This is a genomic window from Saccharopolyspora cebuensis, assembly GCF_039542665.1.
Lineage (GTDB): Bacteria > Actinomycetota > Actinomycetes > Mycobacteriales > Pseudonocardiaceae > Saccharopolyspora > Saccharopolyspora cebuensis.
The window spans coordinates 60851-116494 of sequence record NZ_BAABII010000004.1 but is presented as its reverse complement, the minus strand read 5'-3'; the positions used below and the strand labels follow the sequence as shown (position 1 = coordinate 116494).

The 55644-nt window shown below is 73.2% G+C and carries 54 protein-coding genes and 1 tRNA gene (1 of these 55 running past the window's edge); 33 read left to right on the top strand and 22 right to left on the bottom strand.

All coding sequences use genetic code 11. The annotated features are described in order from the left end of the window. Positions 1 to 564: the 3' portion of a nucleoside hydrolase gene (locus ABD976_RS07105; RefSeq protein ID WP_345359121.1), read on the top strand. Its footprint begins 366 nt before the window's first position; only the last 564 of its 930 coding nucleotides appear in the window; the start codon falls outside the window, past its left edge; it ends in the stop codon at positions 562 to 564. Between the two features lie 318 nt (positions 565 to 882). Here the strand turns inward: ABD976_RS07105 and ABD976_RS07100 are convergent, their stop codons facing one another. The 6 genes from ABD976_RS07100 to ABD976_RS07075 all read right to left on the bottom strand — a co-directional run bounded on the left by ABD976_RS07100 (position 883) and on the right by ABD976_RS07075 (position 9031). Continuing rightward, the gene (locus ABD976_RS07100; RefSeq protein WP_345359119.1) at positions 883 to 1791 is read right to left on the bottom strand and encodes an N-acetylmuramic acid 6-phosphate etherase; all 909 of its coding nucleotides are present in this window, start codon (positions 1789 to 1791) and stop codon (positions 883 to 885) included. Continuing rightward, entirely contained in the window at positions 1792 to 2709 is a 918-nt protein-coding gene (locus ABD976_RS07095) for a MurR/RpiR family transcriptional regulator (RefSeq protein ID WP_345359117.1), read from the bottom strand. It lies immediately after the preceding gene. Between the two features lie 296 nt (positions 2710 to 3005). Continuing rightward, positions 3006 to 4715 carry a serine hydrolase domain-containing protein gene (locus ABD976_RS07090; protein ID WP_345359114.1) on the bottom strand — a complete coding sequence of 570 codons (1710 nt, stop codon included), beginning with the start codon at positions 4713 to 4715 and terminating at the stop codon, positions 3006 to 3008. 28 nt (positions 4716 to 4743) lie between these two features. Next, a complete protein-coding gene (locus ABD976_RS07085; protein WP_345359111.1) occupies positions 4744 to 5970 on the bottom strand; it encodes an exo-beta-N-acetylmuramidase NamZ family protein in 1227 nt (408 codons plus the stop codon). After that, positions 5967 to 7751 carry a glycoside hydrolase family 3 protein gene (locus tag ABD976_RS07080; protein ID WP_345359108.1) on the bottom strand — a complete coding sequence of 595 codons (1785 nt, stop codon included), beginning with the start codon at positions 7749 to 7751 and terminating at the stop codon, positions 5967 to 5969. Before ABD976_RS07080 ends, ABD976_RS07085 begins: the two co-directional genes overlap by 4 nt. 440 nt (positions 7752 to 8191) lie before the next feature. Next, entirely contained in the window at positions 8192 to 9031 is an 840-nt protein-coding gene (locus ABD976_RS07075; RefSeq protein WP_345359105.1) for an HAD family hydrolase, read from the bottom strand. A 385-nt stretch (positions 9032 to 9416) separates the two neighbouring features. On the opposite strand from ABD976_RS07075, the gene ssd reads away from it, so the two are divergent. The 8 genes from ssd (at position 9417) to ABD976_RS07035 (ending at position 16499) form a co-directional block, all read left to right on the top strand. Then, on the top strand, positions 9417 to 10517 hold the full coding sequence (ssd, locus tag ABD976_RS07070; protein WP_345359102.1) for a septum site-determining protein Ssd: 1101 nt from the start codon (positions 9417 to 9419) through the stop codon (positions 10515 to 10517). Beyond that, the gene (locus tag ABD976_RS07065; RefSeq protein WP_345359099.1) at positions 10517 to 11698 is read left to right on the top strand and encodes a TadA family conjugal transfer-associated ATPase; all 1182 of its coding nucleotides are present in this window, start codon (positions 10517 to 10519) and stop codon (positions 11696 to 11698) included. The genes ssd and ABD976_RS07065 overlap by 1 nt, the downstream gene beginning before the upstream one ends. Further along, entirely contained in the window at positions 11692 to 12498 is an 807-nt protein-coding gene (locus ABD976_RS07060) for a type II secretion system F family protein (protein WP_345359096.1), read from the top strand. Before ABD976_RS07065 ends, ABD976_RS07060 begins: the two co-directional genes overlap by 7 nt. After that, the gene (locus ABD976_RS07055) at positions 12495 to 13214 is read left to right on the top strand and encodes a type II secretion system F family protein (protein ID WP_345359093.1); all 720 of its coding nucleotides are present in this window, start codon (positions 12495 to 12497) and stop codon (positions 13212 to 13214) included. The genes ABD976_RS07060 and ABD976_RS07055 overlap by 4 nt, the downstream gene beginning before the upstream one ends. A gap of 804 nt (positions 13215 to 14018) precedes the next feature. Further along, a complete protein-coding gene (locus tag ABD976_RS07050) occupies positions 14019 to 14363 on the top strand; it encodes a DUF4244 domain-containing protein (protein WP_345359090.1) in 345 nt (114 codons plus the stop codon). Positions 14364 to 14647: 284 nt separating this feature from the next. Beyond that, positions 14648 to 15094, top strand: coding sequence for a TadE family type IV pilus minor pilin (locus tag ABD976_RS07045; protein ID WP_345359087.1), 447 nt, complete (start codon positions 14648 to 14650; stop codon positions 15092 to 15094). Between the two features lie 152 nt (positions 15095 to 15246). Then, complete coding sequence (locus ABD976_RS07040; protein ID WP_345359084.1) at positions 15247 to 15594, top strand: Rv3654c family TadE-like protein; 348 nt, start codon at positions 15247 to 15249, stop codon at positions 15592 to 15594. Positions 15595 to 15854: 260 nt separating this feature from the next. Then, a complete protein-coding gene (locus tag ABD976_RS07035) occupies positions 15855 to 16499 on the top strand; it encodes a bifunctional DNA primase/polymerase (protein WP_345359081.1) in 645 nt (214 codons plus the stop codon). Positions 16500 to 16589: 90 nt separating this feature from the next. Here ABD976_RS07035 and ABD976_RS07030 read toward each other — a convergent pair whose 3' ends face one another. After that, positions 16590 to 18920, bottom strand: coding sequence for a DEAD/DEAH box helicase (locus ABD976_RS07030; protein ID WP_345360577.1), 2331 nt, complete (start codon positions 18918 to 18920; stop codon positions 16590 to 16592). Between the two features lie 662 nt (positions 18921 to 19582). Between ABD976_RS07030 and ABD976_RS07025 the strand changes: the two genes are divergently transcribed. The 6 genes from ABD976_RS07025 (at position 19583) to ABD976_RS07000 (ending at position 28500) form a co-directional block, all read left to right on the top strand. Next, on the top strand, positions 19583 to 21886 hold the full coding sequence (locus tag ABD976_RS07025) for a sodium-translocating pyrophosphatase (RefSeq protein WP_369775037.1): 2304 nt from the start codon (positions 19583 to 19585) through the stop codon (positions 21884 to 21886). A gap of 154 nt (positions 21887 to 22040) precedes the next feature. Beyond that, positions 22041 to 22706 carry a hypothetical protein gene (locus ABD976_RS07020; protein ID WP_345359075.1) on the top strand — a complete coding sequence of 222 codons (666 nt, stop codon included), beginning with the start codon at positions 22041 to 22043 and terminating at the stop codon, positions 22704 to 22706. Between the two features lie 377 nt (positions 22707 to 23083). Next, positions 23084 to 23668: a hypothetical protein gene (locus ABD976_RS07015; protein ID WP_345359072.1), complete on the top strand. Its 585-nt coding sequence runs from the start codon at positions 23084 to 23086 to the stop codon at positions 23666 to 23668. A 207-nt stretch (positions 23669 to 23875) separates the two neighbouring features. Then, on the top strand, positions 23876 to 26761 hold the full coding sequence (topA, locus tag ABD976_RS07010; RefSeq protein WP_369775029.1) for a type I DNA topoisomerase: 2886 nt from the start codon (positions 23876 to 23878) through the stop codon (positions 26759 to 26761). A 341-nt stretch (positions 26762 to 27102) separates the two neighbouring features. Next, positions 27103 to 28305, top strand: coding sequence for a DNA polymerase III subunit delta' (locus ABD976_RS07005; protein WP_345359066.1), 1203 nt, complete (start codon positions 27103 to 27105; stop codon positions 28303 to 28305). 81 nt (positions 28306 to 28386) lie between these two features. Continuing rightward, entirely contained in the window at positions 28387 to 28500 is a 114-nt protein-coding gene (locus ABD976_RS07000; RefSeq protein ID WP_345359063.1) for a lasso RiPP family leader peptide-containing protein, read from the top strand. Between the two features lie 142 nt (positions 28501 to 28642). On the opposite strand, the gene ABD976_RS06995 is transcribed toward ABD976_RS07000, so the two are convergent. Beyond that, entirely contained in the window at positions 28643 to 30067 is a 1425-nt protein-coding gene (locus ABD976_RS06995; protein ID WP_345359060.1) for a hypothetical protein, read from the bottom strand. Between the two features lie 127 nt (positions 30068 to 30194). Between ABD976_RS06995 and ABD976_RS06990 the strand changes: the two genes are divergently transcribed. Beyond that, positions 30195 to 30268: transfer RNA gene (locus ABD976_RS06990), tRNA-Thr, on the top strand. An 81-nt stretch (positions 30269 to 30349) separates the two neighbouring features. On the opposite strand, the gene ABD976_RS06985 is transcribed toward ABD976_RS06990, so the two are convergent. From ABD976_RS06985 to ABD976_RS06970, 4 genes are read right to left on the bottom strand one after another with little or no spacing between them, the layout of a single operon-like run. Beyond that, positions 30350 to 31507, bottom strand: a complete 1158-nt coding sequence (locus tag ABD976_RS06985) for an NAD(P)/FAD-dependent oxidoreductase (RefSeq protein ID WP_345359058.1) — start codon at positions 31505 to 31507, stop codon at positions 30350 to 30352. Further along, positions 31504 to 32955 (bottom strand): sodium:solute symporter family protein, encoded by a 1452-nt coding sequence (locus tag ABD976_RS06980; RefSeq protein ID WP_345359056.1) that lies wholly within the window; start codon positions 32953 to 32955, stop codon positions 31504 to 31506. Before ABD976_RS06980 ends, ABD976_RS06985 begins: the two co-directional genes overlap by 4 nt. Continuing rightward, positions 32952 to 34106: an N-methyl-L-tryptophan oxidase gene (gene solA, locus ABD976_RS06975; RefSeq protein ID WP_345359054.1), complete on the bottom strand. Its 1155-nt coding sequence runs from the start codon at positions 34104 to 34106 to the stop codon at positions 32952 to 32954. The genes ABD976_RS06980 and solA overlap by 4 nt, the downstream gene beginning before the upstream one ends. Continuing rightward, positions 34103 to 34843 (bottom strand): GntR family transcriptional regulator, encoded by a 741-nt coding sequence (locus ABD976_RS06970; protein WP_345359051.1) that lies wholly within the window; start codon positions 34841 to 34843, stop codon positions 34103 to 34105. The genes solA and ABD976_RS06970 overlap by 4 nt, the downstream gene beginning before the upstream one ends. 416 nt (positions 34844 to 35259) lie before the next feature. On the opposite strand from ABD976_RS06970, the gene ABD976_RS06965 reads away from it, so the two are divergent. The 3 genes from ABD976_RS06965 to ABD976_RS06955 all read left to right on the top strand — a co-directional run bounded on the left by ABD976_RS06965 (position 35260) and on the right by ABD976_RS06955 (position 36613). After that, the gene (locus ABD976_RS06965) at positions 35260 to 35373 is read left to right on the top strand and encodes a lasso RiPP family leader peptide-containing protein (RefSeq protein WP_345359048.1); all 114 of its coding nucleotides are present in this window, start codon (positions 35260 to 35262) and stop codon (positions 35371 to 35373) included. A gap of 78 nt (positions 35374 to 35451) precedes the next feature. Beyond that, the gene (locus ABD976_RS06960) at positions 35452 to 35565 is read left to right on the top strand and encodes a lasso RiPP family leader peptide-containing protein (protein WP_345359045.1); all 114 of its coding nucleotides are present in this window, start codon (positions 35452 to 35454) and stop codon (positions 35563 to 35565) included. A gap of 145 nt (positions 35566 to 35710) precedes the next feature. Continuing rightward, positions 35711 to 36613, top strand: a complete 903-nt coding sequence (locus ABD976_RS06955) for a MerR family transcriptional regulator (protein ID WP_345359042.1) — start codon at positions 35711 to 35713, stop codon at positions 36611 to 36613. Between the two features lie 16 nt (positions 36614 to 36629). Here the strand turns inward: ABD976_RS06955 and ABD976_RS06950 are convergent, their stop codons facing one another. Genes ABD976_RS06950 through ABD976_RS06940 form a run of 3 tightly spaced genes read right to left on the bottom strand, consistent with a single transcriptional unit; the run spans position 36630 to position 37635 of the window. Then, on the bottom strand, positions 36630 to 37157 hold the full coding sequence (locus ABD976_RS06950) for a hypothetical protein (protein WP_345359039.1): 528 nt from the start codon (positions 37155 to 37157) through the stop codon (positions 36630 to 36632). Further along, positions 37154 to 37375, bottom strand: a complete 222-nt coding sequence (locus ABD976_RS06945; protein WP_345359036.1) for a hypothetical protein — start codon at positions 37373 to 37375, stop codon at positions 37154 to 37156. The genes ABD976_RS06950 and ABD976_RS06945 overlap by 4 nt, the downstream gene beginning before the upstream one ends. After that, positions 37372 to 37635 (bottom strand): HC3 family zinc finger protein, encoded by a 264-nt coding sequence (locus tag ABD976_RS06940; RefSeq protein WP_345359034.1) that lies wholly within the window; start codon positions 37633 to 37635, stop codon positions 37372 to 37374. Before ABD976_RS06940 ends, ABD976_RS06945 begins: the two co-directional genes overlap by 4 nt. A 287-nt stretch (positions 37636 to 37922) precedes the next feature. On the opposite strand from ABD976_RS06940, the gene ABD976_RS06935 reads away from it, so the two are divergent. The 5 genes from ABD976_RS06935 to ABD976_RS06915 all read left to right on the top strand — a co-directional run bounded on the left by ABD976_RS06935 (position 37923) and on the right by ABD976_RS06915 (position 40284). Next, positions 37923 to 38780, top strand: coding sequence for a helix-turn-helix domain-containing protein (locus tag ABD976_RS06935; protein WP_345359031.1), 858 nt, complete (start codon positions 37923 to 37925; stop codon positions 38778 to 38780). Positions 38781 to 38797: 17 nt separating this feature from the next. Then, entirely contained in the window at positions 38798 to 39010 is a 213-nt protein-coding gene (locus ABD976_RS06930) for a DUF397 domain-containing protein (RefSeq protein WP_345359028.1), read from the top strand. A 241-nt stretch (positions 39011 to 39251) separates the two neighbouring features. After that, on the top strand, positions 39252 to 39443 hold the full coding sequence (locus ABD976_RS06925; protein WP_345359025.1) for a DUF397 domain-containing protein: 192 nt from the start codon (positions 39252 to 39254) through the stop codon (positions 39441 to 39443). Between the two features lie 90 nt (positions 39444 to 39533). Further along, complete coding sequence (locus ABD976_RS06920; RefSeq protein WP_345359022.1) at positions 39534 to 39734, top strand: DUF397 domain-containing protein; 201 nt, start codon at positions 39534 to 39536, stop codon at positions 39732 to 39734. A 295-nt stretch (positions 39735 to 40029) separates the two neighbouring features. Continuing rightward, positions 40030 to 40284 (top strand): hypothetical protein, encoded by a 255-nt coding sequence (locus tag ABD976_RS06915; RefSeq protein ID WP_345359019.1) that lies wholly within the window; start codon positions 40030 to 40032, stop codon positions 40282 to 40284. A 292-nt stretch (positions 40285 to 40576) separates the two neighbouring features. Here ABD976_RS06915 and ABD976_RS06910 read toward each other — a convergent pair whose 3' ends face one another. The 4 genes from ABD976_RS06910 to ABD976_RS06895 form a co-directional block, all read right to left on the bottom strand. After that, positions 40577 to 40939 (bottom strand): hypothetical protein, encoded by a 363-nt coding sequence (locus tag ABD976_RS06910; protein ID WP_345359016.1) that lies wholly within the window; start codon positions 40937 to 40939, stop codon positions 40577 to 40579. Between the two features lie 9 nt (positions 40940 to 40948). After that, on the bottom strand, positions 40949 to 42097 hold the full coding sequence (locus ABD976_RS06905) for a hypothetical protein (protein ID WP_345359013.1): 1149 nt from the start codon (positions 42095 to 42097) through the stop codon (positions 40949 to 40951). 135 nt (positions 42098 to 42232) lie between these two features. After that, the gene (locus ABD976_RS06900; protein ID WP_345359010.1) at positions 42233 to 42343 is read right to left on the bottom strand and encodes a lasso RiPP family leader peptide-containing protein; all 111 of its coding nucleotides are present in this window, start codon (positions 42341 to 42343) and stop codon (positions 42233 to 42235) included. Between the two features lie 140 nt (positions 42344 to 42483). Then, the gene (locus ABD976_RS06895; RefSeq protein WP_345359007.1) at positions 42484 to 42960 is read right to left on the bottom strand and encodes a hypothetical protein; all 477 of its coding nucleotides are present in this window, start codon (positions 42958 to 42960) and stop codon (positions 42484 to 42486) included. A gap of 213 nt (positions 42961 to 43173) precedes the next feature. Between ABD976_RS06895 and ABD976_RS06890 the strand changes: the two genes are divergently transcribed. From ABD976_RS06890 to ABD976_RS06880, 3 genes are all read left to right on the top strand, one after another. Beyond that, a complete protein-coding gene (locus tag ABD976_RS06890; protein WP_345359004.1) occupies positions 43174 to 44256 on the top strand; it encodes a hypothetical protein in 1083 nt (360 codons plus the stop codon). Further along, the gene (locus tag ABD976_RS06885) at positions 44243 to 45844 is read left to right on the top strand and encodes a VWA domain-containing protein (protein WP_345359001.1); all 1602 of its coding nucleotides are present in this window, start codon (positions 44243 to 44245) and stop codon (positions 45842 to 45844) included. The genes ABD976_RS06890 and ABD976_RS06885 overlap by 14 nt, the downstream gene beginning before the upstream one ends. Before the next feature lie 113 nt (positions 45845 to 45957). Then, complete coding sequence (locus tag ABD976_RS06880) at positions 45958 to 47130, top strand: LPXTG cell wall anchor domain-containing protein (RefSeq protein WP_345358998.1); 1173 nt, start codon at positions 45958 to 45960, stop codon at positions 47128 to 47130. A gap of 176 nt (positions 47131 to 47306) precedes the next feature. Here ABD976_RS06880 and ABD976_RS06875 read toward each other — a convergent pair whose 3' ends face one another. Continuing rightward, positions 47307 to 47693 (bottom strand): Imm1 family immunity protein, encoded by a 387-nt coding sequence (locus ABD976_RS06875; protein WP_345358995.1) that lies wholly within the window; start codon positions 47691 to 47693, stop codon positions 47307 to 47309. Between the two features lie 253 nt (positions 47694 to 47946). Between ABD976_RS06875 and ABD976_RS06870 the strand changes: the two genes are divergently transcribed. After that, positions 47947 to 48267: a nucleotide pyrophosphohydrolase gene (locus ABD976_RS06870; protein WP_345358992.1), complete on the top strand. Its 321-nt coding sequence runs from the start codon at positions 47947 to 47949 to the stop codon at positions 48265 to 48267. Here ABD976_RS06870 and ABD976_RS06865 read toward each other — a convergent pair. Then, a complete protein-coding gene (locus ABD976_RS06865; RefSeq protein WP_345358989.1) occupies positions 48264 to 48917 on the bottom strand; it encodes an isochorismatase family protein in 654 nt (217 codons plus the stop codon). The genes ABD976_RS06870 and ABD976_RS06865 overlap by 4 nt on opposite strands. Positions 48918 to 49347: 430 nt before the next feature. Here ABD976_RS06865 and ABD976_RS29600 point away from each other — a divergent pair, with 430 nt between their 5' ends. The 5 genes from ABD976_RS29600 to ABD976_RS06840 all read left to right on the top strand — a co-directional run bounded on the left by ABD976_RS29600 (position 49348) and on the right by ABD976_RS06840 (position 52609). Next, the gene (locus ABD976_RS29600) at positions 49348 to 49932 is read left to right on the top strand and encodes a M23 family metallopeptidase (RefSeq protein WP_369775696.1); all 585 of its coding nucleotides are present in this window, start codon (positions 49348 to 49350) and stop codon (positions 49930 to 49932) included. Positions 49933 to 50206: 274 nt separating this feature from the next. Next, entirely contained in the window at positions 50207 to 51013 is an 807-nt protein-coding gene (locus ABD976_RS06855; protein ID WP_345358986.1) for a DUF4231 domain-containing protein, read from the top strand. A gap of 164 nt (positions 51014 to 51177) precedes the next feature. Continuing rightward, complete coding sequence (locus ABD976_RS06850) at positions 51178 to 51765, top strand: hypothetical protein (protein WP_345358983.1); 588 nt, start codon at positions 51178 to 51180, stop codon at positions 51763 to 51765. 233 nt (positions 51766 to 51998) lie between these two features. Continuing rightward, entirely contained in the window at positions 51999 to 52202 is a 204-nt protein-coding gene (locus ABD976_RS06845) for a hypothetical protein (RefSeq protein WP_345358980.1), read from the top strand. Further along, positions 52151 to 52609 (top strand): MarR family winged helix-turn-helix transcriptional regulator, encoded by a 459-nt coding sequence (locus ABD976_RS06840; protein WP_345358977.1) that lies wholly within the window; start codon positions 52151 to 52153, stop codon positions 52607 to 52609. The genes ABD976_RS06845 and ABD976_RS06840 overlap by 52 nt, the downstream gene beginning before the upstream one ends. Positions 52610 to 52725: 116 nt before the next feature. On the opposite strand, the gene ABD976_RS06835 is transcribed toward ABD976_RS06840, so the two are convergent. Further along, positions 52726 to 53214: an inorganic diphosphatase gene (locus tag ABD976_RS06835; RefSeq protein WP_345358973.1), complete on the bottom strand. Its 489-nt coding sequence runs from the start codon at positions 53212 to 53214 to the stop codon at positions 52726 to 52728. Between the last annotated feature and the right edge of the window lie 2430 nt (positions 53215 to 55644).

The window sequence follows — 55644 nt, the reverse complement described above, 5'->3', positions numbered from 1 at the left end:
GTCGGTCCGCTGACCAACATCGCGCTCGCGCTGCACAAGGAGCCGCGGATCGCGGAGTGGGCGGCGGAGTTCGTGGTGATGGGCGGCTCCTACACGCGGGGCAACAACACGCCCGCCGCCGAGTTCAACATCGCCGCCGACCCGGAAGCCGCCGCGGTGGCCTTCGACGCGCCGTGGCGGCCGGTGATGATCGGCCTCGACCTGACCCACCAGGCCCGGGCGAACGCGGAGGTGCGCACCCGGTTCCGCGGGTTGGGCCGGTTGGAGACCGAGCTGATCAGCCCCTGCCTGGACTTCTACGGGCAGCACCCGTCCTACCGGGACGGCGGCCCGGCGATCCACGACGCCTGCGCGGTGGCCTACGTGATCGCCCCGGAGCTGTTCCGCACCGCCCCGGCGCGGGTCGACGTGGAGACGTGGGGCCGGTTCACCTCCGGCATGACGGTCACCGACTTCGCCGCGCCCGAGCCGAACACCGACGTGGCCACCGACCTCGCCGCCGACCGGTTCTGGGACCTGGTGACCGAGGCGTTCACCCGGGTCGCCGAACACCTACCGGCCTGAGCGTCCCGCTCGCGGAACCTGGTGAGGGGCACCCCCGTCCGACTACGGGGTCCTTTCAGAATGCGGCGGAGCCGCATGCGGTGAGGCTGTCAGCTTGCACCGAGGCCCGTACTCGGAGTTACCGCTCAGCGGCCTTCTCGCGAGGACAGCCGTGACGCCGTGTACGAAGTGGGTACATCAGGAGCGGCTCCCGGAGCGAGAAGGCCGCTGAGGTTCCGCCACCCGCACCGCTCGCGGAACTTGGTGAGGGGCACCCTGTACCCCGCAACGTGGTACAGGGTGCCCCTCACTCAGCTCCCGATCGGGTGAGCCGCGGTCCTAGAGGGCGCGCAGGGCTTCGCGCACGTGCCCGCCCGCCACCGCCAGCGCCGCCGCCGCGCGCTCCACGTCGGCGCCGCTGAGCAGGTGCACCAGCGCGGTCTTGAGGTCGCCGTCGGCGTCGGCCAGCGCCTCGGCGCAGCGCTGCTCGTCGGCGCCGGTGGCTTCGCTGAGGATGCTGATGGTGCGCCCGCGCAGCTTCGCGTTGGTCGCCACCATGCTGACCATCAGGTTGGAGTAGGTGCGCCCGAGCCGGACCATCACGGCGGTGGAGAAGGAGGTGAGCACCAGCTTCTGCGCGGTGCCCGCCTTCATCCGGGTCGAGCCGGTGATCGGTTCGGGTCCGGTGTCCACCGCGACCAGCACGTCGGCCGGCTCGCCCGGCACGTCGGGGTTGGCGGTGACCAGCGCGGTCGCCGCCCCGATCCGGTGCGCCTCGGCCAGCGCCGAGAGCACGAACGGGGTCCGCCCGGAGGCGGCGAGCCCGAGCACGAAGTCGTCGGCGGTGACCTCCGCGCGGATCGCCTCCGCGCCGGACTCGTCCTCGGCGTTCTCCACGGCCTGCCGGAACGCCTCGGCGCCCCCGGCCTGGTGCGCGACCACCCAGCCGCGCGGCACGTTGAAGGTGGGGATCAGCTCGGCCGCGTCGAGCACCGCCAGCCGCCCCGAGGTGCCCGCGCCGACGTAGTGGATGCGCCCGCCGGAGCGCAGCGCGGCGACGGCGAGGTCGACGGCGCGGGCCAGCTCCGGCAGCACCTCGCCGACGGCGGTGGGCACGGTGCGGTCCTCGGCGTTGAGCAGCCGCAGCACGTCGAGGGTCGGCAGCAGGTCGATGTCGCGGGTCCGGGGGTTGGTGCGCTCGGTCGGTGCGTCGATGCGGGTCACCGGTTCCCCGGAGTCCTGCCCCATTCAGCTCTCCTTCTGGTGGCGTCGGCGGTCCGGGCGGGCGTCCAGCCGGTGCGTGCCGACGGCTTCGTAGGTCGCTTCGAGCGCGGCCTTGGTCTGCTCCAGGTGGTGTTGGGCGACCCCGATGAACAGGCAGTCCACCACGGTGAGCTGGCCGATGCGGCTGGCCATCGCCCCGGAGCGGTAGGTGGTCTCGCGGACCGCGGTGGTGAGCACGTGGTCGGCGATCTCGGTGATGGGGGAACGGGCGAAGTTGGTGATGGCGGCGGTGCCCGCCCCGCGCTTGCGGGCCTCCCGCAGCGCCTCGACGGTCTCGCCGGTGGCGCCGGTGTGCGAGATGCCGATCGCCACGTCGCCGGGGCGCAGCACGGCCGCCGAGGTCAGCGCGTTGTGGGTGTCGGCCCAGGCGAAGCAGGTGAGCCCGATGCGGTGCAGCTTCTGCTGGAGGTCCAGGGCGACGAAGGCGCTGGCGCCGACCCCGTAGACGTCGATCCGGCGGGCTTCGGCGACCGCGCCGACGAGCCGCTCCAGCACCTCCGCGTCGAGCTGCCCGGCGGTCTCCTCGACGGCCTTGGCGTCGGCGTAGCCGACCTTCTCGATGACCTGCGCGGTGCTGTCCTGCGGTCCGATGTCGCTGCCCAGCTCGCGGTCCCGGACGGAGGTGCGGGCGGTGTCGGCGGCCAGGGCGATCCGCAGGTCGGGGTAGCCGCCGACGCCGATCGCCTTGCAGAACCGGGTCACCGTGGTCTCGCTGGTGCCCGCGGCTTCGGCCACGTCGGTGATGCTGCGCCGCGCGATCGACGCGGGATCGGCCAGCACGATGCCCGCCACCCGCTGCTCGGCCCGCGCCAGCCCCGGCAGCAACGACCGGATCCGGACGAGCGGCCCGGCGGCATCGGAGCCGGATGCGTCAGTGGCCATGTGGGAAACTTACTAACCGTCGTATGTGCAGGTCAATGCACTTCATCCCGGAGTTCTCCCCACCCGGACGAGTGAAGGCTGTCACCTCTTCCGTCATACCAGCCCACCCGCCGCCACCGGGCTCCCCGGACCGGACCTGCGCACCGGCCACCCGCCCGACACGCCGACACCACCCCTTCGTGCCCTGGGTGAGGGGCACCTTCATCCGAGTAAGCCGGATGAGGGTGCCCCTCACTCGCGGGGCGTTCAGGTGACACCCGGTCCAGTTGGGGCGTGTCGTCCGGGATCGGGGCCGGTCAGCGGGGCACCGCGGTCCAGCCGTCGGGGTGCAGCGCGGCGTGCTCGCGTTCGCCGTCCAGCCTCGTCGCGTCCCGGTCCTGCGCCAGGATCCGGTCCACGTGGACCCCGCGCCCGACGTAGCGCCCGTCGGGGGCGTAGCGCCACCGCAGCCGGATCTGATCGCCCGGCCGCGCGGGCACCGTCGCGTGCACCCGCCACCAGGCGCGGTGCCCGGCCCCGGCCAGCGACGTCGGTTCCCCGCCCGGGGCGCCCGGCCCGTCGGGGCGCAGCGCCGCGGCCCGCCACGGTCCGCCGTTCGCGCTGTGCTCCAGGACCAGCGGGTCGGTGCCGTCGCCGTCGCGCTGGCTGTCCACGAAGGCGTCGAACGACACCCGCAGCGGCCCGGCCACCGGTCCGAGCGGATCGGTGGTCAGCGTCGCCGCGCGCGCCGGATCGGCGAACCACGAGGCGGAGCCCTTCGACGGCGGCACCGCCAGCGACCGGGCGAGCGCCTGGGCCAGCTCCTGCCGCGCCGGGTTGTTCGAGCCCCACTCCCGGGACGGGTGGACCCGGTTGGTCAGCAGCACCGCGATCGAGCGCGAAGCCGGGTCGAGCACCAGCGACGTCCCGGTGTAGCCGGTGTGCCCGGCGGTGCCCGGCGCGCTGAGCCCGGCCATGTACCAGCGCTGGTCCAGCTCGAACCCGAGACCGTGCGCGGCACCCGGGTCGAGCATCGACCGCACCCCGCGCTCGGACAGGACGCGCCGCCCGCCGTACTCGCCGCCGTTGAGGATCGCCTGCCCGAGCACGGCGAGGTCGTCGGCGGTGGAGAACAGGCCCGCGTGCCCGGCCACCCCGCCCAGCGACCAGGCGTTCTCGTCGTGGACCTCGCCGCGCACCATGCCGCGCGGCGGGTCGCTCTGGAACTCGGTAGCAGCGATCGGCAGCGACGGATCGGGGTTGTACCCGGTGGCGGTCATCCCGAGCGGGCCGGTGATCCGCTCCGCGACGTAGCGGTCCAGCGGCGTGCCGGAGGTGCGCTCGACCAGCAGCCCGAGCACGATCATGTTCGGGTCGGAGTAGGTGTAGTCGCCCGGCGGGCGTTCGGGGGCCAGTTCCAGCACGGCGGGGATCCGCCGCTCCGGCGGCAGCTCCCAGAGCCGGACGGTCGCCGGCAGCCCCGAGGTGTGGGTGAGCAGGTGCCGCACCGTGATGTCGCCCTTGCCACCGGCGGCGAACGCGGGCAGGTGCGCGGCGACCGGGTCGTCCAGCCGCACCGCCCCCGCCTCGACCTGCTGGAGCACGGCGATCGAGGTGAACAGCTTGGTGATCGAGGCGATGTCGAACCGGGTCTCCGGGGTCATTGGCACCTGCTGCCCGGGCGGCAGCTCGGTGCCCGCGCCGTCGGCGTAGCGCAGCGCGTGGCCGACGGCCCGCCGGTGCACCACCACGCCGTCGTGCGCGAGCAGGCTCACCGCGCCCGCGTACATCGGGTGCTCCCGGCCGGGCACCGACCCGGTCCAGCGCGCGATCCGCTCGGCCGCCGCCGCGATCGGCTCCGGGGCGAGCCCGACGTCGGTGGGCAGTCCGCCGCGCAGCTCCGCGTCGGCGAACGCGACCGCGGGCCGGTCGAACCGCCCCTGCTCGAACCCGCCGCCTGCCGCCGCCGAGGTCCCGGTCAGCGCGGCCACCGACACCGCGGCGAGCACCAGCATCGTCCTGCCCATCACGTCTCCTCCGAGCTCGTCGTGGTGCTCAGCGGTACAGCAGGTGCGGTTCCCGCTGGTCGCGGAAGTCGGCGAGCTCGTCCTGCCAGCTGCCGACGATCTCGGCGGTGCCCGCTCCGGCGTCGACCATCCGGCGCAGCCGGTCCGAGCCGAACAGCTTGTCGATCATCAGGTCCGGCCGCCAGCCGAAGACCTCGGGGTACCGGCGGCGCGCCGTCACCAGCATGGCCACCGCGACCCGGATCGGGTCCACCTCACCGGTGCGGTGCACCTGCACCCCGCCGCAGGTGGTGCCGGTGTGCTTGCCGAAGGTCGGCACGAAGTAGGTCTCCCGGAACCGCACCCCGGGCAGGTCGAGCGCGCCGAGGTCCGCCGCCCAGCGCCAGTCGATGCCCGGCGCCCCGATGGTCTCGAACGGCCGCGTCGTGCCCCGGCCCTCGGACAGCGCGGTGCCTTCGAACAGCGCGGTCCCCGGGTAGAGCGCCGCGGTGTCCGGCGTCGGCATGTTCGGGCTCGGCGGCACCCACGGCAGACCGGTCGCCGCCGTGCGCCGCCGCCAGCCCGCGACCCGCACCACGTCGAGCTCCGGCAGCGGGGCGGGCAGGTGGTCGTGCTCGAACAGCAGGGCCAGCTCGCCGACCGTCATGCCGTGCTGCTGCACGATCGGCAGCAGGCCGACGCCGGAGGTGAACCCGGGCAGCAGCCGGGGCCCGGCGGCGCGCGGTCCGACCGGGTTCGGCCGGTCCAGCACCGCGAAGCCGAGCCCGGCGCGCTGCGCGGCCTGCATCGCCCGGTACATCGTCCAGATGTAGGTGTAGAAGCGGGCGCCGACGTCGGCGATGTCGAACACCACCAGCTCCACGCCCGCGTCGCGGAACATCCGCGCCAGCTCGTCGGCCCCGGCGCCGTAGGCGTCGTACACCGGCAGGCCGGTGCGCGGATCGCGGTGGTCGCCCTCCGAACCGCCTGCCTGCGAGGTGCCCCGGAACCCGTGCTCGGGACCGAACACGGCCGCGATGTCCACCCCGTCGGCGTGCATCGCGTCGACCACGTGGTCCAGCGACGACAGCACGCCGGTCGGGTTCGTCAGCACGCCGATCCGGTGGCCCCGGAGCCGCCGCCACCCCTGCTCGGCCAGCACGTCGGCGCCGGAGCGCACGGGGGAGCCGTCGACCACCGGTGCGGCACCGACCACCCCGGCGGCGGGGGCGGCGACCGCGGCGGCGGCGAGGAACCCCCGCCGGGACACGCTCACCAGGTCAGCCCGTGGCCGAACGGGTACCGGTCCTGGCCGGGACGGCCGGGGTCGGGCACCGAGACGGGCAGCGCACCGGTCGGCGCGATCTCGCCGAACAGCACCTTGGCCAGCGATTCCATCGCCACCGCCTGGTCCGAGTAGGTGGCCAGCCAGGTCGGCACCTCGACGTGCCCGGCGTCGTAGGCGTCGCGCACCGCGACCGCCACCACCGGGCGGCCCGCCTGCTGCAACGCCCGCACCAGGTCGAGCTGCGCGGCGTTCTCGGCGCTCCACGCGGCGTTGGTGAGCACCACGGTGAGGTCGTGCCGCCCGGCCGCGGCGACCGCCTCGTCGATCTGCTGCGGCGTCGGCCGCAACCCGGTGGGCAGCGCGGTGCTCCGCGACCCCCGCCGGTCGATCGACTCGGCCAGCGCGGCGGTCGCCCCGTCACCGGCCCCGGTGACCAGCAGCCGCGCCGGCGGCTGGGCCAGCGGCAGCACCCCCGCGTCGTTGCGCAGCAGGGTGGTGGAGCGGTCGGTGATCCGCTGCGCCTGGGCCAGGTGCTCCGGCGTGCCGACCGCGGAGCCCACCGCCGCCGGGTCGACGAACGGGTCGGCCAGCACCCCGCGCCGCTCCTTGAGCTCCAGGATGCGGGTGACGCTGCGGTCGATGCGCTCCTCGGTCAGCTCGCCGGTGCGCACCGCCGCCAGCACGCCGTCGATGGCGGCCCGCACGTCGAACGGCATCAGCATCATGTCCACCCCGGCCTTGAGCGCCAGCACCGGGATGCGGGCGTCCGGGTGCTGCTGGCGGACGCCGTCCATCTTGAGCGAGTCGGTGAACACCACGCCCTGGAACCCGAGTTCCTGCCGCAGCATCCCGGTGATCACGTTCGGCGACAGCGTGGCGGGTTCCCCGGAGTCGTCGAGCTTGGGCACCTCGATGTGCCCGGTCATCACGGAGTCCACCCCTTCGGCGATGGCCGCCTGGAACGGGGGCGCGTCGAGCCGCTCCCACTGCTGCCGGTCGTGGTCGATCACCGGCAGGTCGGTGTGGCTGTCGGTGCTGGTGTCGCCGTGCCCGGGGAAGTGCTTGACCGAGGCGGAGACGGCGAGATCCGCCGCGGCCGAGTCCTCGTAGCCGCGGACCTGCGCGGCGGTGAGCTCGGCCGCCAGGGTCGGGTCCGAGGAGAAGGAGCGGACCCCGATCACCGGGTTCGCCGGGTCGACGTTGACGTCCCCGCTCGGCGCGAAGTTCTGGTTCAGGCCCATCGCCCGCAGCTCGCGGCCGGTGATGGCGGCGGCGAGCTCGGCGTCGGCGGGGCTGCGGGTGGCGCCGAGCGCCATGTTGCCGGGGAACTGGGTCGCGGGTTCGCCGATCCGGGTGACGAGCCCCTGTTCCTGGTCGGTCCCGATCAGCAGCGGCACGCCGGCGCCGGAGGACAGCGCCGCCTGCTGCAACCCGTTGGACAGCTCCGCGATCTGCCTCGGCTCGTGCAGGCTGTCGGTCCAGGTGAAGTGGATGATGCCGCCGAGGTGGTACTGCTGCACCACCTGCGCGGGGGTGTCCACGCCGAACTCCGCGCGGTTGCTGGGGTGCGCGGTGTCGGGCGTGCCCCCGTAGGCGTAGGTGACGAAGAGCTGGCCGACCTTCTCCTCCAGGGTCATCTTGGCGAGGGTGTCGGCGATGCCGGAGGGGCGTGGTGGTTCGGCTCCCGCGCCCGCGGTCAGCGCGGCGGAGGTGAGGGCGACGACGCCGAAGGTGGCGGCGGCGCGTCGCGGACGGTCGGATCGGGCCACGGTGGCCTCCTCGGGGGATTCCGCCACGTCGACGGGGAAGGTTCACCACGGAGGTGGTCGGCTTCGCAAGTTACCCACGTGGGAGGGGCCGGTCAACGCCGCCGATCGGCGTGCCCCGGGCGGAAATCCCCGGTCACCGACGGTGAGGGCGCCCGCCGACGGATCGGCGGGCGCCCTGCGTGGTCTCGCGCGAACTCCCGGGGTACCAGGCGTGCTCCTGTTGTCGTAACTTCCGGGCTAGGCGTCCGGCGTCCCGCGACGCAACCCTGTGCACGACTGCCTTATGTGCGGCTCCGCGTGGGTGTCCCGGAGTTCGCGCCCGGAGCCCGGTGCGGGGTGGACGACGCTTCTCCTCCGCGGCGTCCCTGGCCGACCGAGGTCCGTACCCCCTTTGTAGGCCGTGACGCGCGTCACCGCAAGGGTCCGGAACGGGGAATTCCTCAGCCGCGCCGCCGCCAGGCGCGGACCCCCCACCAGGCCGCGCCCGCCGCCGCGACGGCGCCCATCCCGACCCCGGCCGCGGTGACGGCGGCGCGCGAGGGGGTGGGGATCCGGGCCCGCAGCGAGACCGGGTGCTCGAAGGCCAGCGCGGGCCAGCCGCGCTGCACCGCCTCCCGCCGCAGCGCGCGGTCCGGGTTGACCACGGTGGGGTGGCCGACGCTCTCCAGCAGCGGCAGGTCGGTGATCGAGTCCGAGTAGGCGTGGCACCCGTCGAGGTCGTAGCCGTGCGCCGCGGCGAGTTCGCGGGCGGCGGTGGCCTTGTTGTCCGCCGAGCAGTAGAAGTCGAGCTCACCGGTGTAGCGGCCTTCGTGGACGACCATCCGGGTGCCCGCCCAGTGCGCGGCGCCGAGCAGCTTGGCGATCGGCGCGACGACCTCCTCCCCGGACGCGGAGAGCACGACGATGTCGTGGCCCTGCTCGCGGTGCTCGGCGATGAGCTGGGTGGCCTCCTTGTAGACCAGCGGGTCGACGATGTCGTGCAGCGTCTCCTCGACGATCGCGCCGACCTGGTCGACGTCCCACCCGGTGCACAGGGACGTGATGTGGGCGCGCATCCGGTCCATCTGGTCGGCGTCGGCCCCGGCCAGCATGAAGACGAACTGGGCGTAGGCGCTCTTGAGCACCGCCCGCCGGTTGATCAGTCCTTCCTGGAAGAACGGTCGGCTGAAGGCCAGCGTGCTGGACTTGGCGATGACCGTCTTGTCCAGGTCGAAGAACGCGGCCACCCGGCGTTCGGGGGATGCCGTCGGGTTCGCGGGCTCTGTCACGCCGCACAGCATACGAGCCGGGCGGCGCGGTGGTGTCGGCTCCGCGCCGGTGGCCGGCCGCGGAAGCGGCTGCCCATTTCGCGAATTGCGGCCCGGGGAAGACGATCGCGGCGTTAGGGTGAGAACGGTTCGGTTTTGTCCGGACCGTTCAGCTCACTCCCCCCGGAGCTGGACAAGACGACCCCCGCCCCTCCCCCTTGGCGGGGGTCGTCGCCTTTCCGGGCCGGTAAACGTGAATGTTTTTTGGATTGAGTTGTCCACAGGTGCCGGAGTTATCCACAGATTCTGGAATTGATCCTTGGCGGCGGGAGTGGACCGCGCCACTGTGGAAGAACAGCGCCATTCCCGCGAGGAAAGGGCGCGCGCGAGATTCCCGCTCACACCCCGAGGTACCGCCATGTCTTCCGCCCGTCCGCTCCTGGTCACCACCGATTCCGAACTCGCCGAGGACGTCTTCCGGCTGGCCGCCGCCGCGGGCGCCGAAGCCGAGCACGCCCGCGATCCCGCCGCGCTCGGCGGCGCCTGGCGCAGCGCCTCCGCGGTGTTGCTCGACGGCGCCGCGGCCGCGGCGGTCGCCGCGCTCGGACCGCCCCGAAGACGCGGCGTCCTGGTGCTCTGCCGGGGCCCGGCGGAGCAGCTCTGGCAGGCCGCCTTCGAACTCGGCGCCGAGCACGTCGTCCGCCTGCCCGAGGGCGAGCGGACGGTCATCGACTTCCTCGCCGAAGCCGCCGACGCGGCCCCGGCGCGGGACGGCCGGGTGCTCGCGGTGCTCGGCGGTCGCGGCGGCGCGGGCGCGTCCGTGCTGGCCGGGGCGGCGGCGGTCAGCGCCGCCCACCGGGGCGGCGGCGCGCTGCTCGTCGACTGCGACCCGTGGGGCGGTGGTCTCGACCTCGCGGTCGGTGCCGAGGGGACCGGCGGCCTGCGGTGGTCGGGCCTCGCGGTGCGGGCCGGACGGCTCGCGGCGGGCGCGCTGCACGAGGCCCTGCCCGGTCGGCGGGTCGGCGGCGGTTCCCTCGCGGTGCTCGCCTGCGATCGCGACGCGCCGTCGACCGGGCTGACCCCGCAGGCGGTCCGCGCGGTCCTGGAGGCCGGGCGCCGGGCCGGGGACACCGTGGTCTGCGACCTGCCCCGGGCCCCGTCCGAACCGGCCGCCGCCGCGCTGCGCCATGCCGACCTCGTCGTCCTGGTCGTGCCCGCCGAGGTCCGCGCCTGCGCGGCGGCGGCCCGGGTGCTCGCCTCGGTCCGCGAGATCACGGCGTGCCCGCTGCGCCTGGTGGTCCGGGGACCGGCGCCGGGCGGACTGCGCCCGTCGGACGTCGCCGCCGCCCTCGGCGTCCCCGCGCTGGCCCACCTGCGGCCGCACCCCGGCCTGCCCGGTGAGCTGGACCGGGGCGGGCTGCGGGCGGTCACCGGTCGCAGCGCACTCGGCCGGGTCGCGCACCGGCTGCTCGCCGAGCTCGACCGAGGCGACCCGGTCCGGGCCGAGGAGGTGGCGTGATGGACGGTGGACTGCTCGAACGGGTGCGGCACCGGCTGATCGGCAGCGGCACCATCGGCAGCAGCTCCGGACCGACCTCGGCCGCGCTGGCCACGGCGGTGCGGGAGGAGGCGGGCGGCCTGGTCGCCGACGCCGACGTGCTGGCGGCGGTCCGGATGGCCCAGCAGGAGTTCGTCGGCGCGGGGGTGCTCGACCCGCTGCTGCGCGACCCGGAGGTCGCCGACGTCCTGGTGACCGCGCCGGACGAGGTGTGGGTCGACCGCGGTGCCGGGCTGCGCCGGGCACCGGTGTCCTTCCCCGACGAGGAGGCGGTGCGCCGGCTCGCGCAACGGCTCGCACTCGCCAGCGGGCGGCGGCTCGACGACGCGCAACCGTGGGTCGACGCCTGGCTCCCGGGGGACGGGACCGGCTCGGCGGTGCGGCTGCACGCCGTGCTGCCGCCGGTGGCCGACCGGGGGACCTGCGTCTCGCTGCGGGTGCTGCGCCCGGCCGCGCACGACCTCGACTCGCTGCGCCGCGCCGGTGCCTTCGACGACGAGATCGCCCGGACCCTGCGCGCCGTCGTGGCGGCTCGGCTGGCGTTCCTCGTGGTGGGCGGCACGGCGACGGGGAAGACCACGCTCCTCGCCGCGCTGCTCGGCGCCGTCGACGCCCGGGAGCGGATCGTCTGCGTCGAGGAGGCGGCCGAACTGCACCCCCGGCACCCGCACGTCGTCCGGCTGCTCACCCGGCCGCCCAACGTCGAGGGCGTGGGCGAGGTCCGGGTGCGCGACCTGGTCCGGCAGGCGCTGCGGATGCGTCCCGACCGGCTCGTCGTCGGGGAGGTCCGGGGGCCGGAGGTCTGCGAACTCCTGGCCGCCCTGAACACCGGCCACGACGGCGGGTGCGGCACCCTGCACGCCAACTCGCCGCGCGAGGTCCCCGCCCGGGTGGAGGCGCTGGCCGCCCTCGGCGGGCTGCCCCGGGACGCGCTGCACAGCCAGCTCGCGGCGGCGGTGCAGGTCGTCCTGCACACCGGGCGCAGCCCGGGGCGCGGGCGACGGCTGCTCGGCATCGGCCTCCTCCGCCGCGAGGACGACCTGGTCCGGGTGCACCCGATCTGGGAAGCCGACCGGGGGTGGGGTCCGGCGCGCGCGGAGTTCGTGGCGCTGCTGGAGTCGCGCGGAGGTGTCCCGTGCTGATCACCACGGCGAGCTGCCTCGCGCTCGCCCTGCTGTGCTGGCCGGACCTGCGGGCTCGGGACCGCCTCGCCGCCACCGGGTCCGGCGCGACCGGCCCCGGCCGCCCGGCCGTCCCCCTGCTGCGGTGGGCGCCGATCCCGGTCGCGGCGGTGCTGGGGTTCCTGCTGCTCGGCCCCGCGGGCGCGGTCGCCGCGCTGCTGCTCGGCGCGCTCGCCCGGCGGTACGCGCGGTCGCGCCGGGGCATCCGCCGCCGGCTGGAATTGGCCGACGAGCTCACCGCGGGCCTGCGCCTGCTGGTCGCCCAACTGCGCGCCGGGGCGCATCCCGCGGTGGCCGCCGACGGGGCCGCCCAGGAGTCGGGCCCGGCGGTCGGCGCCGCGTTCCGGGCCATGTCCACCGCCGCCCGGTGGGGCGGGGACGTCCCCGAGGCGCTCGTCGAATCCGGCGCCCCGACCGGGCTCACCGCCCCGCTGGCGCGGCTGTCCCGCGCGTGGGCGCTGGCCGATCGGCACGGCGTGGCGCTGGCCGAGCTCGTCGACGCGGTGCGGCGGGACGTCGATCGGCGGGCGGCGTTCCGCCGCGAGGTGGAGGCCGAGCTCGCCGGGCCGAGGTCGACGGCCGCGGTGCTCACCGCGCTGCCGGTGGTCGGCCTGGCGCTCGGCGAGGCCGTCGGGACCGCCCCGCTCGCCGTCCTCGGCGACGGCCTTTCCGGGCAGCTCCTGCTGCTTACCGGCGCTGGGCTGCTCGCGGCCGGGATCGCCTGGACCACGCGCTTGACCGAGGCGGTGGTGCCGCCGTGATCACCTGGTCCTTGCTCCTCGCGGCGGGTGCGCTCCTGGTCCTGCCCGCCGCCCCGGCGCGGAACCGGTTGCGGGCGCTGGGAGTGGACGGCCGCGGCCCGGCAGCGGCGGTCCCGGTGCGGGGAGCGCCCCGACCGGCGCTGTGCTGGCTCGCGGTCGCCGCCTCGGGAGCCGCCGCGGCCGTCCTCGTCGACCTCGTGGCCGGACTGGGCGTCGGTGCCTGCGGTGCCGTCGCGGCGCGCTGGTGGGCCGGACGAGCGACTCGCCGCGGCACCGATCCGCTGGCGCTCGCGGCGGCGTGGGACCTGCTCGCCGCCGGGATGCGCGCCGGGTTGCCGGTGCCCGTGGTGGTGCGCGCGGTCGCCGAGGAGCTCGCCGGATCCGCGCGGCGCCCGCTCCAGGAGGTCGCCGACCACCTGGCGCTGGGCACCGACGCGGTGCGGGCCTGGGCTCCGGCGCTGGCCGACCCGGACACCGCCGAGCTCGCCCGGGCGGCCCGGCGCACGGCGCGCACCGGCAGCGGTCTCGCCGAGGTCGCCGCGGAGCTCGCCGCCCGGGTCCGCGCGACGGCGGGGGAGCAAGCAAGAGCCCGGGCGCAGCGCACGTCGGTCTGGATCTCGGCGCCGCTGGGCCTGTGCTTCCTGCCCGCCTTCCTGTGCCTCGGTGTGCTGCCCGTCGTGCTCGGGATGGTGCTCCGCCTGGCCGATCACTGGTGACCGGGCACTCCGCGCTCGACCCCCGCACGGCGACCAGCCCGACCACGACGCACGACCCCGACGCCAGAGGGCCCGCCGACCGACGGCCCTGTCGGGTCCGACAACAGCACGTTCCCGACGACCGAGGAGGCACGACGTCCGGCTCCACCAGCGCACGTTCCCGACGACTGAGAAGCACGACGACCGACCGCCCTGTCCGGATCGACCGCAAGACGCCCTGTCCGCACGACTGATGACCCGCTCCGACCGACCGGTCCGGAGCAGGACGACCGCACCACGCCCGGCTGCACGACCGCGCTGGGCGCCGACGACCGAACGGAGAACACCATGACGAACACGACCACCACCCAGTCCGCGGCGGAACACCGACCGACCGAGCGGTGGACCGCGGCGTCCGGCGCATCGGAGGCGCGCCCGCCCGCGCTCCGCCCGGGCGGGGAGCCGCTCCCCGCATCGGGAGCACGGGAATCCGGAGCACCGGCGCCCGGAGCACCGGCGGCCGGAGCACCGGCGCCCGGACCGCTGGACGTCCGGCCGCTCGGGCGTGCCCGGGCCGTCCGCCGATGGCCGCCAGGACGGGGAACCGTCCACCGCCGAGCGGAACGCCGAGCAGCGCCGTGGCGGTGGGCGAACCACCTCCCGATCACGCTCCCGGGACGCCGGAGGGGGCTTCGCGACACCTCCGGCGCCGCATCCGGGGATGTCCGGCCGAGGGGTCGCAGCACGGCGACCGCGCGCGGCTCCGCCGATCATCGCGCCCTCCCGCGCCCGTGGCTCAACGCCGTCGGGCAGCGGCTCTGCGGGGTGGCGCGGGACGCGCTGCCGGTGCTCGGCCGCGGGGCCGCGATGCTGCTCGTGCTGCTGGTGCCGCCAGTGCCGGGCGGGCTGGGACCGCCCACCACCTCGTCCGTCACCACCGGAGGCGCACCGGTCGCGGTCGAACCGGTCCGGAAGCCGAGGATGCCGTCCGTGCGGCGGATCCGCGCCCTCCTGCGCGGTGACGGCGGGATGAGCACGGCGGAGTACGCGATGGGCACCGTCGCCGCGGTCGCCTTCGCCTCCGTCCTGTTCGCCGTGGTGACCAGCGATCCGGTCAAGGAGGCGCTCGCCGCCCTCATCAACCGGGCGCTCCAGGGCGGAGGTTCGTGATGCCGACGCTCGTCGCCCCGGCCGGAGCCGCCACCGCGCGCGGCGCACCGCGCCCGGGCCCGGCGCGCCGACCGCGGCCGAACCGCACGCCGAGCCGCACGGCGAGCGGCACGCCGCGCCGACCGCCGCCGGATCGATCCGCTGCACACCGATCCGCTGCGCACCGGTCCGCTGCGCACCGGTTCGTGCCCAGCCGCGCCGCGGCGCGAGCGGATCCGCGCGATGTCGACCGGCGGGAGCCGCCCGCCGATCGGGATCGCGGCGCGGTGACGGTGGAGGCGGCGATGGGCATCGCCACGGTGACCGTCGTGTTCGCCTTGCTGCTGGCCGGGATGGTGATGCTGGTCGGCCAGCTCCGCTGCACGGACGCGGCGGTCGAGGCGGCCCGGTTGCTCTCGCGCGGGGATCGTCCGGCGGCCGAGAGGGCGGTGCGGACGCTGGCTCCCGCCGGTGCCGCACTGCTGGTGCGCACCGAGGCCGATCGGGTCCACGTCGAGGTGGCGGTCCCGTTCCCCGGCGACCTGCTACCCGGGCGAACGCTCCACGCCACCGCCGTCGCGATCCTGGAACCCGGGGTGGCACCGGACTCCGAAGCCGCACCGGAAGCCGGGACCGCGTCGGAACCCGGGACCGCGCCGGAACCCGGAGCCGCACCGGAACCAGGGGTGGCACCGGAGGCCGGAGCCGTACCGGAACCCGGGACCGCTCCGGAAGCCGGGGGCGCGCCGTGAGCCGGGGCAGCCCCGCGACCCGAGTCGGCCCCACGAGCCCAGTCGGTGACGTGAGCCGGGGCTGCTCCGGAACCCGGGACCGCGCCCGAAGCCGCGCCGGAACCCGGGACCGCGCCGTGATCCGGCGCCGTGCGAGTGCTCGGGGCGGTGCCGTGAGCGGGGATCGGGGTGCGGCGACCGCGCTGTCGGCGGGCCTGTGCCTGGCTCTGGTGGTGGTCGGGTGGTTCGCGCTGCACTGGTGCGGCGCGCTGCTCGTCCGGCACCGGGCGGCCGGGGCGGCGGACCTCGCGGCGCTGGCCGCCGCCGCGCACGCGCCGCACGGCGCGGCGATCGCGTGCGGTCGGGCCGGTGAGGTGGCGCGCGGGATGGGCACCGCGGTGGTGTCCTGCACGATCACCGGACCGCACGCCCGGGTCGAGGTCCGGGCTCCGCCGCCGCCCGGACTGCCTGGCGCGGCGGTGGTGACGGCGCGCGCCCGCGCCGGGCCGGTCGTCGGGTGATCGGCCTGACGTCGTCGCTCACCGGGGCCGGAACCGCCGTTCGGCACGTTGATCTTTCGGCGGCTCTGTCCCCCCGGCTTCATTCGTCGCGGCTGGGCTACCGGTCGTCGACAGGGGGTGTACTCGGCGCGCCCTCGTGCCGTTGGTTGAGATGTGAGCGCGGGATGCCGAGGTCCGGTGACGACGAGGTCGGCGGACCGGGTGGCGGCCCCGAACCGCCACCGTCCGGCGCTCCCCAGGGAACAGGAGGCTGAAGCATCATGGACGGGTCGACGAGGGCGTCGAGCACCTTCCACGGCATTCCGGAGCACCCCGCCGGGCTCGGCAGCAGCCAGATCGAACTGCGCGTGCAGGCGATCGGCTTCGCCGCCCGGGGCTGGTCGGTGGTGCCCGGTACCTACCCCGAGGGTGACCGCTGGACCGGTCACCACGACGAAGGTCCGGTACCGGTCCACCCGGACTGGCGGACACGACCGACCGCGACCCCCGATCAGGTCGTGTCGTGGTGGTCCGAGCGGCCCTACAGCTTGCTCGTGGCCACCGGCGGAGCGGTCGAGGCGATCGAGGTCGACGCCGAGCTCGGCCGCCGCACGGCCCGGGTGATCCGGATGGTCGGCGCTCCGGTGCCGATCGTCGCCACACCGCGCGGGCGCTGGTACTTCCTGCACTCCGGCGGTCGGACGATGCTCCCCGAACTGGCCGACGTACCCGGAATCCGGTGGCACAGCACCGGAAGCTGGCTGCCCATGCCCCCGAGCGCCTTCCCCGGCGGTGCCGTGCACTGGCGGGTCGGGCTCGACGTGTGCGGCTGGCGACTGCCCAGCTCGGCCTACGTGCAGGACGCCCTGCGCGCGGGTCGGGGAAACTACGAGAACGTGGCGGAAGTCGTCGCGGCAGCCCGCTGAGGGCTGCTCGGCCGAGTTCGAGCGCGCGGGACCGGCACCGCGCCGGGTCCCCGGACGGACGGGCGGGACGCCCCTCGGGCACGTGGGTGCTCACGTCCCGGATCGTTCGCCGGCCCCAGCCGGTCCCGCACCGCTTCCCCCGAACACGGCCGAGAGCGCGTCGAGGACCGCCACCGCCCCCGCCTTGTCCAGCGGTTCGTTGCCGTTCCCGCACTTCGGCGACTGGACGCAGGACGGGCAGCCAGCCGGGCACTCGCAGGAAGCGATCGCTTCCCGCGTCGCGGCCAGCCAGGGGACCAGCGCGGCGTAGCCGCGATCGGCGAATCCGGACCCTCCCGGATGACCGTCGTGCACGAACACCGTTGCCTCCCCGGTGTCGGCGTGCACGGCGGTGGAGACCCCGCCGATGTCCCACCTGTCGCAGGTCGCGAACAGCGGTAGCAGGCCGATCGCCGCGTGCTCGGCGGCATGCAGCGCACCGGGGATGCGCGCCGGTTCCAGCCCGGCGCCCCCCGGTGCGCTGCCGTTGAGCAGCTCGTCGCTGATCGTGTACCAGACCGCCCGGGTCACCAGCGTCTGCGCGGGCAGGTCCAGCGCCACCTGGTCCAGGACCTCGCCCGTCGGCAGCTGCCGGAGGAACCCGACGACCTGCGAGGTCACCTCGACCTCGCCCAGGTTCACCGTCACGCCCGGCCCCGGATGCCACTGCTCGGCGGTGCGCAGCACCGCGATGTCCACGTCGCTGCGCGCCGAGGTGGTCCACTCCGGGCTCTCCGCGTGCACCAGCGCGAGCCCCGACTCCAGGTCCAGGTCGTCGACCACGAACGACTCGCCCCGGTGCAGGTGGACCGCTCCGGGGTGGATCGTCGCGCACGCCGAGTCCGGGTCCACCGTGCCGAGCAGCCGCCCCGAATCCCCTTCCACGACCGCGATCGGCGTCCCACCGGCACCGCGCAGCTCGACCGACCGGTGCGGGCGCTCCCGCTCGGTCCAGAACCAGCCGTGCGGGCGGCGGCGCAGCACGCCGTCGGCGGTGAGCGCCGCCACCGCCCGCCGCGCGGCGTCCCCGCCGAAGTCGTCGAAGCACGCCTCGGTGAGCGCCAGCTCGGCCGCGGCGCACGTCAGGTGCGGTTCCAGCACGTAGGGGTTGACCGGGTCGAGCACGGTGGCCTCCACCGGCCGGTCCAGCACCGCCGCCGGGTGGTGCACCAGGTAGGTGTCCAGCGGATCGTCCCGGGCGACGAACACGACCAGCGCCCCGGCGCCGTCCCGCCCGGCGCGTCCGGCCTGCTGCCAGAACGACGCCACGGTGCCCGGGTAGCCGGCGACGACCACCGCGTCGAGCCCGGCGATGTCCACGCCGAGCTCCAGCGCGTTCGTGGTGGCCACCGCGCGCAGTTCGCCGGACAGCAGCGCGCGTTCCAGTTCCCGCCGGTCCTCCGGCAGGTACCCGCCCCGGTAGGCGGCGACCTTGTCCACCAAGGACTCGTCCACTTCGGACAGCGCGCGGCGGGCGGTCAGCGCGGCCACCTCGACGCCCCGGCGGGAGCGGAGGAACGCCAGCGTGCGGGCGTCCTCGACGACCAGGTCGGCGAGCAGCCGGGCGGTCTCGGCACCGGCCGAGCGGCGGATCGGGGCGCCGTTCTCCCCGGTGATCTCCCCGAGCAGCGGTGGTTCCCAGAACGCGACGCTGCGCGCGCCGCGCGGCGAGCCGTCCTCGATGATCGCCTCGCACGGCGCGCCGACGAGCCGTTCGCCGAGCTCCGCCGGGTCGGCGACGGTGGCCGAGGCGAGCACGAACACCGGGTCGGCGCCGTAGTGCCGGGCGATTCGGCGCAACCGGCGCAGCAGCAGCGCCACGTGCGAGCCGAACACGCCCCGGTAGGTGTGGCACTCGTCGACCACCACGTGCGTCAGCCGCCGGAAGAACCGCGCCCAGCGGGCGTGCCCGGGCAGCACGCCGAAGTGCAGCATGTCCGGGTTGGTGAACAGCCAGCGGCCGTGCGCGCGCGCCCAGTCGCGCTCGGCCCGCGGGGTGTCGCCGTCGTAGGCGGCGGCGCGCACCTCGCGGAACCCCAGCTCCTCCACCGTGCGCAGTTGGTCGGCGGCCAGCGCCTTGGTGGGGGAGAGGTACAGCGCGGTGGCGCGCGGGTCGTCGAGCAGCCGTGCCAGCACCGGGAGCTGGTAGGCCAGCGACTTGCCGGAGGCGGTCCCGGTGGCGACGACGACGTGGCGACCGGCATGCGCGGCTTCGGCACCGGCGGCCTGGTGGCTCCACGGGCGTTCGGCCCCGCGCTTGCGCAGCTCCTCGACCAGCGGCTCCGGCGCCCATTCCGGCCAGTCGGCGGTGCGCCCGGCGTTGCCGGGCAGGTGGGCGGCGTGGCGCAGCGGCGTCTCACCGGCCGCGACCCCGGCCAGCACCCGGTCGAGCAGCCGTCGCCCCTTGCCCGGGCGCCCGGTGTCCGAATGCCCGGTGTCCGAATGCCCGGGACTCGGACTCCGGGGGCTCGGACTCCCGGGGCTCGGACTCCCGGGGCTCGGCTGCCCGGCGCCCGGCTGGTCGGCGCTCGGACGGTCGGCGCCCTGGTCCGCTGCGGTCACCGATCGAGCGTCGCACAGGCGCGCGAAAGCCCTGCTGAGGGTGCCCCCACGTCGGCATGTCCGCTCGCTGTCGTCCGATCGGGCGGATTCGAGCGGCCGGGTGGCGGCCCCGCGGTCCGGCGGCTCGGACGCCTTTTCGTCGCGGAGCGCGATCCCTCTACCTCACGTCACCCATTCGGGCCAAATCAAGAAGGACTCCTTTGGGTGATCAAGTAGTCGGATGAATCGATCAACCCATAACAAAAGCCCACGTCGTCACGAGGTGCGTATCACACCGTGAAGTAAGCCACTCGTGGCCTGAATAGACTGCGCGGCCACGACGTCGTCATGGGTGGCCGCGGTCACCCCGGGCGAGGCCGTACCGCGCGTCGTCGGCCCGCCGACGGCCTTGAAACGAGCACAAACCTGGAGGACGGATGTCCCTGCTCACCCCGGTCCAGCACGGCTGGGCCCAGGGCGCTGCACCGCCGGGCTCGACCCGGATGGACCTCGCCCAGCACGTCACCGGCATCGAGCTCGGCGGCGCCGACTACGCGGTGGTCGGCGTGGTCATGGTGATCGCACTGGCGGCGCTGGCGTTCGGCTACGTCCTGATCAAGGAGGTGCTCGCCGCCGGGCAGGGCACCTCCTCGATGAAGGACATCGCCAAGGCGGTGCAGGAAGGTGCCTCGGCCTACCTGAACCGGCAGTTCCGGACCTTGACGATCTTCGCCGTCGCGGTGTTCCTGGTGCTGTTCGCGCTGCCCGCCGAGAACACCGGGGAGCGCATCGGCCGCTCGATCTTCTTCCTGTTCGGCGCGGCCTTCTCGGCGGCCATCGGCTACCTCGGCATGTGGTTGTCGACCCGGGCGAACGTGCGGGTCGCCGCCGCGGCCCGGGAGTCCGCGGGCGGCCGGGAGAAGGCGATGCGGGTCGCCTTCCGCACCGGTGGGGTGGTCGGCATGACCACGGTCGGCCTGGGCCTGTTCGGCGCGGCGCTGGTGGTGCTGGTCTACGCGGGCGGAGCGCCGCGGGTGCTGGAGGGCTTCGGCTTCGGCGCCGCGCTGCTGGCGATGTTCATGCGGGTCGGCGGCGGCATCTTCACCAAGGCCGCCGACGTGGGCGCCGACCTGGTGGGCAAGGTCGAGCAGAACATCCCCGAGGACGACCCGCGCAACGCCGCGACGATCGCCGACAACGTGGGCGACAACGTCGGCGACTGCGCGGGCATGGCGGCGGACCTGTTCGAGTCCTACGCGGTGACGCTGGTGGCCTCGCTGATCCTGGGCACCGCCGCGTTCGGCGCGCACGGCCTGCTGTTCCCGCTGATCGTGCCCGCGATCGGCGTGGTGACCGCGGTGATCGGCGTCTACATCACCAAGGCCCGCGCGGGCGAGAGCGCGCTGACCGCGATCAACCGGTCGTTCTACATCTCGGCCGGGATCTCGGCGGTGCTCTGCGCGGCCGCCGCGGTGATCTACCTGCCCAGCTCGTTCGCCTCGCTCACCGGCGTCTCCGAGGAGATCCGCCGGACCGAGGGCAGCCCGGCGCTGATCGCGCTGGTCGCGGTGATCATCGGCATCCTGCTCGCGGTGGTGATCCTCAAGCTGACCGGCTACTTCACCGCCACCGAGCACCGCCCGGTGCGCGACGTCGGGAAGTCCTCGCTGACCGGGGCGGCCACGGTGATCCTGTCCGGGCTGTCGGTCGGCTTCGAGTCGGCCGTGTTCACCGCGCTGATCATCGGGGCGGCCGTGTACGGCGCGTTCCTGCTGTCCGGTTCGCTGGCGGTGGCGCTGTTCGCCATCGCGCTGGCCGGCTGCGGGTTGCTGACCACCGTCGGCGTGATCGTCGCGATGGACACCTTCGGCCCGGTCAGCGACAACGCGCAGGGCATCGCCGAGATGTCCGGCGACGTCGAGGGCGAGGGCGCGAAGGTCCTCACCGAGCTGGACGCGGTCGGCAACACCACCAAGGCGATCACCAAGGGCATCGCGATCGCCACCGCGGTGCTGGCCGCGACCGCGCTGTTCGGCTCCTACACCGACGCGATCGGGCAGGCGCTGACCGGCATCGCGGGCGGGCTCGCCGTGGACGAGTACTTCGTCTACGCGCCGGACGTCCTGGTCGGCGTGGTCATCGGCGCCTCCGTGGTGTTCCTGTTCTCCGGGTTGGCGATCAACGCGGTGTCCCGCGCCGCCGGTGCGGTGGTCTACGAGGTGCGCCGCCAGTTCACCACCAGCCCGGGGATCATGGACGGCTCGGTGCGGCCGGAGTACGGCCGGGTGGTGGACATCTGCACCCGCGACTCGCTGCGCGAGCTGGCCACGCCGGGGCTGCTCGCGGTGCTGGCGCCGATCGCGGTGGGCTTCGGCCTCGGCGTCGGTCCGCTGGCCGGGTACCTGGCCGGGGCGATCGCGACCGGCACCCTGATGGCCATCTTCCTGGCCAACTCGGGCGGTGCCTGGGACAACTCGAAGAAGCTCGTCGAGGACGGCCACCACGGCGGGAAGGGCTCGGAGGCGCACTCCGCCACGGTCATCGGCGACACCGTCGGCGACCCGTTCAAGGACACCGCCGGTCCGGCGATCAACCCGCTGCTGAAGGTGATGAACCTGGTGTCGGTGCTGATCGCCCCCGCGGTGGTGGCGCTGACCGTTCCCGACGACGTGCCGCGCGGCATCTCGGCCGGGATCGCGGTGGCCGCCGTGCTGGTGATCGTCGGCGCCATCGTGGTGTCGAAGCGGCGCAGCACCGCCATCGCGGAATCGCCGAGCGAGGACAAGATGGTCAACGGATCGGCGTGATCGCCGGTGCGCGCGGTGGGGCATCCGGGTCCGCCCGGGTGCCCCACCGCCGTCCGCGGCGGGCATACCCCGGGAGGGAACCGTCCGGTGCGGGTTGCGGGAGAGTCGGCGGTCCCGGACCGTCCGGGTGTCGCACTCAGGCACAGGAGGATGCATGAAGTTCCGTTCGGCGTCCGTCGTCGTGCTCGCCGCGGTCCCGCTCGCGCTCGCCGGATGCGCCGGTGGCGGGGAGCAGGCCGCGCCACCGCCCCAGCAGCAGCCGCCCCAGCAGCAGCAACAGCCCGGTCCCCAGGCGGCGGCTCCGGAGGACGTCGCGTGGACCGGCAAGCTCTGCGGCCTGGTCGGTGGTTTCACCGCATCGCAGCAGCAGCTCCCCGGCGTGGACCGCTCCAGCACCGGCAAGTTCAAGCAGTCGGTGATCAGCCAGATCGACACCGCCGCCACCAATGCCGACGAGACGCTGCGCGGCATCCGCGAGCTGGGTCCGACGCCGGTCGCCGGTGCCGAGAAGCTCGGCGGTTCCTTCGAGCAGGGCTTCGTCCAGGCCCGCGACATCCTGCTCAGCGCCAAGCAGAAGGCGGAAGGGGTCGACGCGAGCAACCAGCAGGCGTTCCAGGCCGGGATGGGCGAGGTGCAGGCCGAGCTGGCCAAGGGCGAGAAGCTCCAGCTCGCCGCCGAGGCGCACCAGTTCGAGACCAACCCGGAGCTCAAGGCCGCCGCCGAGCAGGCCCCCGAATGCGCCGCGCTGGTCCAGCCGCCCCCGCAGCAACCCCCGCAACCGCAGCAACCCCCGCAGCAACCGCAGCAACCGCCGCGGTGACGCCGAGCGGTGCGAGGACCACCCGGCCCTCGCACCGCCAAGCGGCGAAGCCACGCACGCACCAAACCCGACCACCGCCAGGCAAGCGGCGAAAGCCGCTTCCAGCCGAACCCGCCAGGCTCACCCGACCCCCGTCAGGCAAGCGGCGAGAGCCGCTTCCGCCTTGCCCCGCCCTCGCAACTGGCACCGCCGCGGGTTCTCAGCGGTCTTCTCGCGAGGACGCCCTGACGCTGTGTACGCGCTTGTACATGAGGAAGGGCGCCCGGAGCGAGAAGGCCGCTGAGGTTCCGCTACTGGCACCGCGACGCAAGACGAGTAAGCCACTAAAGCATGAATCCCCTGGTCAGGGTCGAACTGTTGTTCTAGCATTGGATTCCGTGGGCCAGATGTCCTTCTTCGCGGCCGAGGCCCGGACGCCCCGCGTGGTGGACCTCGCCGGACTGCTGTGCGGCCCGGGGCAGGCGGTGGCGTTCGGCCGGGGTGCGGCGGCCCGGGTCTCCGCGGTGCTCGACGCGGAGTGGCGGGTGCGGTCGCTGGTCCTGGCCTGCGCGGAGCGCGGGGTCGAGGCGGTGCCGGGGCGGTCCGACGAAGGTCGCCCGCTGGTCCGCACGGCCTTCCGCGCGGACCTCGCGCCGCTGGCCGCCCGGTGGCTGCGGGGCGCGGTGAAGGCGGTCCCGGCGGACTTCGTCCCGGACGGCTGGGCGCTGCGGCTGTGGGCGCTGGCCGCGGGCTGCGCCGACCCGGCGGGTTACCGGCTGGGCCTGGACCCGCACGCGCCGCAGACGCATCCGGCGCTGCTCGCGGCGCTGGACCGGTGCGGGCTGCCGGCGAAGGTCGTGGGCGAGCGGGCCGGGGGTCCGGCGCTGCGGGTGACCGGGCGGCGTCGGCTGGCCAGGCTGGCCGAACTGGTCGGTCCGATGCCCGATGGTGCGATCGAGCGAACGTGGCCGCTGGTCTCCTGACCAGGTTGACCCACGTCACGCCAGGTCACGCAACGGAACACGACCGTCACCCGATACGTTCGTTAGGGACGAGCGCTGCGAGTGCGGGCGTGTTGTGTGCCACCCTGTGCCTTCCCGGCTCGGTGAAATCGGACGAGCAGGGGGCACACTGAGGAACTTGGTGGCGGGCGCGGACCGGATGCCTCCACGAGAAGAGAGCGGGTAAGAGTGGCTGGGTCGACACGGACGAAGAAGAACGGCGGTACCGGCCGGGCTTCGGGTTCTGCTGCCTCGAACGGGGCGGGTGCCGGAGGTCGGCGCTTGGTGATCGTCGAGTCACCCGTCAAGGCCCGCAAGATCGCGTCCTTCCTGGGGTCCGACTACGTCGTGGAGTCCTCCCGGGGGCACATCCGCGACCTGCCGAGCAAGGCCGCGGAGATCCCGGCCAAGTACAAGGGCGAGTCGTGGGCCCGCCTCGGCGTCAACGTCGAGGCGGACTTCGAGCCGCTCTACCTGGTCCCCCCGGACAAGAAGCCGACCGTCACCGAGCTCAAGGACGCCCTCAAGGACGTCGACGAGCTCTACCTCGCCACGGACGGCGACCGCGAGGGCGAGGCGATCGCCTGGCACCTGATGGAGACGCTCAAGCCCAAGGTGCCGGTGCGGCGGATGGTGTTCCACGAGATCACCGAGTCCGCGATCCAGGCCGCCGCCGCGAACCCGCGCGACCTGGACCACGACCTCGTCGACGCGCAGGAGACCCGGCGCATCCTCGACCGCCTCTACGGCTACGAGGTCAGCCCGGTGCTGTGGAAGAAGGTCATGCCGAAGCTCTCGGCGGGCCGGGTGCAGTCCGTGGCGACCCGCGTGGTGGTGGAGCGCGAGCGGGAGCGGATCAAGTTCGTCACCGCCGACTACTGGGACATCTCGGCGACGATGGACGCCGGCGAGGACGCCGAACCGCGCCGCTTCGGCGCGCGGCTGGTCAGCGTGGACGGCGCGAAGCTCGCCACCGGCCGGGACTTCGGCCCGGACGGGCGGCTCAAGAGCGACGAGGTGCGGCTGCTCGACGAGACCGCGGCGCGCGCGCTGGCCGAGGGGCTCGCCGAGGCGCGGCTGCACGTCTCCAGCGTCGAGGAGAAGCCCTACACGCGGAAGCCCTACCCGCCGTTCATGACCTCCACGCTCCAGCAGGAGGCGGGCCGCAAGCTGCGCTTCTCCGCCGACCGGACGATGAAGACGGCGCAGCGGCTGTACGAGAACGGCTACATCACCTACATGCGGACCGACTCCACGACGCTGTCCGAGACGGCGTTGCTGGCGGCCCGCAACCAGGCCAGCGACCTCTACGGCGAGCGGTACCTGGAGCCGCAGCCGCGCCAGTACACCCGCAAGGTGAAGAACGCCCAGGAGGCGCACGAGGCGATCCGCCCGGCGGGGGAGAGCTTCCGGACGCCGGGCCAGGTGGCCGCCGAGCTGGACCGCGACGTCGACGGCTTCAAGCTCTACGAGCTGATCTGGCAGCGGACCATCGCCTCCCAGATGGCCAACGCCAAGGGCACCACGATGTCGGTGCGGATCACCGGCACCGCCGCCGACGGCCAGGAGTGCACGTTCGCCGCTTCGGGCCGCAGCATCACCTTCGCCGGGTTCCTCAAGGCCTACGTCGAGTCGGTGGACTCGGAGGCCGGCGGGGTGGCCGACGACGCGGAGTCGCGGCTGCCGCAGCTCGTGCAGGACCAGCCGATCACCGCGCCGGAGCTCTCGGCGGACGGCCACAGCACCAACCCGCCGCCCCGCTACACCGAGGCGAGCCTGGTCAAGACGCTGGAGGAGCTGGGCATCGGCCGCCCCTCCACCTACGCGTCGATCATCAGCACCGTGCAGGACCGCGGCTACGTGTGGCGGAAGGGTTCCGCGCTGGTCCCGTCCTGGGTGGCGTTCTCGGTGGTCGGGCTGCTGGAGAAGCACTTCGGCCGGTTGGTGGACTACGACTTCACCGCCGCGCTGGAGGACGAGCTGGACCGGATCGCCGAGGGCAGGCAGGAGCGCACCCGCTGGCTGTCCGGCTTCTACTTCGGCGGCGAGGTCGGGCCGGACGACTCGATCGGCCGTGCGGGCGGGTTGAAGAAGCTGGTCGGCTCCGGCGTCGAGGAGATCGACCCGCGCGAGATCAACTCGATCCCGATGTTCACCGACGAGGAGGACCGCACCGTCTACGTCCGCGTCGGCCGCTACGGGCCGTACCTGGAGCGGGCGCTGGCCGACGAGTCCTCGCAGCGGGCGAACCTGCCCGACGACCTGCCGCCGGACGAGCTCACCGTGCAGATCGCGGAGAAGCTGTTCGCCACCCCGATGGAGGGGCGCAGCCTGGGCACCGACCCGGAGACCGGGCACGAGGTGCTCGCCAAGGAAGGCCGCTTCGGCCCGTACGTCACCGAGGTGCTGCCCGAGGGCGACAAGTCCAAGCCGCGCACCGGCAGCCTGCTCAAGTCCATGTCGCTGGACACGATCACCCTCGACGACGCGCTGAGCCTGCTGTCGCTGCCGCGCACGGTGGGCACCGACCCGGAGTCGGGCGAGGACATCACCGCGCAGAACGGCCGCTACGGGCCGTACCTGAAGCGGGGGACCGACTCGCGCTCGCTGGAGACCGAGGAGCAGATCTTCACGATCACCCTCGACGAGGCGCTGAAGATCTACGCCCAGCCCAAGCAGCGCGGCAGGCGGGCCGCCGCGCCGCCGCTGCGCGAGCTGGGCGAGGCGCCGGACACCGGCAAGGCGCTGGTCATCAAGGACGGCCGCTTCGGCCCGTACGTCACCGACGGGGAGACCAACGCGTCGTTGCGCAAGGGCGACGCGGTGGATTCGCTGAGCATGGACCGCGCGGTGGAGCTGCTGGCCGAGCGCCGGGCCAAGGCCCCGGCGAAGAAGAAGGCGCCCGCCAAGAAGGCCCCGGCGAAGAAGTCCACCAGCACCAAGTCCACGAGCTCGAAGTCCACGAGCTCCAAGTCGACGGCGTCGAAGTCGACCTCCAAGTCGACCGGCTCGAAGTCCACGGGCTCCAAGTCGTCCGGCACCAAGTCGAAGGCCAGCTCGTCCAAGACCTCCTGACCGGTGAGCTTCGCCGAGTGAGGGGCACCCTCATCCGACTAAGGGGTCCTTTCAGAATGCGGCGGAGCCGCATGCGGTGAGGCACGCAACTTGCACCGCCGCGGGTTCTCAGCGGTCTTCTCGCGAGGACGCCCTGATGCCGTGTATTGGCATACATCAAGAAGGGCGCCCGGAGCGAGAAGGCCGCTGAGGTTCCGCCACCCGCACCGCCAAGCAAGCCATTCTCACAGTCCTATGCCGGATGACGGTGCCCCTCACTCGGCGCCCTCCCGGGTGCGGTGGGCGTGCCGGGGCGGGGTCGTAGAGTGCGAACAGCGAATCCGCCGACGGGAGGCGACGTGATGCGGTCCGGTTCCGCCTGGGCGGACGTGGTCGGCCAGGCCGAGGCGGTCGACGTCCTCCGGGACGCGGTGGCCGCGGCGGCCCGCCAGGTGCGCGGCGAGGACGTCGCGCCCGGTGCGATGACGCACGCCTGGCTGTTCACCGGCCCGCCCGGCTCGGGGCGTTCGGTGGCCGCGCGGGCGTTCGCCGCCGGACTCCAGTGCACCGACGAGGAGCTGCCCGGCTGCGGCCAGTGCTCGGCGTGCCGCACCGTGCTCGCCGGCACCCACGCCGACGTGCGGGTGGTGGCGCCCGAGGGGCTGTCCATCTCGGTGGCCGAGATGCGGTCGCTGGTGCAGGCCGCGGCGCGGCGCCCCACCACGGGGGACTGGCGCGTGGTGCTGATCGAGGATTCCGACCGGCTCACCGAGGGCGCGTCGAACGCGCTGCTCAAGGCCGTCGAGGAGCCGCCGCCGCGGACGGTGTTCCTGCTCTGCGCGCCCTCCGACCACCCCGAGGACGTGTCGGTGACGATCCGCTCCCGCTGCCGGGTGCTGTCGCTGCGCACCCCGCCCGCGTCGGCGATCGCCGAGGTCCTGGCCGAGCGCGACGGCGTCGATCCGCAGCGCGCGGAATGGGCGGCGTCGGTCTGCGGCGGCCACATCGGCCGGGCGCGCCGGCTCGCCACCGACGAGCAGGCCCGGGAGCGCCGCGAATCGGTGCTGCGCATCCCGCTGGGGCTGCGCCGGTTCGCCGACGTCTTCACCGCCGCGCAGGGCTTGGTCAAGCTCGCCGAGACCGAGGCGGTCACGGCCAACGAGGAGCGCAACGAGAGCGAGAAGGAGGAGCTCAAGACGGCGATGGGCGCGGGCGGCACCGGCAAGGGCACCGCCTCGGCGACCCGGGGGGCCAACGCCGCGCTCAAGGAGCTGGAGAAGCGGCAGAAGTCGCGCGCCACCCGCTCCCAGCGCGACTCCCTCGACCTCGCCCTGGTCGACCTCGCCGGGTTCTACCGCGACGTGCTCGTCGTCCGCTCCGGTGCCCGCACCGAGCTCAACCACCCCGATTTCGGCAGCACCGTGGCGAAGGCGGCCGGGGAGTGGACGGCGGAGTCCGCGCTGCGCCGCCTCGAGGCCGTCCTGGACTGCCGGGAGGCCCTCAACCGCAACGTCAAGCCGATCATCGCCGTGGAGGCCATGGTCGCCACCCTCCACGGCGGCTGACGCAACGCGGGTGACGTCGGTCAGGACACCGCCGGCCCGAGCCGATGGGAAGGGCGGAGCCGTCACGAAGCGGAGGCCGCCATGAACGAGACCACCTGCACCGCGCCGGAGCTCACCGAGCTCGGCAGGTTCGCCGCCGACACCCTGGGCGGGCTGGGCAACGTCCTGGACTACGTCGGCCTGTTCAGCCTCTGACCCGCCCGCCGAACCGCGCGGGAACGACACGAGCCGCCACACGTCCAGGTGATCTTTGTCCAGGTGAGGGGCACCCTTGCCCAAGTAACTTGGGCAAGGGTGCCCCTCACTCAGCACTCGTCCGGGTGATCAGCGGGGGTGATCAGCGGCGGCGGGGGACGGCGGCGACGAGCACGGCGCCGAGCAGCAGGAGGGCCGTGCCGGTCCAGAACAGCGGCACGGCGTGGTAGGCACCGCTGGTCTCGGCCAGCGGTGGTCCGGTGGGTGCGCCGCCGCCCGGTGTCGGGTCGGGGGCCGGGGCGGCGGCGGGAGCGGTGCCGGGTGGTGCGGCTGCCCCGCACTCGATCCCGCCTTCCGGGGCGCCCGCCCGCACCACCTGTTCGCCGAAGCTGATCCGCACCAGCGAGGTCTCGACGCCGATGGGGTGGCCGCGCAGCAGTTGCAGGTCGAACATCCGCGCCACCCCGCGCACCTCGGTGCCCACGGTGGCCTGGTCGAACTCGCCGATGCTCAGCCGCAGCAGCCCGAGGTCGAGCGCGTCGAGCGGCACGTCCAGCTCGGGCCGGGCGGCGTCGAGCACGCCGAGCTCCCGGCCGCCCTGCGACACCCGCAGCACCGGGGCCGCGTACTCGACGGTGGAGGTGGCCGGGTCGCCGGTGGCGGTGGCGGTGAGCGTCGGTCGGCTCACCACGTCGATCCGCAGCTCGACCGGGGTGCCCGCGAACAGCCGGACGCTGGCGACCTGCACCGACGAGGTGGAGCGCACCGCCTGGCCCTGCTGGCCGGGGACGTCGACGAGCCGCACCGTCGAGCGCGCCGAGAGGGCGTCGGGGACGTGCAGCAGCGAGCCCAGCCCGTCGGCGTCCGGCTGCTGCCCGTCGAGGAGTCCGCCGAGCCGCCGCACCTCGGGCGCCTCGGGGAGCTCGGGCAGGGCGTTGACGGCGGAGACGCTCGCCAGCGACGTCGAGGCGTCCGAGATCGTGCCGACGCAGGGTCCGGTCCGCTCGTCCCACCGGGCGTGCGCGCTGCCGTCGACGAGCCCGAGCCGCAGCAGCGGGTCGAGCGGGGTGGCGGGCACGAAGCTGTTCGTCACCGGCTCGGGGTGGTCGGGCAGCGCGGTCTGCGCCAGCGCGCCGGGCAGCGTCGGCACCCGCCCCAGCAGCGACACCCCGATCGGCGAGGACTCGGCGACGGACCGCTCGTGCGCGAAGTACGAGGTTGAGTTCGCCTGCGCCACCGCCCGCCCCATCCCGACCTCGGCGACGGACTGCGGTGGCAGCGCCTCCTCGAACTCCGGGTCGTCGACGATCGTCCCGGTGGGCACCGTCTTCGGCAGGAGCCGCACGATCCCCAGCAACGTGCCCGCGTCCGCGACGATCGGCCCCGGTGCGTCGTCGGGCTGCGAGGCCGGGGGCTGCGACGGGTCCTCGGGGGCGGGGATCGGCGTGGTCGGCAGCGAGGACGGCTCGTCGGACTGGCCGATCGCGGCGGGGGCGGACACCCCCGCCACGGCCAACGACACCAGGGCGCAGACGGACCATCGGCGGATCGGGCGGGCTGGGCGCATCCGGCTTCCTCCCCGGCAGGCATGGGTGACCGACGTCACGCACGCTCAACGACCCGACCCCGTTCCGGTGACGCCCGCCCCCACGGCGGTCCGCCGAGGCCGACCCGCTACACTCAACGACGACGCTGCCGCCTTAGCTCAGTCGGCCAGAGCGACGCACTCGTAATGCGTAGGTCGAGGGTTCGATTCCCTCAGGCGGCTCGCTCGAAAGACCGCAGGACCACCCCGGTGGCCTGCGGTCTTTCTGCTCTCCGCCTCGGGATGTCCGGGAGGAGTTGCGGCTCATTGCTCCCCGGGTCGGCGTGGGACCGGCGGTGAGGCGGGGGTCGTGCCGTCGCGGAACCTGCCCGGGCGGAAGTCGTCGAGCAGCGGCTCGTGGCCGCCCAGCACTTCCCGGGTCACCGCCTGTCCCAGCAGCGGGGCGAGGGTGACGCCGCTGTGGGTCGCGACGACGTACAGCCACGGCTGTTCCGCGCTCGGGCCGACGATGGTCAATCCGTCCGCCGGCATGACGCGTTGGCCGACGACGAGTCGTTCCACCCGGGCGCTTCCGGTGCCGTGGAGCGTCTCGCGCAGGCGCCGTTGGAATTCCGCGGCGAGTGCGGAGTCCGGCGCGGGGACGTGGTCGGGGTCGGCTGCCACGTCCAGGTCCAGCGCTTGCAGCAGCAGCCGTCCCCCGTCGTGCGGGCGCACGTTCAGCCGTGGTGTGGTCACGACCTTGTCCAGCGACGTGGCCACCGGGTCGGTCGTGGCCAGGTACCCGACGGTGACGTCGCCCGGCTCGCTGAACTGGAGCAATGGAACGTGCGCGCCGGCCAGCGCGGCGACTTCGCCGGTCCAGCGGCCGGCTGCGACTACGACCGCGTCGGCGGCGAAGGCTCGGCCGTCCGCGGTGCGGACCGTCGCCCCGACGTCCCCGGGTTCCAGCGCTACGACGGGTGTTCGGGTGTGGATCTCCGCTCCGGCCGCGCGTGCCCGGCCGAGCATCGCGTCGAGGTAGGCCAGCGGAAAGACGTGGCCCTCTTCCGGGAAGAACGCCACCTTGCGCGTGCCTTCCGGCACTCGCAGGTCCGGAACCGACCGCCGGGCGCGTTCCGCGCTGAACTCCTCGACGGGGTAGCCGTGCTCCCGGAGCCGGTCGATCCGGCCGTCGAGGTGCCGCTGGTGCGCCTCGTCGGCGGCGATCTCGAGGTGGCCACCGGGGACGAACCAGGGCGCGCCGTCGCGGGCCAGTTCGTGGTGGGCCCGGACGCCGGCGGCGTTGAGGGCGAAGTAGGACGTCGGTTCCTTGCCGTTCGCGTTCACCCAGGCGTACGACGTCGCGGTGGCGCCTCCGCCGCTGCGGCCTCGCTCCAGGACCGTGACCGCCGTTCCGCTCTCGGCGAGGCCGGCCGCGATCGACGCGCCGACGATGCCCGCTCCGATGACGATGACGTTCATCCTTCTCCCTTCCACTGGCCGTCCGTGGGCGCCACCGGTTGCGTCGGCCCGGAGCCCGTGCGGTCGAGGACGGCGTGCGCGACGAGGAGGCAGACGGTGCTGGCCACGATGCCGTGCACCGCGTACGGGATCGTGGTGTCGAGGACGTGCGCGGTGGTGCAGCCGAGGAGACCGCCGACGATCCCGGCCAGCGCGGTGCCGGACCGCAGCCTCCCTCCCCGCCGGTGCAGGAAGTAGCCGATGAAGAGGGGGGCGGCCAGCACGGACGCGGAGTAGGCGTAGGTCGCGACCAGCCAGGTCAGCGCGGTCGGGAAGAGGATGGCCAAGAGCGCGGCGAGAACCGTGACGACGACGGAGAGCAGGCGCGACAGGTGCACCAGCCCGGTCCCCTCCCGGTTCCCGAACAGGTCCACGTAGATGTCCTGCACGGCGTTGGTCACCACGGACTGCAACGCGCTGCCGGTGGTCGAGATGATCGTGGCCACCAAGAAGGCTGCGTAGAGCGCCAGCAGGAGCGGGGGGATCTGCGTCAGCATCCAGCCTGCGGCCATCTCGGGGTCCGCCAGGCCGGGGTTCAGGGCCCGCGCGGACATGCCGATGATGAAGGCGTAGGCGCCGGAGGCGAGAACCAGCGCCGCGCTGATCAGCAGGCTCCCGCGGGTCTGGCCGATGTCCCTGATCGAGAAGATGCGCTGGTAGTACATCTGGTTGGTCAGGGTTCCGGGGACGAGCGCGAACATCCACAGCAGGACCGTGGACGCTCCTGCCGCGCCGAGTCCTTCGGGGAACGAGGTCAGGGTCTCCGGGACGGCGCTGGTGATGCCGCTCCACCCACCTGCCATGTTCAGCACGTAGCCGGCGATGGTGACCGACACGATCACCATGACGACGCCGAACAGGAAGTCGGTCCACGCTACTGAGCGCAGCCCGCCGGGCAGCACGAACACCAGGGTGACCGCGCCCATGATGACGGTCAGCCACGTGGTGGACAGCCCCATGATCCCGGTGAACAGGGAGGCGAAGGCGACGAACTGGGTCGCCAACCACCCGAACGGGACGACGATGGAGGCCAGCGCGGCCAGGACCGTGATCGCCGGGTGCTCCGCGTACAACCGGCGCAGGATCCCGGGCACCGTGGAGAACTCCTGTTCGCGCAGCCAGCGGGCGATGCTGGTGAGCAGCACCATGCCGACGAAGAGGAAACCCGGGTAGAAGAAGTAGGCCCAGCCGGATTCGTAGGCGAGGCCGACGTGGGCGACCAGCACCCCGCCACCGACGGCGGTGGCGAACTGGGTGAAGACGGTGACGTAGAGGGGGAGGGACCGGCCGGCCACGAGCCAGTCGTCGGCGGCGTGGACCCGGCGGCTGACGAGGACCGCGGTGACGACGCCCGCAGCCAGCAGGACCAGGGTGGCGACGACGATCAGCGGGGTGCTCGGAATGGTCATCCGGCCACCTCTCCGGTGGTGGCGTAGCGGGCCGGGTCGAGGTGGGTGATGGTGTGGTCGGTGGTGCCGTCGACGACCAGGTCGGCAGCGATCTCCCCGAGCACGGGTGCCATCTTGAAGCCGTGCCCGGAGAATCCGGTGAGGACGGTGGTGTTCGGCAGTCCGGGGAGGTGCCCGGCGATCGCGTGGCCGTCCGGGGTGAAGGAGTCGGCGTAGCCGCCCACCCGGACCGGGTCGGGGTGGACTCCCGGCAGGAACCGGGTGACCGCTTCGCGCATGGCGGCGACCAGCTCCGGTGCGGGGTTGCGGGTGATGTGCTCGGCGCTGGGGATGCGGGGGCGCGGCACGCTGTGCAAGCTGACCTTGACGGTGTCGCCGTCGACGGCCGGGAAGCTGGTGTAGGCGGTAGGACCGCTGCGCAGGACGATGGGGGTGCGTTCGAGCCCGAACTCGCCGGGCCGGCGCTGTTGGAACCACATCGTGGTGATCTGGTGCACTTCGAGCGGCAGCGCTGCCGACTGGGCGAGTTCCGTGGCCCAGGGGCCGGGTGTCAGCAGGACGCGATCGAAGCGGTGCTGCCCTTCGGGAGTGCGCAACCGGACGCCGTGGTCGTCGGCTTCGATGCCCTGCACCGGGCAGTAGCGGTGCACGGTGGCACCGAGCGACTCGGCCCGCGTCGCCGCGGCGATGACCGACTTCTCCGGGCGCAGCACACCCGCGGTGCGGTCCAGGAAGACCGTCTCGTCGGGCTCGACGGGAAGCTGCGGGAACCGCTCCATCGACTCGGTGGGTGAGAGTTCCTCGTGCGGGAGGTCGAAGGCGGCTGCGCAGGTGCGGACCATGTCCAGGTCGGGGTGGCCTTCCGGGGCGATGGTGAGGCCGCCGGTCCGGGTCAGCAGCGTGCTGCCCGTCTCGGTTTCCAGGGTGCGCCACCCTTCCAGTGCGCGGCGCAGCAGCGGTACGTATTCGGCCCCCTCGCGGTAGGCCGTCCGGAAGATGCGGGTCTGGCCGCCGTACCCGCCGCGGTCGTGCCCCGGGGCGTAGGCGTCGAATCCGACCGCGGCGATGCCGCGTCGGGCGAGCTGCCACAGGGCCATCGCGCCGACGGTGCCGGTGCCGACGACCGCGATGGTGGGCGAAGTGGACGTCATCGTCCCTCCTCTGCGTGGAACTGCTCGGACTCGACCGACTGCTCGATGAACAGCCGGAAGGCATGGGGGGAAAGGGCGCAGGTGAACAACTCGGCCAGGCCGCCACCGCGCAGGTAGGTCTCGCGGCGGAGGTGGAGCAACGCGGCACCCGGTTCGACCCGCAGCGCGGACGACTCCTCCGGTCCGGCGACCACGGGGCTGATGTACAAGCGGGACCGCGAGACCGGAACACCGATGCGGTGGAAGTAGGCCAGCGTGGTCAGGGGCGCCAGGTCCTCCTGGAGCAGCCGGGGCGCCACGGAGAACGGGATGATCGCCGACTCCACGGCCGCGGGAACGCCTTCGGCGTCGTCCTTGACCCGCCGCAGGTGGATCACCGGTTCGTCCGGGCCGACACCGGGCAGCTGTTCATCGAGGTCGTCGGCAGGCAACACGAGGGCGTCGAGCACCCGGTGCGCCCCTTCGATCTCAGGGCCCCGCGCCACGAGGTCGGTGAAGCGGAGCAGGTTCGCGGCAGCTCCGCCACCGGCGACGACCGTGCCCGCCCTCCTGCGGCGGTTCACCAGCCCCGCCTGCGCCATGTCGGTCAACGCGCGCTGCACGGTGGACCTGCTCACCCCGTACCGCTCGGCCAGTTCGCGCTCGGTCGGCACGGAAGCGCCCGAGGGCAGCTCCCCGGAGCGGATCGCATTCTCCAGGTCGGCCCGGATCCGAGCGTGCGCGGGAACTCGCGACATGACAGTAGACCTGACCATTCCGATAATGACCGGTCAATACGCCATCGGAGGGGCCGCGGGCCGAGCGGACCCACTGGTCACGGCGGCGCGGGAAGCCCCGTGAATCGATTTCGTCCGCCACGCGGGGGCCATTCGGAGGTGCCTGGAGGTGCGAAACGGGCGACCGGCTGGCACGTCCGGACCGATGCCACCGCGGAGGGGCGAGCCGGCTCGCCGATCCTCCGTTCGGCGGCCGCGACCGACCCGTTCGAGGTGTCCGCGACCGTTCGGCCCTCCGGGGCCGACCGGCCCGGGTGATCGCGCTGCGGGACGCGGGTGGTGGCAGGTCAGCGGTGCTCAGCCACCACGGGTTCGCTGCCGAAGACCAGGACAGGCGCCCGGAAGCCACGGCGCCACCCACGCGAGGAGGCAGCACCATGGACGAGACCGCTTACACCGCCCCGGAATTGGCCGAGATCGGCGACTTCGCCACCGAAACCCTCGGCGGCGGGGGTTACATCTTCGACGTGCTCTACGTGATCCGCTGGTGACGTTCCCCCGGGGCGGGCGGCCCGGCTGTTCGCGCTGCGCGCCCCGGGAACCGCCACCGCCGACGACGGGGGAGAACCATGGACGGGACCACCTACTCCGCGCCTGAATTGACCGAGGTCGGGGAGTTCGTCGCCGACACCCTCGGCGGTTTGCTCGGCCACCAGTTCGACTGGCTGCGCGTGTACTCCTGAGTTTCCGCGCATCCCGGCCCGGTCTCCTCGCGGGGAGGCCGGGCCGCGGTGTGCCTGGGGTTGCACCTTCCGCGACGGCATGTGGTCCGGTGGACTTGCGTCCCGATGCCCCGAGGAAAGGTCCCTGCTCATGCATTCGTCCTTCATGCCACCCCGTCAGGTCAAGATCGGCGACGCGGCGGCCTTCGTCGGCACCACGCCACGGGCGATCCGCCACTACCACGAGATCGGCCTGCTCCCCGAGCCCGAGCGGGGCGGCGATGACCGCCGCCGCTACGGGTACGAGGACATGATCCGCTTGCTGTGGATCCGCAAGATGGCCGACGCCGGGATCGCCCTGGACGACATCCGGGACGCCGTCACCACCGGCACGGCTTCCGCCGGTGCGGACAGCGGAGAAGGCATCGCGGGCACCCTGGAGCGGTTGGAGGAAACCCTCGCCGAGCAGGAGGCGGAATTGCGGCGGCAACGGACCGCCGTGCAGCGGATGCGCACCGAAGGCAGCCGGATGGGCCTGCTCTCGGACTTCGTCACCGAACGCCTCAAGAACCTGCCCGAGGGCTCCCTGCGTCAGGAGGACCTGGACAGCCTGCTGGTCACCGAGCGGATCTTCGGCCCGCTCGGCGCGGCCGTCCAGGCCACCCGCTTCGTCGCCCTGGCCACGCACCCCGCTCTGCGGGCGGAATCCGACCGCATCGATGACGCCGAGGAGGCGCTCGACGACGGCGTCGCCGTCGACGATCCACGGGTGGCCCAGGTGGCCGTCGAGCGGCACGCCTTCGAAAACGCCCTGCTGGCCGCCATCGAGGAGTCCGGCCTGGACGACGACGATGCCCTCTTCGACGCCTGGGACGCTTTGCACCCTGCCCCCGCCGATGACGGCGAGGCCGACCTCGGCAGGCGGGAGGCTGGCTCCATGAGCGCGTTCGAGGCCGCCGGCAAGATGCCCTACGACTTCTCCCCGGCCCGCCTGCGCTGCATGGAACTGGTGCTAGAACTCTCCGCCCAGGACTCACCCGCCACCTCGAACACGGCCCAGTACCAGTAGCCGTCCTGCCGACGGCTCACGGTGCGGGGATGGCCGACCGGTGGGCGCGGTTCCGCGCGGCGGTTGTGGTCGGGGTTCGTCGTGCGGCTGCGCAGTAGGCGGTGATCAGCGGGAGTTCGTCGGTGGTCCAGGTCGACGGGGGCGGTAGCGGCCGTGCCGCCTCGGCGGGTTGGGGTGGGCCGGAGGCGTTCGCGGCTTGGTAGAACTGCCGGTCCGTTCCGCGCAGGGCGATGCAGGACAGGCAGGGCGTGTGCTGGCCCGGCCGGAGGGCGTCGAGTCGCGTGGTGCGCGCCCAGTCGCCCCGGAGCGGGTGTCCGCACACGGCCCGTCCGGCCCGCGTGCTCAGGTGGAACCGGGATTGGTCCGGTGAGATCACCCAGTGCGCGGTTCGCCTCGGGGAGGGGATCGGAGCCGTCGTCCGCTCGGTGGTCGGGGCGGTTTCGCGGCTGCCGTAGTCGGCCGGTGGGTAGCGGTGGAGGGCCAGTGCCACCACCACGAAGGGGAGCACCAGGTCGGCGACGAGCACCCCGGCCAGCGGGTTCACCGGGGGTCCGCCGTCGCGTCGATGACCAGCGGTGCGGTCGGTGTGGTGCCGTGGGCGGTGTCGCGGAGGATCGCGGCCAGCACGTCGGCGGTCCGCGCCAGCTCGTCGAGCTGCTGCGTGGTCGGGCGGTAGCCGCCGTCGATGTTCTGGGCCATGCAGCCGAAGGCGAGTACCGCCGCCTGCATGTTCACCAGCAGCCGCCCCAGGTTCGCGCTCACCGCGCACCCGCCGACCGCCGCCGGACCGGCTTCGCCGAGGTGCGCGGCTTCGGTGGCATCGGTACGCCCGCGAGTTCGTGCGCGTGCACGTCGCATCGCTCGCAGGTCGGCCACAGCCACGCAAGGACCGTGTCGGCTGCGGTGACGCTCGCACCGCACAGCGTCGTGACCTGCTCGCCGTCGTGCCACTTCGCCGCCTTCGTCGCGTGCCGGTGCTCGTGCGCCGGGCACCAACTGAACGGATGGGGTCGGTAGTTCATCGCTTCCGCCTCCCTGCGGGTGTCCCACCTCGCTGATCGCACCGGTCGGGGCCGGGCGGCGTCGTCGTGAGGCAAGCCAGCGTCGGGTAGAGCTCCATCTGAAGCCGCCTCCGTCATCGCCGAGTACCGGGTGCGTCGATGATCAGCAGCGTGGTTGAAAATTTTCACGAGAGCAATAGAGGGGCCACGTTGGTGGAGACTGTCCACTCTTTCGGGCGAAAGGCGGCACGCTAAGCTACGCAGGCGAAGTTGCTCGTCACCCGCTGTAGAGATGTGCGGAGGTTCCGGTGCCCGAGAACGGCGCGAACGTTCGGCAGCGCAAAGTTGCTCGTACGCTGCGCGAATGGCGCAAGTCGAAGGGCGCGACCCAGGACGATGTGGCGAAGCAGCTTCGCTGGTCGGTTCCGAAGCTCAGCAGGTTCGAGCGCGCGGACACGGTCGCGGGCCCGGCCGAGGTCATCGCCATCGGTACGGTCCTCCACATCGACGAGGCCGAGCGTGACCGCGTCGTCCGCCTGGCGATGGCTTCCTTCGAGACGAACTGGTGGAGCGCCTACTCCTCCGAGGTGGTTCGCGGCGACTTCGAGGACTACCTCGAAGTGGAGGCGGCAGCTACGAAGCTCCGCAGCTTCGAGATCCACCTCGTACCGGGCTTGATGCAGACGGCGGCGTACTACGACGCGGTCCTGCGCGAGGAATTCCGCACGTTGGAGAACGATCTCGTGGCCGCTCGCAGTCGGCTTCGCAAAGAACGGCAAGCGCGTCTCGACGATGCGGACCACCTGCTCGACTACCACGCGATCATCCACGAGTCGGCGCTTCGATTGCCTGTCGGTGGTCCCGAAGTCATGTACGAACAGCTGAACGCGATCCTTGCTCGTAGCGAGTTGCCGAACGTGACGGTTCAGGTCCTACCGGTATCCGCTGGGGCGTACCCAGGCTTCGGTACCGCGTACCACCGGGTCACCTTCGGGCCGGACCATGCTGAGGGCGTGTACCTGGAGAACTTGCACGATGGCCTCTACGTGGAGCAAGACGACGAGATCGAGGCGTATACCCTGGCCTTCGAGCGTCTGCGCGAACGAGCGCTCGATCCGGAGGCGTCAGCTCGGCGGATCGCTGAGATTCGCGATAGCTGGGCGTAGAGACAAGGAGTGACGACATGTCGGCGCCAGACTTTTCCAGCGCCAGCTGGCGCAAGAGCACGCGCAGCAATGCGGCGAACGCTTGCGTCGAGGTGGCGTCCTCCGCGGACGGCATCGCTGGGGTGCGCGATTCCAAGGAGCGGGGCTGCGGTGCGATCCTCGCGTTCAACCGCAGGCAGTGGGCCGTGTTCGTCGCCGACCTCAAGAGCGGGGATCTCGACTTCCGCTGAGGGCCGCTCAAGACCGACCGTGACGACGGCTGAACCATGACCACGGAGACCCCCGACCGGCGTTCGGTCGGGGGTCTCCGCTGTGGGATGCGGGTATTTCGGGGCTGAGCACGCCGCTCCGCGCTACTCCACGCGTCCGAGCCGCTTTCGTCGTGATGGGCCTGGGCAAGTCCGCTCCGACGGAGATGATGAGAGAGGCCGTGCTCATCGCGGGGATCACGACGGGACGGGAGCGTGCGGCATGAGGCAGGCAGGCCGCTGGCGCACGTCGAGCTACAGCGGCAACAGCGGGAATTGCGTCGAGGTCGGTCGCGTCGGTGGCGGTGCTGCGGTCCGCGACACGAAGGACCGGGGTGCCGGGTACTTCACCGCGACCGGTGGGCAGTGGTCGGCGTTCGTCGCGGCGGTCAAGGGCGGTCGCTACGACGGCTGAGCACGGCCACGGGAGACTTCCAGCCCAACGGGTTCTCGCGCAAGGAGCTGGGCTCCGTCAAGTACCGACGATCGAAGGGGAGGGCAACGGATGCCGTTCCGCGAAGCGCCTACGGGTTGGCGGAAATCCAGCAGGTCTCAGCAAGAGACGAGCTGCGTCGAGGTCGGTCGCGTCGGTAGCGGCGCAGCGGTCCGCGATACGAAGGACCGGGCGGCTGGGTACTTCACCGCGACCGGTGCGCAGTGGTCGGCGCTCGTCGAGGCGATCAAGACCGGCCGTTACGACGGCTGAACCGCGACCACGGAACCCGTGACGCGGACAGTCGATGTGTGCCTCATCGTCCCTGCCCGAGAAGCGATCCGCGCATCGAAGTCGATCTTGGGTGTCACCGGCCACAGGATTGGGATACGGTGATCTTCAGGGAGGAGCGCGGCGCCTGACGTGCTGCTAGCGCGCGGACGGGCCGATGTGCTCCGGGCCCTGGAGGTGTCACCGATCGACACTGCGCGCAGGCCGGTTCGACGGCCGTCCGGACGGCCGTCGGCTGGGGAAGCGCGGACGAATACAGTGCGCAGGAGGAGAATTCATGAAGTCGTGGCGTTCCCGCGCCCGCGTCGGCATCATCGCCGGCATCGCAGCGGCCACCCTTCCGATGGCCGCTGCCACCGCTGTTGCCGAGCCCCCGCCCGGCGACGGCTGGCACAAGGCCGGCGCCCTCCACTACGACTCGAAGTCGGACTGCGAGGCCTCGGAGATCGACGGTGCCAAGGACTTGGGCTACAGCGAGGTGTGGTGCGACGGGCCCGGCGGGGCCGGCACCTACGGGGTCTACTACCGCTGATCCCCGACGCGTGGCACAGGTCGGCCCTCCCGGCGCGCAGTGCTGGGAGGGCCGACCTGCGCCACGCCTCGGGCTGCCGCCGCCACTACCACGCCCGGCACGCCGACGGTCCCCAGCTCACGGGCGGCAACCGCAACGCCATCACCCGGGCATTCCGGTCGGCGGTCTCCGCTGTGGGATGCGGTCGTTCCGGGGCTGAGCAAGCCGTTCCGCCCTACTCCACGTTTCGTCGCGGAGGCGGCCGGTACGACGGCTGATCACCCGCGCGGGGAGCCCCTGACCGGCGACGCCTTCAGCGCAGCCAGTCCTCCTCGGAGAAGTCGTCGTCCTCCTCGTCCTCCCAGCGCGGTGCGGGTGGCGGCGTGTGGTCTGCGACGTACTGGTCCAGGCCGGTCTTGAGCGCCGCTCCGTCGGCCTGCTCCGCCACGCTGAGCAGGTGCGCGCCGTAGGCGTCGGAGTGCAGGAGGGCCAGCGGTGACGTCCGGCCGCTGCTGAGCTCCTGGCCCATCTCCCGCAGCATCGGATCCGCGCTGCGTTCGAGCTGCCCGTAGAGGAACGAGCGCCGCGCCGTCTCGGTTTCGAGCGACGGCCCCAGGGGAGTGGCCCGCAGCTTCTCCAGGACCTCGTCCGGGTCGACCTTCGGTGGGTCGTCCATCTCCGCCTCTCAATCCTGCCCGACGTGCTCGGTGTTGACCAGGTCCGGCATGTCCGGGACCTCGGTGTCCGCGCCACCGCCGAGCCGCAGGTTCGCCGGGGTCACCACACCCATCCCGCCGAGCGTGGGGCCGAACGCGTCGACGGCGGTCTTCAGATTGCCGACGGCCGAGATCGCGGTCGCAAACGCCTTGCCGAACAGCACGGCCTCGGCGACCGCCGCGGCACCGAGGACCGCACCGGCCGGGGCCCCGACGATGGTGGCGGTGGTTCCGGCCGCATAACCGGCGGCGAGGGACGTCAGGACCGCGTGCTCGACGGCCTGGATCGCCGGGGGCCCCACCGCCTGCGCCAGGTCGTAGCAGTGCTTCGAACCGTCCTTGTACTCCTTGGAGATGTCGCTCAGATCAGCGGCGACATCGGTGCAGTAGTGGCTGAGCCGGACCATCCACGCCTTCGCCCCGTCGGCCGCCGCGCCCGTCCAGATGCTGTCCAGCTCGGCGACGCCTTCGGCGATCTTGGCCGAGTACTCCTCGTACTGCTTGCTGAGGATGTCGTACACCTCGGCGCACTGGCGCAGTCCGACCCAGTTGCCGAACACCGGTTTCAGCAGGTATTCGTACAGGTCGACGGGATCGCTGAGCACACCCGCTTCCACCGCGATCTGGGAGGCCTCGTACACGATCTTGCGGCTGTAGTCGGTGGCCGACAGGCTGAAGGACCACTTCGGTTCGTTGGTGAACTCGCCGTCGAAGTCGCCGAAGTTCGTCGTGAAGTCCTTCGCCCTGGTCACGAGCATGAAGGTCGGGCCGGCTCCCGCGCCGGGCACGGCCTCGGGTGCGGTACCGACGTCGGCGTCCTGCCACGCCTGGTCGATCTCCTTCGACGCCTCGTCGTCGGTGCTCCGGTACAGCTTGTCCGCGGCGCGGAATTCCTCCGCCGCGACCCGCAGCACGCTCTCGCTGAACCCCTTCTGGTGGTCCGTCACGGTTTCGGTGACGTCGTTGTGCCCGCCCAGGACCAAGTTGAGCAGCCCGGGGCCGAAGGTCATGTCGGTCGTGTCCGAAAGCCAGGTGCGGGCGTCCATGACGTCGTCGGCGAGCTGGTCGAAGAAATCAGCGACCTGCTGCAATCCCTTGTACTCGTAGCTGAACGACACGAAGCCCCCTCGACGTGCTGGTGCAGGGGTACTTTGTCGCAGATCGTCCGGATCGGGTGCAACGGGTTCGCTCGAATCGGCTGCCCCCGGGGTCTTCTCGCCGACCCGAGCCGGCGAGAAGACGACACCGGCGGATCACCAGAAGTGGCCGTGCCAGTCCAGCAGCCAGCCCTGGCCGCCGAGGGTGTCGGCGCTGAACTCGCCCACCTCGGTCAGCTCGGGCGCGGTGTAGGTCGTCGGTTCCACGATGGTTCCCCTCGTCCGTCGTGCCGCCGCTGGTCGGCGGCCGTGCCGCTAGTGCAGCTCAGCGCGGACACCGTGCTCAACCGCGCTGACCGCGCATCACCTGACCGCACCGGTGGCGCCACCTGGAACGGGGACGCAGATCAGGGCAAGGCCGGTGCGGCGGAGATGACGAGGCAGGCCGCGAGCCAGGCCGCCGCGGCGACGGCCGCGGCGAGGATCGGGTAGATCGCGTTCTCCGGTTCGACGGCCTTCGTCCTGGCCCAACTGCTCGTGCCGAGGATGCCCGCGAGGACGAACAGCACGCCGGTCGCGCTGAACAGCAGCAGCGACGGGGTGCCCGCCGGGGCTCCGTTGCGGCTCGCGGTGATCACCATCAGCGTGACCGCGAGGGCGACCGCGCCGAGCGCGCACAGCCCGGTGGGGGACCTGGGCAGCTCGTGCGCGCTCGCGACGGCGGCGCCACCGGTCCGCGTCCGGAGGCCGCCGGAGGGGCCGCGCCGTCGCACCGGTTCCGCATCCGCCGCCGCCCTGGTCCGCAGCGCGGCCAGCAGCGAAGCACCGCCGCCGATCACCGTGCCCAGACCGGTCAGCAGGTTGGCGATATCCGCGATGGACATTCCTGCATCATGGCGCCGGAATCCACCTGGCGCGGTGGTTTTCGCCCAACCGCCGCGCAGGTTTTCCCCTCGGCGCCGAGAAAACCTCGCCGTTCACGAGTTGTTCATCCGCGCGACGGTGGAAATCCCTGCGGCGCAGGGCTTCGCGGCGTGATGATGGCCACCACGGATCCGCGCCGACTCGCGGCGGGCCGCATCCGGTAGGGGGTACCGGTGTCCATCCGCACGACCGCGATCGCACTCACCGCCGTGCTGTGCGCCGCGCTGCTGGGCGGGGCCGGGTACGTCCGGCTCTGCGTCGCGAACACCAACTGCGCGCAGGCGCAGGTGCGGGTGATCGCCGGCTCGGAGAAGACCCCGTTCTTCACCGATCCCCGGGTGCGCGACGCCCTCGCCGACCACGGCCTCGACGTGCAGGTCACCGGGAAGGGCTCGCGCGACCTGCACGACCAGCTCGAAGGCTACGACCTGGCGTTCCCGTCCAGCGCCCTGGCCGCCGAGCGGATCATCGCCGACCGGCCCGGGCTGCGGCGGGAATCGCCGTTCTTCTCCCCGATGGTCGTGGCCACCTACACCGATTTCGCCGAGGCGCTGCGGCAGGCCGGGATCGCGCGGCCCGGCGACCGCCCGGGGACGTGGGTCTTCGACGTCGCGGCGTACCTGGAGCAGGTGCGGGCCGGCCTGCGCTGGCAGGACATCCCCGGCGTCCGGGGCCAGCCCGCGAGCAACGGGAACCTGGTGCTGGTCACCACCACGAACCCGCGCTCGTCGAACTCCGCGGCCATGTACATCGCGATCACCAGCAACGTGTGGAACGGCGGGCGCATCGCCCAGCCCGAGGACATCCCCCGGCTGGCCCCGCTGATCGGGGAGAAGCTGTTCGCCGCCCAAGGAACCACCGGCCTCACCAGCGAGGAACCGTTCGACGTCTACACGGCCCCGCTGGGCAAGTCCCGCGCGCCGATGGTGCTGCTCTACGAGGCGCAGTTCATCGGCGCCCGCATCACCGACCCGGGGCGGATCACCGACGACATGGTGCTGATGTACCCGACGCCGACCGTGGTGGCCGACCACTCCTACGTCCCGCTCAGCCCGGAAGGCGAGGAGCTCGGCAGGCTGCTGCGCGACGACCCCGAACTGATCCGGCTGGCCGTCGAGCACGGTTTCCGCCCGCTGAAGACCGAAACGTTCACCGAGGTCCTCCGGGAGCAGGACGTCACCGTGCCCAGCCAGCTCGACGTGGTCCAGGCGCCCGCCTACGACACCCTGGAAGGACTCATCGATGCCATCCAGTAGCGGGTTGCGCGCCCTGGTCGCCGGGGCCTTGGCGGTGGTCCTGGTCGCGGGCTGCACCGGGGGAGAGCCGGGGGAGCCGGACCTGCGGGGCGCCCCGCACACCCTGCGGGTGCTCGGCAGCAGCGAACTCGCCGACATGCGCCCGATCCTCGACGAGGCGCGGCAGGCGACCGGGGTGTCGGTCGAACTCACCGGGATCGGCAGCGTCGAGGGCACCGAACTGCTGCGCTCCGGCCACGCCGACGGCCGTTACGACGCCACCTGGTTCGCCTCCGACCGCTACGTCTCGCTGTACCCGGAGGCGCAGGACCGGCGCGGCGACAGCACCAAGATCATGTCCTCGCCGGTGCTGCTGGGCCTGCGCGCCTCCACCGCCGCCGAGCTCGGCTGGGACCGCGCGGCACCGAGCTGGCTGGACATCGCCGAAGCGGCCGAGCAGCGCCGGTTCTCCTTCGGCATGACCAATCCCGCGAAGTCCAACTCCGGGATGTCCGCGCTGGTGGGCATCGCCACCGCCCTCGCCGACACCGGATCGGCGCTCGACGTGGACCAAGCGCGCCGCGCGCTGCCGGAGCTGCGCGGGTTCTTCGCGGGGCAGACGCTGACCTCCGGCTCCTCCGGCTGGCTGTCGCAGAGCTACCAGCGGCGCGGCTCCGCGGCCGGTGAACCCGTCGACGGGCTGGTGAACTACGAGTCGGTCCTGCTGTCGATGAACGCCTCCGGGGACCTGGACGAGCCGCTGGTGCCGATCCACCCGCGCGACGGGGTCGCCACCGCCGACTACCCGCTGACCCTGCTGCGCTCCGCCTCCGACGAGGCGCGCTCGGCCTACCAGCGGCTCACCGACTACCTGCGGTTGCCCCGGGTGCAGCAGCGGATCATGGAGCTCACCCACCGCCGACCGATCACCGCGCAGGTGGAGCTGACCCCGGAGCTGCGCGATCACCCGATGTTCGAGCTGCCCTTCCCCGCCCGGCCCGCCGTCGTCGACGAACTGCTCCTCGCCTACTTCGACCAGCTCCGCAGACCGACCCGCACCCTCTACGTGCTCGACACCTCCGGGTCCATGCGGGGCGACCGGCTCACCGCGCTCAAGGACGCCCTCGGCTCGCTCACCGGCGCCGGGGAGACCTCGCGGTTCGACCGGTTCCACAACCGGGAGCAGGTCACCTTGCTGCCGTTCAACAGCACCGCGGGCCCGGCCGCGACGTTCGACATCCCGGAACGCGACCCCGGGCCGGTGCTCGCCGACATCCGCGCGCACGGCGAACGCCTGGGCGCGGCCGGGGAGACCGCCCTCTACGACGCGCTGCTGGCGGCGTTCGCGCTCGCCGCCGAGCAGGGCGCCGCCGACCCCGACCGGTTCACCTCGATCGTGCTGATGACCGACGGGGAGAACAACCGGGGCCGCACCCTCGCGGAGTTCACCGCCGCCCCGCGGCCCCCCGTGCCGGTCTTCCCGATCCTGTTCGGGGAGGGCGCTGTCGAGGAGATGCGCGCGGTCGCCGACGCCACCGGCGGCAAGGTCTTCGACGCCCGGACCCAGTCCTTGACCCGGGTGTTCGCCGAAGTCCGCGGCTACCAGTAGGGCCGGGCCGGCTCCGGGGGAAGACCCCGACGCGGCGAAAGCGATCACCCGTTGGGCGGGCGGAGCCGATCTCACCGAACGCATCGTGATCGACGTGCCTACCGTCCGTGGTCATGGTCCTTTCCAGATCGCAGGTGCTCGGCGCCGGAGCGGCGGGCGCGGCGCTCGTCGCCGCGGTGCTCACCGCCCCGTGGAACGCGGTGGCCCAGCAGGGCACCGTGGCGGAGAGCTCGCTGCTCCAGGTCACCATCCCCGGCATCCCGGGCCTCGACGTGCCGTCGTACGGCGGGACGCTCGGCGACGTCTCCTCCGGACCCGGCACCAACGTCGTGACCTGGGACCAGAGCGACCCCGACGGCGTGCTCGACTACGTCAGCGGCTGGTACGGCACCCCGGCGCCACCGGGGACCAGCACGGTCCTGGTCAACGACGACGTGGGCTCGCGCGAGGCCGAAGCGGCGGGCAACGGCTTCGGCGTCGGACTGGTCCCCGGAGCGCCCAACCTGATCAGCTTCGGCTCGGTGCACACCTACGCCCGGTGCACCCAAGCGCCGCTGGCCCCCTCGGCGGAGGCCTACGCGCGGACCGACGAGAACGCGATCTACCTCTTCGACGACGTCACCCGGCCGCTCACCGAAGGCGACAACCAGGTCTCGGTCACCGGCGACCAGCTCGGCATCCCCGGCGTCGCCACCGGCGACCTGACCATCAACGTCCAGCACGTCGAGGAGACCTGGGACTACGGGGCGCGCGCCGCGATCGTCATCGAGATCAGCGGCGTGCTCCGCGACGAGAACGGCGACGTCCTCCACGAGGGCCCGCTCATGTCGCTCACCGCGGGCGAAGTCCAGGTCGACTGCACCGACGAGGACCCCCCACCCACCCCGACACCGGAGCCACCACCCACCACAACGACGGAGCCGACGGACCCGCCGACCACGACGCCGACGGATCCGACGGAGCCGACGGACCCGCCGACCACGACGCCGACGGATCCGACGGAGCCGACGGACCCACCGACCACGACGCCGACGGATCCGACGGAGCCGACGGACCCACCGACCACGACGCCGACGGATCCGACGGAGCCGCCGACCACCGGCACCGAACCGCCGAGCACGTCGGAGCCACCGGGCGGGCTGCCGGGTGACGACGATCCGACGCGACCGGGCGATCCCGACCAGCTCGCGCAGACCGGCACCTCCGTCGCCCCGCTGCTCGGCCTGGCCGCGGCGCTGCTCCTGCTCGGTCCGCTGGTGCTGCTCGCCGTCCGCCGCCGGTCCTGAGCGCGAACGAACGCGCGGGCGCGGACGGCCCCGGTCGTCCGGTTCGCGTACTGAGTGAGGGGCCGCACTCGACTGGGTGGGTCCAATCCAGGTGAGGGGCACCCTGTACCGCGTTACGTGGTACAGGGTGCCCCTCACTCACGACTCGAACGGGTGAGTCGCTCGCCGGTGGTCGCTCAGGCGGGCTGCCAGAGGACGCAGGCCGGGCGCTGCGCGGTGAGGCAGTACTCGGCGACGGCCTCGCTGACCTGGTCCAGCGGCAGCGAGGCGGTGGTCGGGTAGTGCCGGGTGCCCGCGGCGTCCTTCGGCAGGAGCGGCGCGTCGTGCGGGGCGTCGGGGTTGTGCGAGTCGACGTGGTCGTCGGCGGTGGTGAAGGTCAGCGCGCCCCATCCCGGTGTCGTCGCGATGGTCAGGTGGTGCGCCTCGGGGCCGACGCGGAGTTCCGCGTACGGGGTGGTCAGCAGCGCCCGCACCAGCTCCGCGACCTCGCTCGGGGTCCGCGCGTACCGGGTGTCGTCGCCGAGGACGCCTGTCACCACGATGCCCGTCTCGGTGGTCGTCATGATCGTGCCTTTCCGCTCAACGTCGATCTGTCGTCGGCGGCACCGCCGTCGTGGTCGCGATTGTTCAGCACCGCTGATCCGCAGGCATTCCCCTGGAACTGCGATGTTCGTCGCCGCGTCACTCGAAGGGGTTGGCGCGTGCCGGTTTTCGCGACGGAACCGCTGGTGGGCGGCTTGATCGCGGAGCGTGTGAAAACCGCCACGCCCGGTCGCCGCGCTACGGTGGGGAGCCGCCTTCCCGAAAGGATTTCGCATGGACCTGGACGGGCTCGCGCACCGCCTCCGCGACTTCGCCGCCGCCCGCGACTGGGAGCAGCACCACTCGCCGAAGAACCTGGTGATGGCGCTCGGCGGCGAGGTCGGCGAGCTCACCGCCCTGTTCCAGTGGCTGACCGAGCAGGAGTCGGCGACCGCCGCGCACGATCCCCGGCTCGGCCCGCAGGTCCGCGACGAGCTCGCCGACGTGCTGATCTACCTGGTCCGCCTCGCCGACCGGCTCGACGTCGACCTGCTCGCCGAAGCCGAGGCGAAGGTGCAGCGCAACGAGACCCGCTTCCCGGCCCCGGCGGACTAGCGGTCGAGCAGCCGCGCGAGGTCCTCGGCGGCGAGGCCGCAGGCGCCGGCGTGGTCGCGGATGATGTCGCCGGCGGCGGTCGCGGTGTCCGAGCGGGTCCAGTCCCGCTGGAGCTCCAGCAGGTATTGCAGCCAGGTCATCGGCTGCACGCCCGCCTGGACCATGCGCTGCACCGCGCGGTCGTGGGTCTCGGGGTTGGCGCCGCCGCTGGCGTCGGTGATCGCGTAGGCGTCGTAGCCGGATTCGACCGCGCAGAGGGCGGGCATCAGGACGCCGACCTCGGTCCAGACCCCGGCGGCGACGACCTTGGGCTTGCCGCTGCGTTCGATGCGCCTGCGGACGGGGTCGTCCTGCCACGGGTTCAGGGCGGTGCGCTCGATCCACCGCTCGGTGTCCGGGAACGCCTCGCGGAGGCCCCGGACCAGCTCGCCGCCGGAGCCCAGCGGCAGCGCGCTGGTGATGATCGCCGGGATGCCGAACAGCGCGGCGGTCCGGGCCAGGCCGGTGGTCGCCTCGGCGAGGCGCTCCACCGGTTGCGAGCCCACCGCGGCGCCCATCGTGCTCTGGTGGTCGACGAGCAGCAGCACGTGGTCGTGCGGGGTGAGCAGGCGACGGCTCGGCTCCGCCTCCCCGATGCCGGTCGGTTCCATCGGCACGTCCCTTCTCGCGGTGGGTTCACGGTGGCCCAGTGCCGAGCGGAGCGCACGTCGCCGACATGCCGGGGGCGGCGCGCCGTCTCGTCTCACTCGATCGGGTGGCTACCGGCGGGTGAACTCCGCGTCCGGCGCCGGGAGAGGGCGCGTCCGCACCGTGCGTGATGATCACCGGGGACGTCACATCCCCCGCGGAGCCGGTTCACCGAGAATCGCGGGCGGGAGCGACGGACGGTGCGCCCGACCCATTCCAGCCGGTATTCCACTACCCGGTCGGGTTATGCTCGGAATTGCCGCAAAACCGCCCGGCCAAACCGCGCGGACCGGCGCCGGCGCTGTTACCTTCACACCGAAGTCGGAGCTAGTTCGACAATTCTTCCCCGGCCCCGTTGACGCTCCCGGCCGACCCGCGACGAGTCGCGGCGGCGTGGAGGAGGAAAGCGCAATGGCATTTCCGGAAAAACCCGCGAGCCGTGGTTTCGCGGTTCTGTCCCTGCTCGGTGCGCTGTGCTCGGTCACCGCCCCGCAGGCCGTCGCGGATGTGCACTCCGCCCATGCCGGGAGCGCCCCGGGCGTCCCCTCCTCGGACTCCCGGCGGTCCGCGCCACCTGCTGCTTCGGCGTTGACCGTGCATCCGGTGACGACCGGCGTGATCACCAGCGGGTTCGGTCCGCGCGGCGGCACGATGCACAAGGGCGTGGACATCGCGAACGCGATCGGCACGCCGATCCACGCCGCCGCCGACGGCACCGTCGTGGCCGCCGGGCCGGCCCGCGGATTCGGCCGGTGGATCAGAATTGCGCACGGGTCGGAGACCGTTTCCGTCTACGGCCACATCAATGCCGCATTCGTGTCCGCCGGACAACGGGTCGCGGGGGGCCAGCTCATCGCGAGCATGGGAAACCGCGGCCAGTCCACCGGACCCCACCTGCACTTCCAGCTCGAAGTGCGCGGGCAGGCCGTCGACCCCGCCCGGTTCTACCGCGATGCGGGGGCGTCGTTGCGGTGGTGAACCCGGCGCGGACCCCCGCGTCGGCCCGCCGACCCCAACCGCCACCCGGTTGTGACGCCACGCACGGCCGCTGCCACAGTGTCAACCCCCGGATGTGGGTGGTGGCCGGAGGCGCTGCGGTGGGCACCGGCGGGTGCCAGGGCCCAGCGCAGCGACGATCACGCGGTGCGCACGGTGTGGGCCGTTCGGCCCTCCGACCTTCACCCCGCTGGCCGATTGTCTTCGTGCTCCGGGAGCTACTTCGATTCGCGAAGACGCCGGAAGGATCGATGTGATGGAGCGAGTGGACGCGGCGGGGATCGTCGGTGGTGGGGTGCTCACCGAAGGTGCGCGACCGCAGGACTGGGAGCGCCGGATCGCGGAGCGGTCCGAACTGCTCTACCGGGGGCGGCTGCTGCGGCGCCTGCTCCTGCTGTGGGCGGGGCCCGGTACCGCCGTGCTCGGCGCGCTGGGGATCGGGGCCGAGGTGTTATGGCGATCGCCGTGGATCACGGGTGCCGTTGCGGTGATCGCGGTGGGGTCGCTCGCCGTGTCGGCGCGACTGCTGTACGGGCAGCACTTTAAGGTCCGCGCGGTGGAGACGGAACTGCGCGCGCTGGAAAGCGCCCATCGGGAACACCTGCTGGAAGAACTCGGGTACGGCGACCTGCTCGCGGCGCACAAGCGCTACCGCGCCCAGTTGCCCGCCCTCATCGAGCGCTACCGGGGCGAGGCCCGGCGCAACCGGTGGAAGGACAACGCGCTGCAAGGCGTGGTGATCGGCGGCTCGATCGTCGGCGCGACGGTGTCGGCGACCGCGGTGTCGTTCGCCGCGAGCCGCTGGTACGCGGTGGCGCTGTGCCTGCTCGTCGCGGTCGCCGCCGCGTTCGCCGGGTACGCCCACTACCGGGACCGCTGCCACTCGTGGCAGCAGACCGCCGACTGGCTGGAGCGGGAGTACGAGTCGGTGGAGCTCCGCGTCGGCCGCTACCGCAAGTTCGAGGACGAGCGCGAGGCCTACGCCGAGTTCGCCGACGCGATCGAGGCGCTGCGGTCGGAGCGGTCCCGCACCGCGCGGGGCGCGGACGCGCTCGGGCAGTAGCCGCGGTTCGCGTCGTCGCCACTGGGAAGAGGGAAAGGTGAACTCGATATCGACCACGCGGAGTTCACTTTTCCCCCGGGTGTGATCGCTGAATCGTGGTTGCCCTTTCTTCCGTAATCTCCGCCGGGCACGGCAATCCGGCCTGTGCAGAGAGGAGCAAGACGATGAAGCGCACCTTCACCGCGGCCTGCGCCGTGCTGGCGAGCGGCGCCGGCGTGGTCGGCATGGCCGGTGCCGCGCACGCGGCCCCCGCGCCCGAGCAGCCCGCCGTCCCGCTGGACGGCCGCACCTCCGACGTGCTGCACAAGGTCCCGAAGGCCGTCGGCGAGGTCGTGGCGCTGGCCGAGGAGGTCGGCACGACCGGTTCGCTGAAGCCGGTGACCGACGCGGTGTCCCACGCCACCACCGGGCACACCCTGGGCACCTACGAAGTCGACCTGAGCAAGCCGCTGCCGGTCGGCCGGGTGGTCCCGATGGACCAGGCGCCCGCGGTGCTCACCCCCGTCACCAGCGTGGTCGGCGGCGCCGCCGAGCAGGTCACCGGCACCGCCCAGCAGCTCACCGGAGCGGCCCAGGGCCGTGCCGAGCAGGGCGTTCTCCCGCCGCTCGGCGTGCCGATCGTCGACCAGCTGCTGCACAACGCCATCAACCAGTCGGAGAACGGCCGCGACGGTGGCGGGAGCGCGCTGAACCCGGTCACCGACCTGCTCACCCACGGCCCGCTCGGCGGGGACATGCAGCTCGGCCGGTGATCGCGCCGACCGCACCGGACGCACCCGATGGCCTCCGCTCGACCCGGCGGGGGCCATCAGGTGCGTCCGGTGCGGTCGCGCGCTCGGGGTGGCGGCCGGGTGGGGCATCGGGCCCACTGAGCACTGGACCCACTGAGCACTGGATCCACTAGAGCACTGGGCCGTCCGGGTGTTCCTCGGCCCCCGCGCGTCAGGGCCGCACGGGTGTGCGGTCCCCCGCGGGGGAGGACGAGATGATCTGGTGCGTTCTGACGATCGCGGTGCTCGCCGCGCTCGGCGCCGCTCCGGCGCTGCGCAGGCGGGTGCTGCGCGAGCGCGCGGTGGCGCGGGTCCGGGCGGAGCTCGCCCGCCGACCGCCGCGCGCGGGCAACCGAACGGAGGTGCTGTGGCCGACGCTGAACCGCTGTCCGTCGCGGGAGCGGTCGCCGACGCGCTGAGCAGGCTCGGCCGGGCGACCGGCAGGCTGGGGGCCGCCGCGGACCGGGTGACCTACCTGCTGCTGGCGATCCTGGAGCGGGAGGGACCGCTGCGCACCGGTGCGCTCGCCGAGGCCACCCACGCCGACCCGTCCACGATCAGCAGGCAGGTCGCGCGGCTGGTGGACGACGGCCTGGTGCGGCGCACCGCCGACCCGGCCGACGCGCGGGCGACGCTGCTGGGCATCACCGAGGCGGGCCAGGAGCACCTGGACGCCTCCCGCAGCCGCCGGAACCGGGCGCTGGCGATGCTGCTCGCCGAGTGGGACCCGGCCGACCGGGAGGCGCTGCGCGACCTGCTCGGCCGGTTCGTCGAGGACTTCGAGCGGCGGCTGCCCGAGGTGCGCGCGCAGCTCGACGCCGACTGATCCCGGACCGAGTTGTCCACAGGTTCCGAGGTTGTCCACAGCCCTGTGGACAACTCCACCGGGAATGACGAGGGCCCCCACCGCGCGCAGCGGGGAGGCCCGTGGGGTGCGAGCGGTCAGTGGCCCTGGGCCCGGTGCCGCTCGTAGGAGCGCTTGATCTCGCTCTCGGCCTCGTCCCGGCCGACCCACGTCGCGCCCTCCACGCTCTTGCCGGGCTCCAGGTCCTTGTAGACCTCGAAGAAGTGCTGGATCTCCAGCTTGTAGAACTCGGAGAGGTGGTGGACGTCGCGCAGGTGCTCCTGGCGCGGGTCGTCGGAGGGCACGCAGATGACCTTGTCGTCGCCGCCCTTCTCGTCGCGCATCCGGAACATGCCGATGGCGCGCGACTTGATCAGGCAACCCGGGAAGGTCGGCTCCTGGACCAGCACCAGCGCGTCCAACGGGTCGCCGTCCTCGCCGAGGGTCTCCTCGATGAACCCGTAGTCGGCCGGGTACTGGGTGGCGGTGAACAGCGTGCGGTCGAGACGGATGCGTCCCGTCTCGTGGTCCACCTCGTACTTGTTCCGGTTCCCCTTGGGGATCTCGATCGTGACGTCGAAGTCCACGCGGTTCCTCACTCGTCTTGCGTCGGGTGCGGTCGCGCGCTCGCGCCCGCGACCACGTTCTAGTGTGGACCACGACCGCTGCCCGGGCCCCACCGCAGTGCGTGAGCTCGCATCTGGCAATCTGGGAGCTCGTCGAGGAGGAGCACGTGCCCGATCCCCAGAAGCCCGGGGGCGAGGTGCCCGAAACCGACGTCAGGGCGTCATCGCCGGAGGACCCGGTGAGCGAGGCGAAACCGGGTGGTCAGCAGCCGGAATGGCCCGCCGACGACCACGCCGTCAGCACCGCACCGGAGTCAGCCCCCGTGACCGAGGACACCACCACCCCCGACGGGGACGGCGGGACCGCGCGCCCACCGAAGTGGGGACCGGTCGCGGGCAACCTCGACGCCACGACCCCCACCGCCCAGCCGTCGAGCTCCGACCAGGCCGAACTCGGGGAGGCGTCGAGCGCCGAGCCCGGCGCGGCGGCCGACCCCGCCCCGTCCGACCAGGCCGAAGACCGGGCGACCGACCGCGCCGAGGACTCCGCGGCCGACGCACCGGCCGAGCGGACCGCCGCCACCGACGAGCCCGAGCGATCCGAGCCGACGGCAGCGGACCAGCCGACCGAACCCGCGGACGAGGACCGACCGGCCGAGCGGACCGACGCCGCCGAGCAGCCCGAAGCGGCCGACCGGACCGAGGGGATCGCGCAGGCCGAGGAGCCTGCGCAGGCCGACGACGCAGCGAAGGCCGAGGAGCCTCCGCAAGCGGAGGGCGCGCCGGAAGCCGAACAGCGGGTGCAGGCCGAGGACGCGGCGGAAGCCGAGGAAGCCGAACCGGCTCCGCGGACCGGTGCGGTCGCTGAGGCCGAGCAGGACAGCGCGGTCGCGCACGCCGAAGAGACCGGGTCGGCACGAGCCGCCGACGCGGCGGAACCGGCCGAGCAGGCCGAAGCGGAACCGGCCGAGCGGACGGAAGCGGAACCGGCCGAGCAGGCTGAACCGGCCGAACAGGCCGAAGCGGCTGGGCAGGCTGAACCGGCTGAGCGGGCCGAAGCGGCTGAGCAGGCCGAATCGGCCGAGCGGGCCGAAACGGCCGAGCAGGCCGAAGCGGCTGGGCAGGCCGAGCAGGCCGAGCAGGCTGAGCGGGCCGAGTCGGCTGAGCAGGCCGAACAGGCCGAAGCGGCTGGGCAGGCCGAGCCGGCCGAGCAGGCCGAGCGGGCGGAACCGGCTGAGCAGGCCGAATCGGCCGAGCGAGCTGAATCGGCTGAGCGGGCCGAATCGGTGGCTCAGGACGAGCACGCCGACTCGGCACCAGCCGTCGACTCGGCGGAACCGGCCGAGCGATCCGGAGTCGAGCAGGCCGAATCGGCTGAGCAGGCCGAACCGGCGGCCCAGAATGAGCGGGCCGAGTCGGACGCCGGTGGTGCGGAGGACCACGCCGAGGACGCCGTACCGGCGGAGGACGCCGAGACGGCGGACCGGGAGACCGGGTCCGAGCCGTCCGGTGAGCCCGAGTCGACCGGGGTGGCTGCTCCGGCCGAGGCGGAACCGGCCGAGCCCCAGGTCGCGCAGGACGACTCGGCGCCGGAGGCGGCGCTGTCGGCCGAGGCGGCCCCGGCCGCACAGGCTGCGGCCCCGGCCGAGCCGAGCAGCGACGAGCAGGCCACCGAGCGTCCCGCCGAGGTCGCCCAGCAGCCGGAGGAGCTCGCCGAGCGCCCGGCCGAGGTCGCCCCGCAGCCGGAGACACCCGAGGAGCGTCCGGCCGAGGTCGACGAACAGCCGGAGGCGCCCGCCGAGCGCTCCCCCGCGGCCGGACCGACCGGCGCGGCAGCGGACGTCACCGAGCAGCCCCGGGAGCCCGAGAGCTCGTCGGCGGAGCGGGAGGAGCCGCCGACCCCGCCGCACGGCCTGCCCCTGCCGCCGTGGCCCACGGGGCCTGGCGCGGAGTGGCCGCCCGCGACCTCGCCGCCCGCGACCCCGCCGCCGTCGGGGCCGCCGCCGGAGAGCCCGGCCGAGCGGACCCAGCAGTTCCGCCCGGTGGAGTCGACGCAGTTCATCCAGCGGGTCGAGGAGCCGCCGCGCGTCGAGCGGACCCAGGGGATCGCGCCGGTCGAACAGACCCAGCAGATCCCGCGCGTCGAGCCCGCCGAGCAGCGCCCGGCGCCCGACCCCGGCCCGCCGACCACGCGCATCCCGGTGGTGCCGCCGTCCGACGTCGAGCGCACGCAGCAGTTCGCCCGCCCGGACTTCGGCGCCGAACCACCGCGCACCGCGCGCCCGGAGGACTTCGCCGGGGTGGGCGTGCCCAGCACGAACCAGCCCAGCACGAACCAGCCCAGCGCCAACCAGCCCAGCGCAGCCCCGCCCACCAGCGCGCCGCCCCCGGCCGCGCCGCAGCGCCGACCGGAACCGCGGCCCGCGCCGCCGCAGCCCGCGCCGGAACCGC

What these genes read in the sequence shown, in the direction of transcription:
- ABD976_RS06880 (WP_345358998.1), top strand. Translation starts at nt 45,958, where the DNA reads ATGGTCCTTTCCAGATCGCAGGTGCTCGGCGCCGGAGCGGCGGGCGCG.
- ABD976_RS06920 (WP_345359022.1), top strand. Translation starts at nt 39,534, where the DNA reads ATGCCGTTCCGCGAAGCGCCTACGGGTTGGCGGAAATCCAGCAGGTCT.
- solA (WP_345359054.1), bottom strand. Translation starts at nt 34,106, where the DNA reads ATGACGTCCACTTCGCCCACCATCGCGGTCGTCGGCACCGGCACCGTC.
- ABD976_RS07005 (WP_345359066.1), top strand. Translation starts at nt 27,103, where the DNA reads ATGCGGTCCGGTTCCGCCTGGGCGGACGTGGTCGGCCAGGCCGAGGCG.
- ABD976_RS06850 (WP_345358983.1), top strand. Translation starts at nt 51,178, where the DNA reads ATGAAGCGCACCTTCACCGCGGCCTGCGCCGTGCTGGCGAGCGGCGCC.
- ABD976_RS06940 (WP_345359034.1), bottom strand. Translation starts at nt 37,635, where the DNA reads ATGAACTACCGACCCCATCCGTTCAGTTGGTGCCCGGCGCACGAGCAC.
- ABD976_RS06925 (WP_345359025.1), top strand. Translation starts at nt 39,252, where the DNA reads ATGAGGCAGGCAGGCCGCTGGCGCACGTCGAGCTACAGCGGCAACAGC.
- ABD976_RS07100 (WP_345359119.1), bottom strand. Translation starts at nt 1,791, where the DNA reads ATGGGGCAGGACTCCGGGGAACCGGTGACCCGCATCGACGCACCGACC.
- ABD976_RS06855 (WP_345358986.1), top strand. Translation starts at nt 50,207, where the DNA reads ATGGAGCGAGTGGACGCGGCGGGGATCGTCGGTGGTGGGGTGCTCACC.
- ABD976_RS06845 (WP_345358980.1), top strand. Translation starts at nt 51,999, where the DNA reads ATGATCTGGTGCGTTCTGACGATCGCGGTGCTCGCCGCGCTCGGCGCC.
- ABD976_RS07020 (WP_345359075.1), top strand. Translation starts at nt 22,041, where the DNA reads ATGAAGTTCCGTTCGGCGTCCGTCGTCGTGCTCGCCGCGGTCCCGCTC.
- ABD976_RS07000 (WP_345359063.1), top strand. Translation starts at nt 28,387, where the DNA reads ATGAACGAGACCACCTGCACCGCGCCGGAGCTCACCGAGCTCGGCAGG.
- ABD976_RS06915 (WP_345359019.1), top strand. Translation starts at nt 40,030, where the DNA reads ATGAAGTCGTGGCGTTCCCGCGCCCGCGTCGGCATCATCGCCGGCATC.
- ssd (WP_345359102.1), top strand. Translation starts at nt 9,417, where the DNA reads ATGTCTTCCGCCCGTCCGCTCCTGGTCACCACCGATTCCGAACTCGCC.
- ABD976_RS06960 (WP_345359045.1), top strand. Translation starts at nt 35,452, where the DNA reads ATGGACGGGACCACCTACTCCGCGCCTGAATTGACCGAGGTCGGGGAG.
- ABD976_RS06910 (WP_345359016.1), bottom strand. Translation starts at nt 40,939, where the DNA reads ATGGACGACCCACCGAAGGTCGACCCGGACGAGGTCCTGGAGAAGCTG.
- ABD976_RS07045 (WP_345359087.1), top strand. Translation starts at nt 14,648, where the DNA reads ATGGGCATCGCCACGGTGACCGTCGTGTTCGCCTTGCTGCTGGCCGGG.
- ABD976_RS07075 (WP_345359105.1), bottom strand. Translation starts at nt 9,031, where the DNA reads ATGCTGTGCGGCGTGACAGAGCCCGCGAACCCGACGGCATCCCCCGAA.
- ABD976_RS06965 (WP_345359048.1), top strand. Translation starts at nt 35,260, where the DNA reads ATGGACGAGACCGCTTACACCGCCCCGGAATTGGCCGAGATCGGCGAC.
- ABD976_RS06930 (WP_345359028.1), top strand. Translation starts at nt 38,798, where the DNA reads ATGTCGGCGCCAGACTTTTCCAGCGCCAGCTGGCGCAAGAGCACGCGC.
- ABD976_RS06955 (WP_345359042.1), top strand. Translation starts at nt 35,711, where the DNA reads ATGCCACCCCGTCAGGTCAAGATCGGCGACGCGGCGGCCTTCGTCGGC.
- ABD976_RS06885 (WP_345359001.1), top strand. Translation starts at nt 44,243, where the DNA reads ATGCCATCCAGTAGCGGGTTGCGCGCCCTGGTCGCCGGGGCCTTGGCG.
- ABD976_RS07090 (WP_345359114.1), bottom strand. Translation starts at nt 4,715, where the DNA reads ATGGGCAGGACGATGCTGGTGCTCGCCGCGGTGTCGGTGGCCGCGCTG.
- ABD976_RS07035 (WP_345359081.1), top strand. Translation starts at nt 15,855, where the DNA reads ATGGACGGGTCGACGAGGGCGTCGAGCACCTTCCACGGCATTCCGGAG.
- ABD976_RS06980 (WP_345359056.1), bottom strand. Translation starts at nt 32,955, where the DNA reads ATGACCATTCCGAGCACCCCGCTGATCGTCGTCGCCACCCTGGTCCTG.
- ABD976_RS06895 (WP_345359007.1), bottom strand. Translation starts at nt 42,960, where the DNA reads ATGTCCATCGCGGATATCGCCAACCTGCTGACCGGTCTGGGCACGGTG.
- ABD976_RS06995 (WP_345359060.1), bottom strand. Translation starts at nt 30,067, where the DNA reads ATGCGCCCAGCCCGCCCGATCCGCCGATGGTCCGTCTGCGCCCTGGTG.
- ABD976_RS06875 (WP_345358995.1), bottom strand. Translation starts at nt 47,693, where the DNA reads ATGACGACCACCGAGACGGGCATCGTGGTGACAGGCGTCCTCGGCGAC.
- ABD976_RS07095 (WP_345359117.1), bottom strand. Translation starts at nt 2,709, where the DNA reads ATGGCCACTGACGCATCCGGCTCCGATGCCGCCGGGCCGCTCGTCCGG.
- ABD976_RS06870 (WP_345358992.1), top strand. Translation starts at nt 47,947, where the DNA reads ATGGACCTGGACGGGCTCGCGCACCGCCTCCGCGACTTCGCCGCCGCC.
- ABD976_RS06865 (WP_345358989.1), bottom strand. Translation starts at nt 48,917, where the DNA reads ATGGAACCGACCGGCATCGGGGAGGCGGAGCCGAGCCGTCGCCTGCTC.
- ABD976_RS07065 (WP_345359099.1), top strand. Translation starts at nt 10,517, where the DNA reads ATGGACGGTGGACTGCTCGAACGGGTGCGGCACCGGCTGATCGGCAGC.
- ABD976_RS06970 (WP_345359051.1), bottom strand. Translation starts at nt 34,843, where the DNA reads ATGTCGCGAGTTCCCGCGCACGCTCGGATCCGGGCCGACCTGGAGAAT.
- ABD976_RS06985 (WP_345359058.1), bottom strand. Translation starts at nt 31,507, where the DNA reads ATGAACGTCATCGTCATCGGAGCGGGCATCGTCGGCGCGTCGATCGCG.
- ABD976_RS07025 (WP_369775037.1), top strand. Translation starts at nt 19,583, where the DNA reads ATGGACCTCGCCCAGCACGTCACCGGCATCGAGCTCGGCGGCGCCGAC.